The sequence below is a fragment of the Sunxiuqinia sp. genome (genome assembly GCF_055140945.1).
The window spans coordinates 1-57,671 of the sequence record NZ_JBSQYS010000029.1; the positions used below are offsets into that span (position 1 = coordinate 1).

Annotated in this window: 30 protein-coding genes (1 of these 30 running past the window's edge); 13 read left to right on the plus strand and 17 right to left on the minus strand. The window is 42.2% G+C overall.

All coding sequences use genetic code 11. The features are described 5' to 3' along the window. The first annotated feature begins 139 nt into the window (after positions 1 to 139). The 3 genes from uvrA (at position 140) to ACTB00_RS13605 (ending at position 6,889) form a co-directional block, all read left to right on the plus strand. Positions 140 to 2,941, plus strand: coding sequence for an excinuclease ABC subunit UvrA (gene uvrA, locus ACTB00_RS13595; protein ID WP_463300467.1), 2,802 nt, complete (start codon positions 140 to 142; stop codon positions 2,939 to 2,941). A 153-nt stretch (positions 2,942 to 3,094) separates the two neighbouring features. After that, entirely contained in the window at positions 3,095 to 4,876 is a 1,782-nt protein-coding gene (locus tag ACTB00_RS13600; RefSeq protein ID WP_463300468.1) for a hypothetical protein, read from the plus strand. Positions 4,877 to 5,809: 933 nt separating this feature from the next. Further along, complete coding sequence (locus tag ACTB00_RS13605) at positions 5,810 to 6,889, plus strand: Fic family protein (RefSeq protein ID WP_463300469.1); 1,080 nt, start codon at positions 5,810 to 5,812, stop codon at positions 6,887 to 6,889. Between the two features lie 291 nt (positions 6,890 to 7,180). On the opposite strand, the gene ACTB00_RS13610 is transcribed toward ACTB00_RS13605, so the two are convergent. Genes ACTB00_RS13610 through ACTB00_RS13625 form a run of 4 tightly spaced genes read right to left on the minus strand, consistent with a single transcriptional unit; the run spans position 7,181 to position 17,207 of the window. Then, positions 7,181 to 9,580: a beta-galactosidase gene (locus ACTB00_RS13610; protein WP_463300470.1), complete on the minus strand. Its 2,400-nt coding sequence runs from the start codon at positions 9,578 to 9,580 to the stop codon at positions 7,181 to 7,183. Between the two features lie 60 nt (positions 9,581 to 9,640). Further along, positions 9,641 to 12,973 (minus strand): DUF5107 domain-containing protein, encoded by a 3,333-nt coding sequence (locus ACTB00_RS13615; protein WP_463300471.1) that lies wholly within the window; start codon positions 12,971 to 12,973, stop codon positions 9,641 to 9,643. A 7-nt stretch (positions 12,974 to 12,980) separates the two neighbouring features. Then, the gene (locus ACTB00_RS13620; RefSeq protein WP_463300472.1) at positions 12,981 to 15,806 is read right to left on the minus strand and encodes a sugar-binding domain-containing protein; all 2,826 of its coding nucleotides are present in this window, start codon (positions 15,804 to 15,806) and stop codon (positions 12,981 to 12,983) included. Between the two features lie 15 nt (positions 15,807 to 15,821). Continuing rightward, on the minus strand, positions 15,822 to 17,207 hold the full coding sequence (locus ACTB00_RS13625; protein ID WP_463300473.1) for a sugar porter family MFS transporter: 1,386 nt from the start codon (positions 17,205 to 17,207) through the stop codon (positions 15,822 to 15,824). Between the two features lie 341 nt (positions 17,208 to 17,548). On the opposite strand from ACTB00_RS13625, the gene ACTB00_RS13630 reads away from it, so the two are divergent. Continuing rightward, positions 17,549 to 18,475, plus strand: a complete 927-nt coding sequence (locus ACTB00_RS13630; protein ID WP_463300474.1) for a helix-turn-helix domain-containing protein — start codon at positions 17,549 to 17,551, stop codon at positions 18,473 to 18,475. An 81-nt stretch (positions 18,476 to 18,556) separates the two neighbouring features. Here ACTB00_RS13630 and ACTB00_RS13635 read toward each other — a convergent pair whose 3' ends face one another. The 6 genes from ACTB00_RS13635 to ACTB00_RS13660 form a co-directional block, all read right to left on the minus strand. Then, the gene (locus tag ACTB00_RS13635) at positions 18,557 to 21,100 is read right to left on the minus strand and encodes a glycoside hydrolase family 2 TIM barrel-domain containing protein (RefSeq protein ID WP_463300475.1); all 2,544 of its coding nucleotides are present in this window, start codon (positions 21,098 to 21,100) and stop codon (positions 18,557 to 18,559) included. Continuing rightward, complete coding sequence (locus tag ACTB00_RS13640; RefSeq protein ID WP_463300476.1) at positions 21,046 to 22,089, minus strand: glycoside hydrolase family 53 protein; 1,044 nt, start codon at positions 22,087 to 22,089, stop codon at positions 21,046 to 21,048. Before ACTB00_RS13640 ends, ACTB00_RS13635 begins: the two co-directional genes overlap by 55 nt. 178 nt (positions 22,090 to 22,267) lie before the next feature. Next, a complete protein-coding gene (locus ACTB00_RS13645; RefSeq protein WP_463300477.1) occupies positions 22,268 to 23,890 on the minus strand; it encodes a RagB/SusD family nutrient uptake outer membrane protein in 1,623 nt (540 codons plus the stop codon). A gap of 19 nt (positions 23,891 to 23,909) precedes the next feature. Continuing rightward, on the minus strand, positions 23,910 to 27,338 hold the full coding sequence (locus ACTB00_RS13650) for a SusC/RagA family TonB-linked outer membrane protein (protein WP_463300478.1): 3,429 nt from the start codon (positions 27,336 to 27,338) through the stop codon (positions 23,910 to 23,912). Positions 27,339 to 27,437: 99 nt separating this feature from the next. After that, positions 27,438 to 28,418 (minus strand): FecR family protein, encoded by a 981-nt coding sequence (locus ACTB00_RS13655; protein WP_463300479.1) that lies wholly within the window; start codon positions 28,416 to 28,418, stop codon positions 27,438 to 27,440. Between the two features lie 84 nt (positions 28,419 to 28,502). Further along, entirely contained in the window at positions 28,503 to 29,093 is a 591-nt protein-coding gene (locus ACTB00_RS13660) for an RNA polymerase sigma-70 factor (protein ID WP_463300480.1), read from the minus strand. 450 nt (positions 29,094 to 29,543) lie between these two features. On the opposite strand from ACTB00_RS13660, the gene ACTB00_RS13665 reads away from it, so the two are divergent. The 9 genes from ACTB00_RS13665 to ACTB00_RS13705 all read left to right on the plus strand — a co-directional run bounded on the left by ACTB00_RS13665 (position 29,544) and on the right by ACTB00_RS13705 (position 48,183). Continuing rightward, on the plus strand, positions 29,544 to 33,359 hold the full coding sequence (locus ACTB00_RS13665) for a hybrid sensor histidine kinase/response regulator transcription factor (protein ID WP_463300497.1): 3,816 nt from the start codon (positions 29,544 to 29,546) through the stop codon (positions 33,357 to 33,359). 284 nt (positions 33,360 to 33,643) lie between these two features. After that, positions 33,644 to 35,668, plus strand: a complete 2,025-nt coding sequence (locus tag ACTB00_RS13670) for a glycoside hydrolase family 53 protein (protein ID WP_463300481.1) — start codon at positions 33,644 to 33,646, stop codon at positions 35,666 to 35,668. 18 nt (positions 35,669 to 35,686) lie between these two features. After that, positions 35,687 to 38,125, plus strand: coding sequence for a glycoside hydrolase family 2 TIM barrel-domain containing protein (locus tag ACTB00_RS13675; protein WP_463300482.1), 2,439 nt, complete (start codon positions 35,687 to 35,689; stop codon positions 38,123 to 38,125). A 72-nt stretch (positions 38,126 to 38,197) separates the two neighbouring features. Continuing rightward, positions 38,198 to 39,805: a family 43 glycosylhydrolase gene (locus ACTB00_RS13680; RefSeq protein ID WP_463300483.1), complete on the plus strand. Its 1,608-nt coding sequence runs from the start codon at positions 38,198 to 38,200 to the stop codon at positions 39,803 to 39,805. 49 nt (positions 39,806 to 39,854) lie between these two features. Beyond that, positions 39,855 to 42,929: a glycoside hydrolase family 2 protein gene (locus ACTB00_RS13685; RefSeq protein ID WP_463300484.1), complete on the plus strand. Its 3,075-nt coding sequence runs from the start codon at positions 39,855 to 39,857 to the stop codon at positions 42,927 to 42,929. A 22-nt stretch (positions 42,930 to 42,951) separates the two neighbouring features. Next, positions 42,952 to 43,941 (plus strand): glycoside hydrolase family 43 protein, encoded by a 990-nt coding sequence (locus tag ACTB00_RS13690; RefSeq protein WP_463300485.1) that lies wholly within the window; start codon positions 42,952 to 42,954, stop codon positions 43,939 to 43,941. A 16-nt stretch (positions 43,942 to 43,957) separates the two neighbouring features. Continuing rightward, positions 43,958 to 45,028 (plus strand): glycoside hydrolase family 43 protein, encoded by a 1,071-nt coding sequence (locus ACTB00_RS13695; protein WP_463300486.1) that lies wholly within the window; start codon positions 43,958 to 43,960, stop codon positions 45,026 to 45,028. Between the two features lie 5 nt (positions 45,029 to 45,033). Next, the gene (locus ACTB00_RS13700) at positions 45,034 to 46,029 is read left to right on the plus strand and encodes a glycoside hydrolase family 43 protein (RefSeq protein ID WP_463300487.1); all 996 of its coding nucleotides are present in this window, start codon (positions 45,034 to 45,036) and stop codon (positions 46,027 to 46,029) included. A gap of 204 nt (positions 46,030 to 46,233) precedes the next feature. Further along, entirely contained in the window at positions 46,234 to 48,183 is a 1,950-nt protein-coding gene (locus tag ACTB00_RS13705) for a glycoside hydrolase family 97 protein (protein ID WP_463300488.1), read from the plus strand. A 46-nt stretch (positions 48,184 to 48,229) separates the two neighbouring features. On the opposite strand, the gene ACTB00_RS13710 is transcribed toward ACTB00_RS13705, so the two are convergent. The 7 genes from ACTB00_RS13710 to ACTB00_RS13740 form a co-directional block, all read right to left on the minus strand. Further along, positions 48,230 to 49,801, minus strand: a complete 1,572-nt coding sequence (locus ACTB00_RS13710) for a carboxylesterase/lipase family protein (RefSeq protein ID WP_463300489.1) — start codon at positions 49,799 to 49,801, stop codon at positions 48,230 to 48,232. Positions 49,802 to 49,812: 11 nt separating this feature from the next. Further along, positions 49,813 to 50,679 carry an alpha/beta hydrolase gene (locus ACTB00_RS13715; protein WP_463300490.1) on the minus strand — a complete coding sequence of 289 codons (867 nt, stop codon included), beginning with the start codon at positions 50,677 to 50,679 and terminating at the stop codon, positions 49,813 to 49,815. Positions 50,680 to 50,740: 61 nt separating this feature from the next. Further along, complete coding sequence (locus ACTB00_RS13720; RefSeq protein WP_463300491.1) at positions 50,741 to 51,820, minus strand: family 43 glycosylhydrolase; 1,080 nt, start codon at positions 51,818 to 51,820, stop codon at positions 50,741 to 50,743. A 79-nt stretch (positions 51,821 to 51,899) separates the two neighbouring features. After that, complete coding sequence (locus tag ACTB00_RS13725) at positions 51,900 to 54,305, minus strand: sugar-binding domain-containing protein (RefSeq protein ID WP_463300492.1); 2,406 nt, start codon at positions 54,303 to 54,305, stop codon at positions 51,900 to 51,902. 17 nt (positions 54,306 to 54,322) lie between these two features. Continuing rightward, entirely contained in the window at positions 54,323 to 55,654 is a 1,332-nt protein-coding gene (locus ACTB00_RS13730; protein ID WP_463300493.1) for a serine hydrolase domain-containing protein, read from the minus strand. 193 nt (positions 55,655 to 55,847) lie between these two features. Further along, positions 55,848 to 56,837 carry an alpha/beta fold hydrolase gene (locus tag ACTB00_RS13735; protein WP_463300494.1) on the minus strand — a complete coding sequence of 330 codons (990 nt, stop codon included), beginning with the start codon at positions 56,835 to 56,837 and terminating at the stop codon, positions 55,848 to 55,850. Between the two features lie 50 nt (positions 56,838 to 56,887). After that, a protein-coding gene (locus ACTB00_RS13740) for an alpha/beta hydrolase-fold protein (protein ID WP_463300495.1) crosses the window boundary here: on the minus strand, positions 56,888 to 57,671 show its 3' portion. The gene runs 329 nt beyond the window's last position; only the last 784 of its 1,113 coding nucleotides appear in the window; the start codon falls outside the window, past its right edge; it ends in the stop codon at positions 56,888 to 56,890.

A 57,671-nucleotide genomic window follows, 5' to 3' on the forward strand; every position in this document is an offset into this window, starting at 1 on the left:
AATGTCGAAAGTAAAGTTCTTCTATAGGCAATCAGATTTTTAGTATGAATAAAACAATTTGTTATTTTTGCACGGGGTAAAAATGTAAGTTTTTTGAATAAAAAACAAATTTATCTCGCCTAAAATTGACACAGCTTCCATGACAAACAATAAATTAGCAGCTTCAGAGATCCATATAAAGGGTGCACGAGTACACAATTTACAAAACATTGAACTAAAAATTCCCCGTAATAAACTTATGGTTATTACCGGACTTTCGGGTTCAGGAAAATCATCACTTGCCTTCGATACCTTATATGCAGAAGGCCAGAGACGGTATGTTGAAAGTTTATCATCCTATGCCCGTCAGTTTTTAGGAAGAATAAACAAACCCGAAGTTGATTTCATAAAAGGCATCCCTCCGGCGATCGCTATCGAGCAAAAAGTAAATACGCGCAATCCACGATCTACGGTCGGTACTTCAACCGAAATATATGATTACCTGAAATTGCTTTTCGCACGAACAGGAAAAACTATTTCGCCAATATCGGGGCAAGAAGTAAAACGGCATCGTGTGAGTGATGTGGTTAATTACATCAGCTCTTTTGCTGAAGGCACCCGTGCGTTGATCTGTTCTCCTTTGGTTCCTAAGAATGGACGTTCAGTTTTGGAAGAAGCTGAACTATTGATGCAACAAGGATTTTCGAGAATAGAAACTCCCGGGGGAATCAAACGCATTGATCAATTATTAGAAAACAAAGACGCTGATTTTTACTCCGAGCAATGCAATATCGTCATTGATAGAGTGCAGGCAAGCGATGAAGAAGATAACATCAGTAGAATGGCTGATTCCACTGAAACTGCCTTTTTTGAAGGTCATGGCTCATGCCTGGTAAAAATATATAAGGGTGAAGAGGTTATTGAGAAAACATTCTCAAATTTATTTGAGGCCGATGGTATTGAGTTTGAAGAACCCAGTGAACATTTATTCAGCTTTAACAATCCGGTTGGTGCCTGCCCCACTTGTGAGGGCTACGGAAAAGTAATTGGCATTGATGAAGACCTGGTGGTTCCCGACAAGTCATTATCTGTTTATCAGGATGCCGTGGCTTGCTGGAAAGGCGAAAGCATGCAAAAATGGAAAAACGAACTCATCCGGCACGCTTCTGATTTTAGCTTCCCAATACACCGTCCATATTATGAACTGACAGAGGAGCAACGCCAACTATTATGGGATGGCAATTCGTATTTTGAGGGGCTCACGGCCTTCTTTAAAATGCTGGAGTCGAAAAGTTATAAAATTCAATATCGGGTAATGCTTTCACGCTATCGAGGCAAAACAACCTGCCACGAATGTAGAGGAACCCGACTAAAAAAAGAAGCCGGCTATGTAAAAGTCGACGGGCAGTCGATACAAGATTTGGTGTTGTTACCGGTAACCGAGTTAAGAGATTTTTTTAACGACATTCAGTTTTCAGAGCACGAGCAACAATTAGCCAAACGCATACTGATTGAAATTAAAAACCGATTGGAGTTTTTGGACGATGTCGGATTAGGTTACCTAACAACAAATCGCTTGTCTTCCTCGCTCTCAGGAGGAGAATCGCAGCGTATTAACCTGGCAACGTCGCTCGGTTCAAGCTTAGTTGGATCGCTTTACATTTTAGATGAGCCCAGCATCGGCTTGCATCCGAAAGATACCGAACGGCTCATCAAAGTGTTACGAAAACTGCAACGAATCGGAAACACCGTGTTGGTTGTGGAGCATGATGAAGAAATCATTCGGGCAGCTGACGAAGTTATCGACATTGGCCCTGAAGCCGGTGTTCATGGCGGTGAACTAATCTTTCAGGGCGATCATGAGAAATTACTGACCGCAAAAAATAGCTTAACAGCAGATTACCTGAATGGCACAAAAGAAATTGAGATTCCAAAAACACGAAGAAAGTGGAATAACTTTATCGAAATAAAAGGCGCTCGCGAAAATAACCTTAAAAATGTCTCCGTTAAATTCCCACTGAATACCATGACGGTTGTGACCGGAGTTAGCGGATCGGGAAAATCAACCCTGGTAAGCCGAATTTTATATCCGGCTATCGCAAAACGATTTGGCGGATACGGCGAAAAAACCGGGCAACACGATACGGTCTCCGGCGACTTCAAACGACTGACTTCCGTGGAATTCGTTGATCAAAACCCGATTGGGAAATCGTCGCGTTCGAACCCGGTGACTTACCTGAAAGCCTACGACGAAATCCGCAAGCTTTATGCCGAACAGCAAGCAGCCAAGTACCAGGGATTTAAGCCCTCGCACTTTTCGTTTAATGTTGATGGAGGACGCTGTGAGGAATGCCAGGGAGAAGGTGAAATAAAAGTTGAAATGCAATTTATGGCCGACATCCACCTCCTATGCGAAAGCTGTAAAGGAAAACGATTTAAGGATGAAATTCTGGAAGTGCGGTTTAATGGGAAAAGCATCCACGACATTTTGGAAATGACCATTAACGAATCGATCGAATTCTTTGGGAGTAGTAAAGGAACGACAGAGAAAAAGATTGCGAAAAAGCTTCAACCCTTGCAGGATGTTGGTTTGGGATACGTGAAACTGGGACAAAGCTCATCGACCTTATCAGGCGGTGAAAGCCAGCGGGTAAAACTGGCTGCTTTTCTTTCCAAAGAAAAAGATTCGCCCTCCTTATTCATTTTTGATGAGCCAACCACCGGACTGCATTTTCACGACATCAAAAAATTGCTGGATTCATTTAACGCACTTATTTCAAGAGGACATAGTTTAATTATCATAGAACACAATCTGGAAATTATCAAGTCCGCCGACTGGATCATCGATTTAGGCCCTGAAGGTGGTAAAAACGGAGGACATATTTTGTTCGAAGGCACACCCGAAAACCTGGTGAAAGCGACTGATTCACACACCGGCAAGGCCTTGTCTGAAAAATTATAAATTATTTCAAAGTTGCTTTGAACGATATTCTTTCAAACGAAATAAAAATCGGTATCTTTGCGCAGGTTAAACTGAGTAGATAACGGGATTTTGTTATAAGTAATTGGGAAGAATAACTAGTCGCTGCGTTCTACTGTAAAATCAAAAAAATATATGAGCTTTTATTCGCATACGTTTAACATTCCGGTCATGGGACTGGGATATACTTTAGACACGCCTGTACGGGTAGCACATTTAGGAATATCGTCAGTTCTTTCGCTGGTGGATGACGTTTTGATGGAGAAGATGCGTGAATTCTATTGCGAAAAATTTGACCTCCCCTACCAAAACATCAGCAACAAAGTAGAAGACTTTAGAGCAAAACGCATTACGGCCTATCTCAATTTGGTTGACAAATTAGTCAACTATAAATACGATGAGCTGGTCAACAATTTTCATAAAAAAGGAGGTGATTTAGATAAGTTCATGGAACTACTCCCTAATTCAACCCAGATTCGTGAAAAGTTCAATCAGCTTTCTGAAAATAAAAACGTTCAGGACGCAAAAAACTGGATTCGCAACCATCTGACACCCGGAAGTATTGATGTAAACATCATGACCAAACTGGATAAAGCTAATTTTAAGGATCGCGAAAAACTGCCGGCCGAATATAATGATGCGCATGCTGCATTGAGAGGTTTTGCCAATAGCGATTTGAATTCGTCTCTGGTACTTTCAGCGGGTATGAACCCAAGACTTTACAGCTACCTCGAAAACTTTTCAGATTTCTACCCGGACGAAAACGGGCAACTGAAGAAAAAGATTATCCTCAAGGTAAGCGATTTCCGTTCGGCCATGGTTCAGGGACGCTTTTTGGCAAAGAAAGGCATCTGGATTTCAGAGTTCCGCGTTGAGTCAGGATTGAATTGTGGTGGACATGCGTTTGCCACCCAGGGCTATTTATTAGGTCCTATTCTCCAGGAGTTTAAAGAAAAACGCCAGGAGCTATTAGAGTCTACCTTTGACGTTTACCAGAAAGGACTTCAAGACAAAGGTTTAGCAGAGCTTGAAAAAGCTCCCGAGATGAAAATTACTGCTCAGGGGGGTGTTGGAACCAATGAAGAGCATCAGCTATTACTAGACGAATACGAATTGGATAATATTGGCTGGGGTAGCCCATTTATGCTGGTTCCCGAAGCGTGTAATATTGACAAGCAAAGTCTGGACCTGCTAAAAAATGCCGGTGAAGAAGATGTGTATTTGAGCGATGCTTCTCCGCTTGGTGTTCATTTTAATAATGTTAGAGGAACCAGCCAGCAAAATGAAATTCAGAACTACCTGAAAGCTGACAAACCGGGCTTTCCATGCACCCTGCGCTATCTGGTTTTCAATACGGAATATACCGAAGAGCCCATCTGCACGGCTTCGAAACAATATCTGAAAAAGAAACTCAAAGAAGTGGATGAATCTGAACTTACTGATTCGGAAAAGCAATGGAAGAAGAGTAAGCTAACCGAAAAGGAATGTTTGTGTGAAGGATTGACCAATTCAACCTATTTGGCAAACGGACTGACAATGAACAGCAAAAGAGAGGGTGTTAGTATTTGCCCCGGGCCAAACATTGCCTATTTCAAAGAAGTAGTTTCGCTGCAAAAAATGGTTGATCACATTTATGGTAGAATCAACCTCTTAAAAGATGTCAAACGTCCGAACTTGTTTTTGAAAGAACTCAACATGTATGTTGATTATCTGGAAAAAAATCTGAAAGAAGCACAAGCCGAAGACGATAAAAAGCAATTGGGGTATTTTAAGAAGTTCAAGAAAAACCTACAGGATGGTATTGACTATTACCAAGACTTCTTTAAAAAATACGAACATAAGTTGCAGGAAATGAAGAAGGATGTTTTTACTGAACTGGATATCTTCAAGCAAAAACTAGAGCAAATCAATATTTGATAAAATACATCTCACATCAAATCCGGCTAATGAAATTTAGTCGGATTTTTTTTTGCCAATTTTTATACTCTTAACGACACTCTTCCAGACTTATTCAGCGACCAGTCTACCCGCATTGAACTGCAGTTTAGGGAAACATGACACGAGTTTGTTTAACGGTGACTCGAGTCACCATTTCCCTGACTCCGGGTTGCATGTTGGTGACTTCGCCCACCCACTACCCGGGCGAAGTCACCATTTTACCGACTCGAGTTATCATTTACCCAACTACAGTCACCATTTTACCGACTCGAGTTACTGTTTACCCGACTGCAGTTACCATTTTACCGACTTGAGTTAGCTTTTTACCGACTCGAGTCGGTTTTGAAGTGGGGGGGGTACTTCGGAAGTACCCCCCTGGGGTGTTAAATAGACCTTATTTTGAATGAAACTAAATTATCGCTATCAAAATTAATTATTCTGTAAAGTTAGCTATTTTGTACCGCTGTATAACAATACGGGATGGATTTTCAGAGCACAATCACACATAGGCTAACAACTCATTTATACCGGAACAAGAGCTTGATTGGCATTATATTCAAAACGATACTTGGGCATGAATCGAGCAAAACGGCGGAGATCTGTACGCATATTTTTTCACGGGGGTTAGAAAAAATTATTAACCCTCTGGAAAACTTATGGGATGATATAAAACATAATAGAGTGCACAATACTTGCTAATATGGTAGGCATTGTGCACTTTTAAATTCGATATAGTAAAAATAACAACACCTTTGAGCACTTGCTCAATCGTTAGCGCTAATAGAAATTTTGGTCTCCGTATGTATAAAAAAGCGAATTATTTTAACACACCAATCATTCACTGTAAAGAAAAATCGATTTTCTTTACAAAAAGGATTACATTAGTAAAGAAATTGTAAAACCCTTTACATCATGTCCGAAAATAAAGATTTTGTCTTGAAAGAACTTCCTTTAACTGTTGATGTGGAAACAAAAGCGGTGTTAAAAGCTCTACCCAAAGCTCATGCTGCATTGGCTGAGTTAAAAGGTATTGCTTCAACAATTCCTAATCAAATTATTTTAATCAACACATTAGGACTCCAAGAAGCAAAGGACAGCTCTGCAATTGAAAATATAATCACGACACATGACGACCTATATAAATCAGAATTGAATCTTGACTCTTTTAATTCATTACAAGCTAAGGAGGTTCAAAACTATATCTCGGCACTAAAAAAAGGATTTGAGTTAGTTAAAAACAAAGGATTGATTACAAATTCAATCATCATTGATATTCAAAGTGAACTAGAGAAAAATAATGCTGGGTTTAGAAAACTTTCTGGAACGGCTCTTAAAAATGCAGCGACAGGAGAAACAGTTTATACTCCACCACAAGACATTAATGACATAAATCGTTTAATGTCAAACCTTGAGAGGTTTATTAACGACCCGACAGTCTCAGACTACGACCCATTAATAAAATTGGCTATAATTCATTACCAATTTGAAAGCATTCACCCATTTTATGATGGAAATGGAAGAACTGGCAGGATTATAAACATTTTGTACTTGATTCTTGAAGAATTACAAACTTTGCCGATTCTTTATTTGAGTAATTATATGATCAAACATAAAGCGGACTATTATAGGCTTTTGCAACAACTTAGAGACAATGAAAATTGGGAAGAGTGGTTACTTTTCATGATAACCGGTATTGAAAAAACGTCAAGAGAAACGATTGATTTAATTAATGAGATAAAAAAATTAATGCAGGAGTTTAAACACAAACTTCGAGATAATTATAAATTTTATAGTCAGGATTTATTAAATAACCTTTTCAAACATCCTTATACAAAAATTGAATTTGTAGTAAATGACTTGAATGTTTCAAGGATTACGGCAGCGAATTATTTAAATAAATTGGCAGACGACGGACTTTTAAGAAAGAGTAAGATTGGCACAGGGAATTATTACATCAATGAGTCTTTGTTTAAAATATTGACAAACAGATAAAAATGACAACTACTAGCACTAATCGAGTGGGTTCTCCGCTAGGCTAAAAGCCTAGCGGAGAACCCCTCCCGCCACCCAGCGTATGCGAGCTACGCTCCTGCCCTTCGATCAAAATGTCCACAGGACATTCAGATTTCGGGCACATACCGGGCGGTTCGTTAAGTCATAGGAAACAAAACCGTGTTTGGTTTAAGCTGATTGTGAAGTTCCAGTAAAGGAATGTAACCCCGTTTCTTCAATCGTTCAAGCCTAATTGTAGTACCAAGACTACCATGCTTTAAAATTGGTCTTTCAAAACGATGAATGAAGAATTGCTTTGTACTCTGGAATTATTTCAAAGCCCTTTATTTCCATAAACTTCCCATTTTTGAATTCAGGTACGTGGTTCAAATCTTTCAGGTACGGATAGTCAGAATACATAGGATGAAAAACAAAGACCATTTTATTGTTTTCCAATTCGGCATCGATTTTTTTTAATCCAATTTCCCATTTCTTTTCCTGGTAAAAATGATCGGTGACCAATTTCCCGTCAATAAGAGCCAGCCCCCGGTCTCCAACGTAGTCAGCTTCCACAAACACATCGTTTAAGTCTGAGATGTCGGAATTTAATTGGAGGGTGTATTTACTTGAACTAACCTTTTCGATACTTACCTCTGGCTTTTTCTCTTCAAAAGTTACAGAATACGCATCGAAATTTTTATAAGTCGGTTTTTCCTTTTTTACATTCGCTCCTGAAGCATTTGTAATAGTTGCTTCGTCGGGAAAGACATACAGCAAGTTTTCTGCTTTCCTGCTTATCAACTGAATATGATCGATATCCTCCATTATTATTGCATCAGAAACGTACAATGCTTCATTGATTTTTACTGCATTTATAGCCATACGCTGCGGAATAATTAGAAAATGAACTCCGTTGGCAACAAATGAAAACGGCATGTCAGTCTTAGCTTTAACGCTTGTTAGACCTTCAGTATTAACTGTTCTCGCATTTTCCGATTTGGAGATACTGGTCGATTTGGGAAAGTTTATCTCGGGCTCAATCCCAGTAACGGAACTGAAAACGTAATAATTATGATTTTCTCGATGAAGAATGGTTAATGGTTGAACGGTAGCCGATTTTACTGTCGTACGCTCAAGCTTCAGATTAAAGGGTAAAATGGCACTGGTCGCTTTGGGAATGTCGAATGTTCCATTGGAGGGAAAGGAAATAGTTTCACTGCCGGTTTCAACTTCGATAGTAACATCCTTTATGTCCTTGACTTCAACATGATCCTGAAAATTAATGACAAACAGGAAGCCGGAATCACCATACGAGCGTACGGCATATCTTAGGATATCGGTATTTTCAGGCGCAATGTCCCTATTGGTCTCAGGCAAAACGGTCTTCATCGGAGCCAGTCTGTCGCTATACGCATCGAGAAATAGATGAAGTGTTCTTAGATGCTTGTAATGATAGCGAACTTGCCCATACTGGCCAATTGGAGCTTGAAAATCGTAATTTATGCGGGGAATGCCATTGACTTCTTCGTTGTAAAACTTGCCACCAAACTGGGGAGTCGAGCCTCCGTGATACATGTAGTAGCCAATTCCGTTGGAGCCACTGCCAATAATGCGAACCATCAACGGATGCACACTTTCATAAGGCACAATAGGCCGACGGGAAAACTTGGCTTGTATTCCCGGTCCTATTTCACCGGGAATTGAAGGGTACAAATCGGTGTCGTAGCTCACAGGGCTGTAATCGGGATACTTATGAATGTCCTTGAAAAGATAGAAAGGCGACGGACTTGGCGCTGCCCAAAACGGGTAGGCATAGCCAGCAGTTACCGGCAAACTTCCTTTCTCGACAATGGTGGCGTTGCCCCATCCGGTGGCTGTATACAACGGAACATCGATCCCGTGTTTTTTTGCAATCGCTTTCAGATTGGCCATGTGTTTCTTTCCGTATTCCGACCATGGATTTTTTCCATCGGTAACTGTAATTTGCTCGTGTGTCAATGCTGCGTCCCGGTCGGCAACGGTATATTCCACTTTGCTGCCCGGGTAAGTGAACTCCCAGGGAGCGGCGGAATGCTGGTATTCGTTTTCCAATTGAACACCCACTACAGGTCCCCCGTCCTTGTATAGCAACCCTTTGATCTGTGCAGCAATTTGCCCATACAAACGATCAACATATTCGAGGTAGCCGGGATCGTTGCTACGAACTTCAAATGGGCGACCATACAACCAATCCGGAAGGCCACCGTTCCGCATTTCGCCGTGACAAAAAGGCCCAAGTCTCACAATGGCATATAAATCGTGCTTTTCAACCAGATGCAAAAATTCCCGCAAGTTCAGGTTCTCCGTCCAGCCAAATTGCCCCTCAGTTCGTTCATGTATATTCCAGAAAACATAGGTGGCAATGACATTAATCCCTCCGGCTTTCATCTTAAGAATCTCTTGCTCCCAATAATTCTTCGGGAAGCGCGAATAATGGAACTCACCAATTACAGGGAAAAAAGGCTGACCGTTTTTTTCAATGTAATAGCTGTTTACGGTAATTTTTTCACCGTCAGGATTTTCACCTCCCAGATCAAGATGGTCCCGTAAGATGTTCTTTTCAGGTTGATCTATATTGATTTGGTAGGTTGTTTGCGCTTGCAGCGCCAACGTAGTTAACACCACTACAAATACAATGATTGTCTTCTTCATCGCTACTTTTTATAAATAATTACGTTTTCTGTTTCAAGCTTTTATCTTCTAAATCAGTTTTCAAAATTCGGGCAGGCAAGATAACTGATCATGAGCCCCAACATGCATGGCATTGACTTGAATCACTTGTTTAAACAACCTGGATGCTTTCTCTTTATTTCCAAGCCCCAATTCAGCCAATCCAATTAAGTATTTGGCTTCCAGCTCATTCCTTTTCTGCATGTCATCTTCGAATACCAGCAACAAGGGGAGCGAGGTCGCAAAATAATCGATCCGGGCTTCTTGGCTTAGCTTCTCTTCACCAAACTGACGAATCTTCTTCAACAAGCCAAAAGCCTCGTCCGATTGCCCCAATTCCATCAACGACATGGCTTTATAGTACGACAATTCGGAATACGCGCTTACCGCCATATCAACAAAATCGCCTTCTTCATGGGTGCTTTGCAGGAAATAGTCGTTTGCTTTTTCCTGCTGTCCCAGTGCTTTACAGGCCATTCCTCTCCAGTAATTGATGTGCGCTACTGCCTGCAACGGATGATACTTTTCGCCCAAGTTGTCGGGCGTATCCAGCGATTTTTCAAAAAAGGCCAGTGCCTTCTGCGGATCATTGTGCTGTAAAGCCTTTTGTCCAAGCTGCAAGCACGAATAGGTGTATTGACGCAACACTTGCCCTTCGCCTCCTTCCCAAGGGTGGAAGCTTTTATTCTGAAGCAATTCAAGCGCTTTCTCATGTTGTCCGGTAAAATTATACAGGGCGGCCAGTTCGACCGTGAAATCGTCGCGTGCTAATATTTTCTCCTTTAGGGCTTCAATATCCGCTAAACGGTCAGCCGGATGATCATTCAACTTTTTCCGCAGTTGGTCGAACTCGTATTGGATGCGCATATCTTCGGGCGATAGCTGCACCGCTTTTTCGAAAGCCTCTCTGGCCTTTTCTCCTTCGCCATTGGTGTTCCAATACGCGATTCCCAGGTTTCGGTACAATGTGCCATAGCGGCAACCAGCGCTGGCTGCTTTTTCCCAGCTACGGATGGCATCTTCGTGGCGTTTCAGATTGAAGTAGTAATTTCCAAGCCCATAAGCTGCCAGCGAAACGGCTTCGCTTTGCTGGATGGCCCATTCCAGCACCAATTGCTCCTGAATTCGTGAAGGGAAAAAATAGTCGTACGAAGAAGTTGAGAGTTCTTTTAATACGGATTCCGATTCCGCTTTCTTGTTCATCTTCTCAAAAAGCCAGGCCAAAATAAATCGGGTCATTACCGTTTGTTTCAGCGGATTTGGCACAGCACAATCGGCAGGCTCATGTGCATGGTGCAGTTGAATGAGCTGAATGGCCTCCTCGTAAAAACCGGCTTCACAATAGTCGAACGCCAGATCAACGATGGTTTGTCCATCATTCCTGGATGATTTTAAGAACTCATCATCATTTCCTGATAAAGTTGCCTGAACATGTTTTGCCCATTGATCAAGCGGATCAGTTTTCAGGAGTGAGGTAAGTGTTTCTCCGGCTAGCTTATCGTTGCCCAAGCGTTTGTTTATAACTGCTTTTAGTACAAAAGCTTTGTTGTTCTGCCTGTTTGTATCCAGCGAGGCTTCCAGATGTTCCAGTGCCAGCTCATAATCCGCCCGGAGGCAATCGATTAGTGCCAGACGATAGTAGGCCGCAGATCGCCATTCGTAATTCCATGTTGATTTGTAAAACAAAGCATAGGCTTCTTCATTTTTATCTTGATACACTGCAGCCAATCCCGCAAAATAATAGGCTTCGCCCGATGCCGCGTTAGGATGGTGGCTGGTTTGGATTTCAATGGCTGTTCGAAAGTGTGCTTCGGCTTTGTTGAATTTTCCTTTTTTAAGTTCCGAACGGCCCAGAGAAGTATAGGCTTTATAATTTGCCGGGTCACGCTTGATAGCTTCCACCCAATAAGGTTCGGGATAGCGTGTGGGATGCCGGTAAAGTTCGAGATGTTCACCGATCAGCTCCAGTTCGCAGCTACTCTTCACATCGGCAGGCTGGGCAGGCTCTTTAGCCAGCTTCCGGTTGCGCCGCTTGTTTGTTTCGCGATGTTGGTAGGCTAGCAATTCCTTCCCTTGATCATTTAAAATGACGAGCGAAACGGTGTTTTCCCGTCCTGCTTCAATCCCAATCATTTTTTCAATCCATGGATTTTCAGGTGAGACTGAAAGGTTTTTAAAAACCTGTTGCCGGTCGCCAATTTTCAGAATAAACTGCAAGTTGTCAAACTTCCGGCTGCTTGCTACCCCAAGATCCAGTTTGTTGCCTTGTAGAATAACCAGTCGGATGGCCAAATCGTTGTTGGCATTTTGCACCGGACCAACTTTTTTATAACTCCACCAGAATTGTGAAAATGTTTTGGTTTCGTAAGGTAACAGATAGGTAAAATCAGGCTGGTTATCGGTATAAACGCCAGCCATCAATTCGAAATACGGACCTCCTTCATCGGTCAGTTCGCGATCCCATGCTTTGCCAAATTTCTCATTTCCCCAGGTCCATTGCTTTTTGCCCGGCGCAATGTGCCTGTTGGCCACATGAATAAAACCTCCTTCTGTTTTAAAGTCATACCCTCCAAAGAAATCATACTTCGTTTCGCAAACCATGTAGCTGGTAGGAACCGGAATATTCTGGTAATAGCGCAAATCATTTTTCCCCGGGCGTTGATGATAGGGAACGTCATAGTAGTCGTTTTCGGCAAAAGGAAAGCTACTCATGGCACGTACTGCATGGTCGGCCACATAATGCACATCGGGCGGAAAGAAGCTCTGATAATCCTCGTGTACGCTTACCGCAACATTGGCCCACCACAAAAAGGTTTGCGTTAAGGGGGTGCGGTTGAACAGTCGCCCACGGAGTTCAATCAATGAACTGTCCGGCCGAAGCCGGATTCCGTGCATCCCTTTCATCCGGTTCATCGGGTCATATTCCGACATCCAAACGGTTTTTACGCCGTCGGCTTCCTCTTCAATAAAAATATCGGTTGGCAAATACGTTCCGGGGCGGTGGTGCTGTGGCCAGTTGAATTCAACGCCTCCGCTGATCCAGGGCCCGGCAAGTCCAACCAAGGCCGGTTTGATAACCTCCTGCTTATAGAAGAAGTCATAACCGTTGTTGGTCTTATCCTGTGCTTCAAAAATCCGGCCTCCGATTTCGGGCAGCATCACCAAACGTACAAAATTGTTTTCAAGGACTGCCGCATCGTACGACTGGTCTTTCTTTTCATCAAAAACCTTATCAATAAATGGAACTGGGTAAACTTTCCCGCTTGAGCCCTGGTACACTCTTTTCTCGAAGAAGAGTGGATTGATTTCGGGCTTCCCAAGTCCATAAGTTGGTATGATACGTGGCTCGTGATATGCTTTTACTATTTTGTTCATCAGTGATTTATTTTATAATCGAATTCAGCTGCGTTACGCTCAACCCAACAGTTGGATCAAAATGATCGCCAGCCATATAATTCAGAATACTTTTTTTAAGCTGAGTCGCTTCAATCCGGTTATCAAGATTATTGACCAAATCGACACCACTGATGAAGATGCTGCCCTTCCCAACTTTTGCTTCGAGCAGGAGCGCTAGTCTTCTGTTGGAAACCCAGTCATCAATAATTCGGACGACAGGCCTTAATTCAGGGGTAAATGAATCAAGCTGAATCGCATCGGAATGGCTCATGGCATCCCACCACTGCCAGTTTGAGTGGTATTCGGTTGGGAATTCAGTTAGAGCTGGATGGTCAGGATCGCACAAAATGCCAAGTGTGTGCGGCTTTTGTCCGTTAGTCCAGGCGGTATTCCAGAAAATGCTGGAAAAACCGACACCAACATTGCCTCCCATATCCGGAGCAACTTTACCTTTCCCAAGACTCAGCAGTACTTTTCCTCCATCTTCCAAAAACTTGATTGTCGACTGGTCAAGCGTCTCAACAACCCGAATGCTTTGAGGAACTGTAACTTCTGACGCTGGATACACCCAAACGTCCCAGGAATTTTCATACTCGTTGATGGAAACTTCGAGGGTGAGCTTTCGTGGTTTGTCCTCCGTTTGAAATTGGTGAACAACTTTTCCGAGTTTAATGGCATTGCCAAATGGAATATCTTGCTGCCCGAGTGTTCCTTCAGCGATCGCCGTTTCATTCTCATAAATTTTCCATTGCGGATTAACCCCTTTTAACTCTGATTCTCCGAAATGAGCGACCTCAATATTCGCGGTGAGTGTTTCGCCTTCCCTGAAAATTCGTTTGTCCAATCTGGCTAAAGGCACTGTTGAATTGCAAAAACGGCGATACTCTTCGGGTGTGATATATCCCTTCTCTTCCCAAAAAGGATCAAGCACACCAACCAATGCCGTTCCCTGTCCGGGAAAATCATGCAAATCGAGCAACTGGAAGCCACCGAAATTCGGGGTTCTCAGAGCCGCTTCAATATCGGCTTTATAACAAAGCGCCTGCAATTTACCGGACGCCAAGAGAAAGCTATCCGCTAAATGTCCCATGTGGTGGGCATTCAGACTTTCTTCAAATAGTTCAAAATTTTTGGCTTTCAATACACCCGTGTATTTCTCGATCTCCTTGAAATTGGGATAAACACACCACTGCCCAATTTCGTGACTGACAACCGGACTTTGCAGATTGGCAGTACCATCGGACCAATCATAGTCGCTTCGCGGAGCTTGACTGTTGATAATACTGTTTAATTCTTCGCCCCAACCCTGAATGCGCACTTTGTTATGGGTCACATGAAATTCATTTTCATCAATTACCGGCCAACCCGATGCAGAGGTGTACAACCGGCGGTCATCCTTTTTTTTCCAATCGTTTAGAAATGTTTTTAAATACTCGACATGTCCGGGGCCGCCCGGCTCATTTCCAGATGCCATCATGACAAACGACGGGTGATTTCCGTAGGACTTCACGATGCGTTCACTTTCATCATAAATATACTGATCGATAGGCAAGCCGCTTCCCAGTTTTGTACTTTGATTCGGCCAGGATGAACATTCGATCTGGAGATAAACTCCCATTTCATCAGCGGCTACAAAGGCTGCTTTAGGCGGGCACCAAGAGTGAAAACGAACATGGTTCAATCCATGCGCTTGAACTGCTGTGAATACTTTTTCCCATCCACTGACATCGGTTGGCGGATAACCGGTCAAGGGAAAAATGGCACACTCCAATGTCCCACGCAAAAAGATGGGGCGACCATTGATTGACAAGCCTGACGTATTGGCCGTAAAATCTCGGAATCCGAAATCGACAGACTGCTGATCTTTCCCTGCATCGTAAGCCATTTCTACAGAAAGTGTGTAAACATTTGGGTTGAATTCATCCCAGGTCAGGACATCATCGTCCAACAGATACTCCATACTAATACTGCTTTCTCCTGTGGGAATTGAAAAATCAAACTGTTGCTTTTCCGCTGTGCTATCTGATTTCTTAAGCTTTGCTTCAACTTCAACGCTAATATTTATTTTTTCGGAAGACGTATTGTTAACAACTGCTTTTATTTCAACCGAATTTGATTCCGTCCTTGGAAAAACCTGGATATCCTTAAAATGGATTTTGTCGGCACTTTGTAATGAAATATCTCCAACAATCCCATTCCAGTTCGATTGGGTATGGTCTGAAATACTGTGCGAGTTTTCACCAACATCAAGATCTTTAGTGCGGTTGTCGATGCAAATGGAAATCAGGTTTTCACCAGTGTTCAGAAAAGATGTAACATCAAATTCGTGTGGAGTAGCGAGGCTGTTTTGCATCCCCACCTTTTCACCATTGATCCAAACGGTCGATTCCCAATGTGGACGTTCGAGATTTAGAAAGATATTTTTGCCCTTCCAGTCTTCGGGGATGCTCACTTTTTTCTGATACCAGGCAGCACCAGTATATTTTTTCAGCGGTTGAAGCCAAAACGGGAATCGGACATTTTCAGAGTCGTGATAAGGTGCATAATTTGGATCATTGAACCATTCCGGGTTCTGAACGCCACCTGTCCATTCTGTTTCCATGGCAATGTCGAACCCTTTATCATTTTCAACCATTGACCCGGGCAGGGTAACCCGTTCAGTAAGATTTTGGGAATACCATTCTTCGGTGATTCCAACATCAAGCGAATCGATCTTAAATTGCCATTCTCCACTCAGGTCCATCTTCTGTGTTTGCTCCGGGCTGCACGCCCAAACGGCCACAAGTAATACGAAAAATTGAATCGTTTTCATAGAATCTTATTTTAGTTAGTTTATAATTTCGTGTTCAATCTCTTCCAAAGATTTTCCTTTGGTTTCAGGCAATTTTTTTAATATGAAAACCAGCCCACCCAAACAGATAATTCCGTAAAGCCAGAATGTGCCCGACGCACCAAAGGCATTGTTTAGCAGCGGGAAGGTGTAAGTCAGGAGAAAGCTGGCCAACCAAAGTGACACCGTTGCAACAGCCATTGCTGCTCCGCGGATGCGGTTGGGGAAAATTTCGGAGAGTACTACCCAGGTAACCGGGGCAAGCGACATGGCGTAACAGGCAATAGCCAGAACAACCAGAAAAAGAAGAATTCCGCCGGAAATATGGAAATAATAGGCTGCGCCCATTAAGGCGTAAATACCGGCTAAGCCACCGGCGCCCATGATCATCAAAGCCCTTCGTCCTAATTTGTCGACGGTGTAAATGGCAACAAAAGTAAATACCAGGTTTACGCTGCCGGTAACCACAATATTGAAAAGGATATCGGAAACCCCGTAGCCGGCGGCCTCAAAAACCTCTTCGGCATAGTTGAAAATGACGTTGATTCCACACCATTGCTGAAATGCGGCAATCACAATTCCAATGAGCAGCACCTTTTTGATGCCTGGCTCAAACAGTTGCCGATAATTGACTTTGCCGGTTTCATTGTCCAGTGTTTCCCGGATGTTGGCATATTCTTTATGCGCGTAGTCGGCTCCTCCAATGCGGGACAGAATGCGTTCTACCTTGGCCTCTTTTCCGTTCTTGGCCAACCAACGTGGACTTTCAGGGACAAAGAACATCAGGATAAAAAATAAACCGGCCGGTATCGTTTCAGCCCAAAACATCCAGCGCCAAGCCATTTGCCCATTCCACGAGGCCAGAATTTCGCCATCGGTTGCTCCCAGAGCAACAGGCTCAGCGATTTGCCAGTTTGCCAGTTGTGCCAGCAGGATGCCAACAACAATGGTGAGCTGATTGAGCGAGACAAACTTTCCGCGCACAGCGGCCGGTGCCACTTCCGCAATATACATGGGCGATAAATTTGAGGCTAATCCAATACCAATACCTCCCAAAATGCGGTAGATGATGAAGATATAATATAGATTGGAAGCTCCCGTTCCAATGGCCGAAAGGGTAAACAGAAAAGCGGAGAAGATCAGTAGCTTTTTCCGTCCGTAGCGATCGGAAAACACCCCGGAAGCAATAGCCCCTAACAGGCATCCGAGCAAGGCACTGCTCATCGCCCATCCTTGTAAATTTGGCGATTGTGCGATATCGAAAAACTTCTCGTAGAAAGGTTTTGCACCACCAATCACGACCCAATCGTAGCCAAACAATAAGCCTCCCAAGGCAGATACCATCGATATCGCAAAGATGTATTTCGTGTTTAATTTGCTCATTTTGGGTTTGTTGAATTATACTGGTTATTCTATCAAAATAGGTTCACACAATTTAATGATTCTAATTTTCCTAATCATCCACAGTTTACAAAGAAAAGCAAGCGGTCAGATTCTATAAATAGACAATCATGCTATTTATTGGACAATCCGATTATTTATCTATTTTTACATATCAAAGGAATACCTAACCGACACGAGCAAATCGAAAAGCGATAAATACTTGATATTTAAACTCTAAATGAAATTGACAGTCTGAAATGTCAAGTGACTTCCACAAGGGTAAAAGAGCAAAAAACACATTAAATAGACTAAACGATTGCCAGGAGGACATCTTTTAAATTTTGAAAGCGACGACCGATACAATAGAGCCGATTGAAGGAAAAACGGATAGTTTTTTTGGTGACCGAAGTGTTGTCGTGACCAGGAAACAACTTAAATCGATCAAGAATAATCCGTTAATCGGTGGCCTTTATATTAGTGACATTGGTTTTTACCCCCACGCCCGAACACATTATCGGAAAAGAAAAACAGGAATAAATGAGAATATCCTCATCTATTGCATTGATGGTGCCGGTTCAATACACTTTGGGAGTAACGTTTATAAACTTCAAGCCAATCATTACTTTGTCATTCCTGCGCATGAGGCACATAAATATTGGGCATCAGAGCATGCTCCCTGGTCAATTTACTGGATGCATTTTGGAGGTAAGAGGAGTTTCCTTTTCAATGAATTCTTTGGCAAAGTGACCCCGATTGAGCAGTCCTCCAAATCCCGAATTGACGACCGCATCAACATATTCAATGAACTTTTGAGCGCACTCGAATCTGGATTTTCAACGCATAACATCATCTACGCTAATCTGTGTTTAAACAATTTGCTCGCATCATTTTTCTTTGTAGATACCTTCCGGGCAGTTAAAGGTCAAAAAGGTACGGATCCTGTCGATCAATCCATATCATTTATGCAGAAAAACATTAATCGCAGTATTAAAATAAGTGACCTCTCCTCACAGGTATGCCTGTCTGAATCTCATTTCTCAAAAATTTTTAGAAACAAAACTGGCTCTTCCCCACTAGACTATTTTATTAATTTAAAAATGCAGGAAGCCATTAGGCTGTTAACTAATCAATCGCTAAAGATAAAGGAAGTAGCCTATCGCCTAGGCTACAATGATCCTTATTACTTTACAAGAATTTTCACCAAACACATTGGATCCAGTCCTGCTTCCTTTGTGAAAGTCAGCAAGCGAAGCATTGGGACACACTAAAAACAAGCCAAATACCTCCTCTGCGCCCATTCTACCATGAACAGCTACCTAATTCTTTCCCCTGAATCCAAGTGTTTTTAATTAGTCAGTGGACAAGACCGTGATTTTTTCTCCTTTTAATCCCTTTCCCGAAACGGCTAATTCAATGTCCCCGGGCAGTTCGGTGCTTTGCACCAAGACCACCAACTTACCGCTGAACAACTTCATGGTTGGTAGATGGAATAACTCCAGGGACGTCGCATCGCCATTGCAGGCAGCTCGGTATTTCCCAGCACCATCGACTTTGAATTTTAACTGATTTGTTGCTGTGGGACAAGGAATACCTTCTTTATCCACCACCGAAACGGTTACAAAGCTGATATCTTTGCCATCCGCCTGGATTGTTGACCGATCCGAAACCAACACAATGCGATGGGGAATTCCCGAAGTGCGAACTATTTTTTCTTCAGTAGGTTGTCCGTTCACATCAAAAGCAACTACTTTCAATTCACCGGGTTCGTAAACCACGTTATCCCACATCAAACGGTAACGCTCCAATTTCGAACTGTCGTTTTTAGTACGCATACCCATGCTTTTACCATTAACGAAAAGCTCGGCACTATCATAGCTGCTGTATACAAACACCGGGATTGTTTTGCCTTCCTTGCCTTTCCAGTTCCAGTGAGGCAAAACGTGCAAGGTCGACTCATCGGTATCCCAGCGGCTTTTGTACCAGTAATAGCGATCTTTGGGCAAACCGGCCAAATCGCAAATACCAAAATAGGAACTGCGCGAAGGCCAATATTGATCGTATGGAGTTGGCTCCCCGAGGTAATCGAACCCGGTCCAAACAAATTCGCCAATCACCCAATCTTTATCATCCTGCAACACAGCATCATCTTCCGGCAGATTACTCCAATTACAATATTCCAGATCATAAGAGGAACACTGGCCGTCATCATACTTTTTCCCAACCGCTTTTTCAACGGGAAACTTGTAGATCCCTCTGGAGCTGACTGTCGATGCTGTTTCAGAACCCAAAAGAATCCCTTGAGGGAAACGCTCAAAAGCCTCTTCGTAAAGATGCGTTCGATAGTTTAACCCCGGCACATCCACAATGGCTCCGAACCCGGATGCCATGACGGCTTTCACTTGATCCATGCCAACTGTAACAGGACGTGTCGGATCTTCGCGATGGAAAATATCCTGTAGCTTTCTTGCGCGCTTTACACCTTCACTGCCATGCTGATCGGGAACCTCGTTCCCACTGCTCCACATAACAATACAAGGGTGATTGCGGGTTGCACGCACCAGGTTCACAATATCTTTTTCATGGTATTCGTCGAAAAAACGATTATAACCATTTTTTACTTTCGGTTTTTTCCACTCGTCAAAACTTTCTGCCATAAACAGCATCCCCATTTCATCGCAAAGTTCGAGTTGCTCCATTGACGGCATGTTATGTGAACTGCGAATCGCATTGGCACCCATGTCTTTCATCAGTTGTATCTGGCGTCGAAGAGCCGCCTTATTGACCGCCGCGCCCAAAGGCCCCAGATCGTGATGCAGACAAACACCCTTAAACTTACGTACTTCTCCGTTCAGTTTGAATCCTTCTCCGGCCTTGTAACTGATTGTGCGAACGCCGAAACGGGTGGTCTGCTCATCCTGAAGCTCGCCATTTTCATCGTATAGTTTCGACTCCGCATAATACAACGTAGGCGATTCCGGACTCCAGAGCCGGGGGTTTTCCAAGGCTATGTCTTGTTCAAATTCATTGCCGAAAATTTTTGTCGCTGTAGCTTTTCCCAGCACGTTTCCGTCAGTATCTTTTATGGCTGTTTCCAACCGAAGGTTCTGTCCTTCAACCTTGGTTTTGATATTGATTTTTGCCAGACTATCGGATACGAAAGGGGTGGTCACAAAAGTTCCCCACAATTGGAAATGATTCTCAGGTAGTACCAGAATACGTACTTTTCGAAACAGTCCGGCGCCAGGATACCAACGCGATGACAAGGGTTTTGGCGAAAGATGCACCGCCAACAGGTTATTTCCGCCTGCCCTTACCTGATCGGTAATATCCAGGTTAAAATAAGCGTACCCGTAGCCCCACTCACCTGTTTTTTCACCATTGACAAACACCTCCGGGTCACTCATCGCACCTTCAAATACTACCAAAACACGGCTGCCTTCTTCAAGTTCAGGAAGCTGAAAAGTTGTTCGGTACCAACCATCACCAATATGAGGCAACGCTCCGGTACGCCCTGTTTTTTCGTTGGCCTCCTTTTCATTGTTCTGACTAATGGCAATAACTTGTTTGTCCACGTCTTTATCAAATGGCCCATAAATGGCCCAGTCATGAGGAACCGTGACAGTTTCCCAGTCAGCATCGTCAAAATTGAGCTGTTCAGCATTCTCGAAATCCCCCTTGCTGAACTTCCAGTTCTTTTCGAGTAGTATCGATTGGTGCTGCGCTTGAACCGGCAAGATACCAGCTATAAAAAAAAGGATCAGCAATAAAATAGTGGTTAGTTTCTTCATCTTGATTTGAGATATTTCATATTCATAATTGAGAGTGCCCGTAAAAATAGCTAATTTTCCAGAAATGCCTCCAATGCCTTCGTTGGCCTCCCATCGTCGCCCCATGCACTCAAAGGATATCGACTCCAGGACCTGGCACCTTGAGGTTCCCAGTAAAACACGCCCAAGCCTTTTTCGTCAGGCACAGCTTTCACTCTTCTGATTACTTCCTTCAGCATATCATACGTATTTTGAACTTTGGTATCTTCGCCTCCTGTTTCTACCACCATGACTTCCTTCCCATAACGCGTCGCCATATCTTTCAAATTAGCACTCAAGTCATCAATTGAAAGCGTGTAGTCGGGCTTACCTTCCAGCCAGAAAGGATAATACGACATACCAATCACATCGTATTTTGCACCATGTTCGGTAGCTGCATCAAACCACCACCGAAACCGCTCCCGATTATTGCCCTGATCAACATGAAGGATAACCTTAGAGTTGGGACTTACTGTTTTTACAGCGTCGTACCCCTTATTGATAAGTTGTACGAGTTGTACCCAATTATCGGTGCTTCCTTCGGGGTAAATCATTCCACCCGGAATTTCGTTTCCTATCTGAACCCATTCCGGAGTGATTCCTGCTATTTTAAGCGCTGTCATCACATCAAAAGTGTAATCGTATAAATCGCTGAGCAAGGTTGGAAAGTCATGTCCTTCCCATGCAGCTGGCTTACGCTGTTTACCCGGATCAGCCCAACTATCGCTGTAATGAAAGTCGATCATCACCCGCATTCCCCATTGTTTGGCGCGTACAGCCATTTCCACGGTTTCATCCTTACTACAGTGACCGCTTTGCGGATGATCCGATGGATTAACAAAAGTTCTCAGCCGGATGGAGTTGATTCCGTGATCTTTCAATATTTTGAAACAGTCTTCTTCTTCTCTAGCGTCGTTGTAGAATTTGTAACCTGCGGCTTCCATTTGTGGAAGCCAGCTAATGTCAGCGCCTTTGGCAAAAGTATTTTGATCGTTGTTCTGCGACTCAGAACTCTTGGAGCACGATGTGAATAGAAAAAATGCCAATAACACAATGAATATTCTTGAATGAATCATCGCTTGAAATTTATAAGTTTATGTATTGATTGAAGATTACTTTGGGTAAATAAGTTAAAGCAATTTTTTAAATTTGAATCTAAATTCTGAAAAACCTCCGACCTAAAGTACAGAAAAATGCTTTATACCGGCTTGACTTGAAGCCGGTATAAAGCATTTAATTTCATTTCACAATTGCCTAATTATCCTGATCAAATCCAGGACGTTCGTACCACTGCGTTAGTGTTTTTCCATACGACTCTGCTTGTTTTACCGCATAGTCTGGAATTGGAAAGTATTGACTTGTTGGCGTGTAACCTTTACGCTCTGCTGTTAATTGACGGTACTTATTGAAACGGATTAGGTCGATTTTTCTACATCCTTCGAACATTAATTCATGTCCGCGCTCCATCAAAAGTGCATCCAGAAAACCATCGTAACTTGCAACAGCATCACCAGCTAGCGGAGACAAACCGGCACGATCTCTAACATCATTGACTGCCTGAAGAGCTTCACCACCGGGAACAGTCTGATTTTTTCTGGCCACGGCTTCGGCATACATCAATAGTACATCGGCCCAACGAGCTAACGGAATGTCGGTCGGTTGGAATGAGCTTTCAACTTCTACCGGAAACTTATTAATAATAAACCCCGACCATAAGTCACCAATATCGTCCCTGGTAACCACTGTAAAATCGTTCCGAACATACGAGGTCAATATGGTATTGGCGCGGTTGTCCTCAGGATCGAATGTATCATAAAACTCTGGAGACACATTGAAACACTGTCCCCATCCGCCACCTTGTGGATAGAAAGGAGACGGTATTGTCTTCTCCTCATCCTGGTATTTTGATACATCCCAGGGAAGAACATAGAATGATAGCGGATTAAAGTTTCCATTTGCAGCTGATCCATCGCCGGCATCAGAAACCGAAACCGCAGCAATCACCTCAACATTAAACTTGTTACCCTGCTTAAACTGGTTCGCGTATGCATCATCTCCCCCATTGCGGAATAAAGCATATCCGGAAGTTTTAAGTTCATTGTACATCGCAATAGTTTTATCATAATATCCGCTCATATAAGAACCTTCATTCAAACAGTGACGCATTAGACAAAACCGAGCGTAATCGGCAGTATATCTTCCATCTGGTTGATTATTTGGCATATTTGCTGCAGCAAATTCAAAATCATCTGTAATCCATTCAGTCATTTGCTCCAAGGTAGGACGCTCCAAACTTTCCTCAGCCTCAATATCTCCAACCAAAGCTGGATCGAGGATAACCGGGACGGGACCGTAAATGTGCATGAGGTAGTACATCATCAAACCACGTAATAATCTGGCTTCTCCCACCAAAGCATTCTTTTTAGCATCAGTAAGCACATCAGTTCCCTGGATATCGCCGATAATTTGCGTAAACCGGGTAATGTCCCTTACTTTTTCAAAATGAGAAACACTACTATTTGAGCTACGTCCATAATATACACAGTCTTCATAATTGGCTTGTGAAAGAAGGCTCCAAGCACCACCCCACGTACCTATTTCCCAGGCATTACTAAGGTCTGATGTAACATCGAATACGCGAATGATCCCACCTTCAGGCACATAAAAGTTATGCTGGTTTACACCAGTGAAGTTGTATACCCAATTGACAGAGAACGGAATATAACAAGCCATCATGTAAGACTCAAAATCTGACTCTGTTTGAGGAAAATTAGTCGTAAAAAGGCTCCCGTATATTTTGGGTTCAAAGTTATCTTCACAACTTGTTGAAAACAAGGAAGATGTTATGATTATTAAAGCTATTATTTTATTTTTCATTGTCATCATTATTAATTTTTTAGTTAAAATTAATTCTCACTCCTGCAGAGAAGGTCCTCGTTTGTGGATATTCAGCCTTGCCTCCTTTATAGTCTCCACCGCTTCTAACTTCCGGGTCAAAACCTTCAAAGTTTGTGAAAGTCAACGGGTTTTGCGCATCGACATAAATACGGATATTGCTCACGTACTCACCCATGAGACCTAAACTACGTCCAGCGATATTGTACCCCAGGGTTATATTTCTCACGCGTAAAAAAGAAGCATCCTGAAAGCCGACATCTGTGCCAGCACTACCAGGTAGAGCCACCGAAGCAAGATTCCAAGCAATACCTGGCATTGTCCCATCAGGATTAGACTCTGAATTCCAAATCCTTTTTGCAAACGAATTTGAGTTTTGTACTTGGTTAGCCAGATTACCTGCATGAGCCCAATCCAGTGCGTAGTTATACTTATTCACACCTAGCTGTGAATACACAAATACATCTAAATCAAAGTTTTTATAGGTAAACGTATTTCCAAAACCAAAATAAATATCCGGAACCTCGTTTGTCATTACGATATCATCTACTGTAATCTCGCCATCTTCGTTTTTATCTGCGATAACAGGATAACCAGGATGACGGGCTTCTTCGGGTTGTGAAGCCGGCATATTACTCATATCACCATTTATTATGCCGTTTGTTTCGTAATAGTAGCGCGCGTTAACCGGAGCATCTTCCTGTAGTTCAAAGTCATTGTAATCGTAATTTGGCATTCTTTCTTTCCAAATAGCGTCGTATCTTGATAATGTTAATGTAGAATTCCAAACGAAACTGGTCGTTTGAATTACCTTCCCGGTAATATTGGCATCCCAACCACTTCTTCTAAGATGTGCTCCGTTTATTGGGTACGATCCGAACATTGACAAGCCTGCGGTATTTGCATCGCCAAGCATATCGGTAATATCGTTTTGGAATACATCGAAACTACCGGATAACCTGTTCTTCAGAACGTAAAAGTCAACTCCAATATTTTTCATCGTGGTTTTCTGCCAAGTGACATTCGGATAATCCAACCCTCTCAGAGTGATTGGAATATGTTGAACTGAACCTCCATTAAAACTCACGCGACTGTATGGTTTGTATGTTCCATACAATGTAGTACCAAGGTTATCGCTTCCTGTTACACCATAACTCGCTCTCAATTTTAACAAGTCAATCCATGAAACAGAACTAAGAAAACCTTCGTTTGACATTTTCCACGCCATCGATACTGATGGAAATAAAGAGTACTTTTTCTCCGGGAAAAACTTATCGGTACCATCTCTACGAAGCGTGGCAGCAATAACGTATCGATCCAAGAGATCAATATTTGCACGAACAAACTGTGATCTCTTTTCATTGTCGCGGCGATACGAACCTGGTTTATATACACCACTGGCTGCACTGATGTTATCATTTCCTATCGCATCATGCTGCCCGTCGTACGCCACATTTAGTCCATTCGCTGAATTCAAATATTTCCCTACACCAGCGACAACATCAAATGTTACTAAATCTTCGATTGATTTATTAAAACTTACAGTTGCTTCAAACGTTTGATTTTCGCGGCTATCGGTCGCAAGGTTCCCTCTTGAACTGTACATTTGATCGAAGTATACATAGGAAGGGATATAAACTGAGCGCTTCGTATTATTTTTATTGTTACCGTATAGCAATCTACCTTTTAATGTATTCTTGATAATATCCACATCGGCAACAAAATTCAAATAGGTTCCTTCCGTTTCCGTGTCATCACCAATCTCCTGCAAAGCCACAGCATTAGGAATATTTAAATACTGTGTGTACTCTCCGCCTTCATCTCTAATTGGTAAATAGGATGGATAAGACAGTGCTGCAGTCAGGGCACCGGCAGCTTGTGCGCCTCTGCCACTTGACGTTCCTCCTACCGATGAATTATCGTATTTGTTACGGTTAACATTGACTGTAGATGTTAATTTTAAAAAGGGAAAAAGCTGAAGGTCAATGTTACTTCTCAACGAATAACGCTTCATGCTCGAGTTTGTAACCGTACCCTGTTGGTCGTAATAATTACCCGACACATAGTAATTTACATTTTCGCCACCTCCATTAACAATTATATTATGGTTTGAAATGCTACCCTTTTTTAAAATTTGGTCGCTCCAATTAACAGTTTCGGCATTGCTAATTTGCTCGTTGGAAAATGGAGCGGTCCAACCTCCATCGAATTCATTAGACCCAAAAACGCCCATATCATTATTAAACAAATACTGATCTCTACTGAAGTTATTCACCAGGCTCATATAGTCCGGTGCATTCAGAGGCTGAAGGTATTCATAATTCGTTACCAGAGACTGACTTCCATCATAGGTAACTTTTAGCGGACCTTCTTTCCCTTTCTTAGTTGTAATCAGAATTACACCATTTGCCGCATCAATACCATAAATGGCAGCAGAAGCATCTTTTAATATTTCGATTGATTCGATGTCCTCTGGATTGAGACCGGCAAGACCGGCACGGTCAACTGAAGATGGTATTACGGTTGCTGAACCACCCGATCCGGATTCCAGAGAACCTGATGGCATCACGACTCCGTCTACAACATAAATTGGATTATCAGCACCACGGATTGAAATATCAACATTTCCTCCCGGCTGTGCACTGGTTGTCAACGCCTGAAGACCGGCCGCTCTTCCCAATAGCAACTGAGACATATTACTGTTTGCCGATTTAGCTATTTCACTTGCATTTACTTTAGAAATAGAAGTCGTCAGGTTCTTCTTTGAAACGGTACCGTATCCAATGGCTACAACTTCGTCCAACCCAATTGAGCTAGTCTCCATCTCAACATTTACTATTGTTTGGTTTCCAACAGGAACTTCAACCGTAGTCATTCCGATAAATGAAAAAACCAACGTTTGATCCGAAGTTACACCATTCAATGAAAAAGCTCCCTCCAAATCCGTAATCGTACCTATTGTAGTACCTTTTATAACAACGGTTACTCCAGGGAGCGGCTCTCCAGAGGAATCAGCGACTTGTCCCGCAACCGTCTTTTGTTGCATCGCAGCATTTGCAGTCTGTTTTTCCGAATAAAGCATGATGTGCCGATTTTGAATGTTGTAACTAACATCCGTTCCCTCAAATAGAACTTTCAATACTTCGGAAATCGGCTTATCATTGAACTCTACAGTAACCTCTTTTTTCAGATTAATGTATTCAGCACTGTACGCAAAGCGATATTCGCTCTGTTTTTCAATGGCTTGCATGATGTCTTCCAGAGTAGCACTCTGCATGGCTAAGTTCAACTTTGTGTTCTGGCTGTATACGCCAGCAGACACTTGCATCAAACCAACCAACACAAAAAGAAATGTTAAACGCATAACTCTTAAAAATTTTTTGTTCCAGATTGGAGGCAATACTCCACTGGTACTACAGTTTTTTTTCATAATTTTGTTTGATTTGTTAATACTATTTATTCATCCAACCAAGATGAATGATTCAAATTGCCGGGAAGTGCGACCAACACTTCCCGGTTTTTATTTCAGTTAGTTATTCTTTTTTATCCGTATGACATCTCCTTCCTGAACCGCTTCTATTGGAGTAATTGTTTCCATTAACTTCAGGATATCAAAGAGCGATTCATTTTTTATTGTGTAGGTGTACTGGAGCTTTTTAACATCTTCATCCACCTCAAATTTCTGATTGTATCGTTTATCCAATTTAACTGCAACTTCTTCTAACGACAGATTATAAATATTGAGTATTCCATCCTTCCAAGAGGTATGCAGATCAACATTCACATCTTTGACGAAAAGCGTTTTGTTTTTTTTATTAAAAGAAGCTAATTCTCCGGGCTTGATCTCTTTATCTATTCCGTCATATATTTCAGAATACACTTTAACGCTTCCTTCTTCCAGAGTGACTTTAAATAGGTTGTCTTCGGGATAGGCAGAGACATTAAATTTGGTACCCAAAACTTTTACATGTATTGGAGAACCGGTTACAAGAAATGGGAGTTTTTTATTCTTTTTAACACGAAAGTAGGCTTCTCCATATAATTCAACATTTCTATTTGAAGAGGCAAAATCGTTACTGTATTTAATGTATGAACCCGAATTCAGCCACACTTCAGAAGAGTCGGGTAAAACAACGTTGGCAATCTGCCCCGCATCCGCTTTTATAATACTATACTGATGATTGCTGTTAAACTGAAGCCCCAGCATTTTTGCACTGATGCCGGCAACAAAGAAGAAGGCGACTAAAACTGCCGCATACTGAAAAACCTTTAGATAACGAGTGGACTTTCTCAACTCGCGCTGAGTGTCTTCCAGAATTACTTTCTGCATGATATTCCAGGCATCATTTGACTGATCAGGCATATCTTCCGATAACGCCTCCGATTCCCACTCTTTTTTAACGTCCTGAAACTTCTCCCGATGGCGTCCCTCTCTCATCCAACCAAGTAAATCGCGGTGTTCTTCATCGGAACCTTTTCCTGACAAGTATTTTTTGATAAGCTTCTTCACAGCTATGTTTTTACGTGAATGTTTTACATGAGGAGTACACGATATTATATAAATACCCTACCTCAGACTTATCTTTTTTTTGAATTATTTAAGGACTATTGCTACTAACAATGCCATCATGGGATACTTGTCCAATAGCTCTCTCCGAATTTGTTCCGTTGCTTGTTTAAGGTGTTTTTCAACGGTTTTTATAGAAATTCCTACTTGTTGCGCGACCTCTTTATTTTTAAGGCCCTCAATCTTCGATTTCACAAAAACCTCTTTTCTCTTTTCCGGAAGTTTCTCAATTTCGACTGTTATGGCATCTATTAACTCTTCTTCGATTGATTTCCGTTCGATTCCCGTGAAATCGAGTTCAAACAAATGTTGTAAATCAATTTCTTTTACATTCTGAATATCGATTTCGGAGTATAGAAACTTATTGTCTCGAAGATAATTTAGACATCGATGACGCAGCATTACGAAAAGTAAGCTCTCTACCGACTGACTGGGCTTGATTGTCTTTCTCTTTTCCCACAAGCTCATGAAACACTCCTGCACTAAATCATCGCTTTGTGAAAGATCAGGAACAAATAGCCGACAATAACTGAGTAAACGCGGGTGGGTTAGTTTAAAAATATCTTCGAAAGCATCAGCATCCCCAACTTTCAACCTCCTATTTATGTCTGCTTTCATATTGAGTTACAAAATTAGAATAAAAGTTCTAGAACAGAGTACACATACCGTGTTATAGAACAAACACAGATTGGACGATTTTGAATACAAATTAGACTAAAGAGCTGAAAATTTCATTCTTATTTTTTTGGCTCAACAAGAGATATTAAGTGCTAAAACGAGGATAAAAAAGCCTTCCTTTACCGCCTTATAATTAAATGCTTTCGCCTTTGTACCATTGAAAATCCGATTTTATGAGAGTAGCTCATACAGCTTCGTTTTTCTATGAGAACTCGAATCGTACGATTGCGGGTCTTTTTTCGATTGCGTTCTTTTTATATAAATTTAACTCCGATGACAGTGTGAATAATTTCTCAATTGCACTTTTTATTAGCAGCATAAAAGATGAATAACAGATTGATTTTAACCCTAATATGTTTATTGACTTCTACTATTTTCTTCGGGCAGGATATGACATATCAGTCCTTCAACAATTCACGGCTTAGCCTTGAGGCCAATTCGATCCGCTGTTTTCTTCAAGACAAGCAGGGTTTAATGTGGCTTGGAACCAACCGAGGTCTGTACAGTTACGATGGCTACGAATCATTTCCTCATTTTACTCCGGGAAGCACGGAAGATCGGGGGATTAATTGTGGCTTGTTTTACAAAGATGACTTTTTATTGTTAGGAACAGAAGCTGGAATCCTTAATTACAATTATAAATATGACACCTATGAACCATTCGAATTTGAATCTACGAAGGATATCAGAGCTATGGTTATCACCGACGAAGATCTGTGGTTAGGATGCGCTGACGGACTCTATCGATACAATTTTCATCAAAAAAAGCTGTTTCCCATTTTAGTGGCTACAAACGCCGGCATCATCCACTCCCTTCTCGAAGACGGAGGCTACCTTTACACCGAAGCTTATGGGTGTTTGAGTAGAATTTCGTTAGATAGTTACCAGCTTGAAAAGCTTGAAGGCGATCATTCTGACCGTTGTGGACGTCTGATCAACTCACTACTAAAAGACGAAAGCCGCGAATGCATTTGGATCGGAGCAGGCTCCAAACTCACAAAATATGATCCCTCAACAAAAACATTTGAAAGCTTCTCCGGTTTTCCCGTGGTTAAATCAATGGAACTTGATTCTGACAACAACCTGGTTCTGGGTACCGACAATGGCCTCTTTATCTTTAATGAAAAAGAAACTAAACATTTTGTACATGACTCCAGGGAATCAAATTCGCTTGCAAGCAATATTATATGGGATGTTTTTAGAGATCATTCAGATAATATCTGGTTAGGAACGGATTTTGGTATTTCAATGGCACCACGTCATCTCAAATTCGAATTCTTTCCAATTTTTCAAATCAGCAGAACAGGAGAAGGAAATCAATTTCATTCCATATTTCAGGATTCGAAAGGTTATTATTGGCTTGGGGGAGATAATGGGATAATTCGCACCCGCAATTACACAACTATTGATGACAGTGTGCTTTGGTATAATATGGGCAAAAGAGAATCTTACATTTCTCACAGCCACATCAGGAACATATTTGAAGACTCGGAACACAATTTATGGGTTGCCACTGATTATGGGATTAGCAGATACAACTATGAGAGCGAAAAGTTCAAAACCCACTTCATCCGTAGTGAAGATCGTTCCTATAACGCCAATTGGGCTTACGATATGTTGGAAGACAGTACAGGGAATTTGTGGATATCGAGTTTCAACGGTGGAATTTTTAAAATTAGCAAAAATCAACTTTTTACTGGTCCGAACTTAAATATAGCCAACGCCCACTACTCTACAAATAACGGATTATCAAGCAACAACATAGACCAAATCATATCCGACAAATCCGGAAATATTTGGGCATTAAACACAAGCGCTGGAATAGACGTCATAAATAGTTCAACCGGAATAGTTGCGAAATACCCAATATTGGATTATACGAACGGAAGCACCCCGGATTATATGATCAACGACTCCGATGGGGCTATTTGGGTGGGCTTCAGAAACGGAGTTGTAAAAATCGATCCGATAAGTCAGGAAGCTCAAACCATTAATTTTGAGGATGCGAATAATGCATCGGTATTGTCAATATTGGAGGTAGAAAACCGTATTTGGGCATCGTCTACAGAGGGACTTTGGATCATTGATAAGCGCGAGCTTGCTGTACATCATATCCCGATGACAGATAAGTTATTCTTGGATATGTACTACGACAAGCAATCAGAGGAGATTCTTTTCGGTGCCCATGACGAGATTGCCAAGTGCTCTCCAGCCATTTACAGAACAAAAGATGAAATTCGAAATATTGTTATCTCTTCTATCACTGTGAACAATGAAGAATATCTATCCAACAGCAATGAGTTAGCAGTTCGTTACTCAAATAAACTGGAACTGCCGTATCATAAAAATAACCTTATCATTCGGTTTTCGGACCTCCAATATTCGAAAGAAAATAAGAGTGGCAAATACGTTTTTAAATTGGAAGACGATGACAACTGGACGCCTTTAAAAGCAAATGAAAGGACAATCCATTTAAATAGATTATCACCAGGACACTACAACCTAACCATTGCCTTAAAAGAATCGCAAAACGCTCCGATTCGGGTTTTTAAACCATTTCTGATCGTTATACATCCTCCGTGGTATCTCACAAATACAGCCCAAATTGGTTACATCCTACTATTGATGGGACTTATTATTTGGGGAATCGCTTTTTTTAATCAAAAGCACAAACTAAAATTCGTGCAAATTGAGAAGAAGAAAACACTTGAGCAGGCGAAATTAAAAATTGACTTTTTTACCAACATTGCGCATGAGTTTAAAACTCCGCTAAGTCTGATTATTGCTCCTCTGAGTGGCCTCATCTACGAAACAAAAAATAGCAAAGAAAAAGACGCTCTTAAGATGATCCATCAAAATGCGATCAAATTAAATTCCCTTGTTCAGCAAGCTATTGATTATTACCGGGATAATAGTAAAATTCCAATGGGCCTTGTATTATCCAGAGTTGAAATTATAGAATTTACCAAAAGCATTTTTACGACTTACAACGAAAACATGAAAGGCAAACAAGTTGAATTTATATTTGATTCTAATGTAGATGAGATTTTTGTTGACATCGATATATTAAAAATGGAATCGATAATAAACAACCTGCTGTCTAATGCTTGCAAATACACAAATGAAGGAGACAGTATTATATTATCTCTCGAATTCAACGCAATACATAGCAGCATAGAAATAAAAGTCTCGGATACCGGAATAGGAATCCCCGAAAAAGACTTGCCTTTTATTTTTCAACGATTTTTTCAATCGAATACAAACGCAGGAAAAGAGGGAACCGGAGTTGGATTATCTCTCGTTAAGAATTTTGCAGAGCTTCATGGCGGAACCGTAAATGTTACGTCCAACAAGGAGGAAGGCACCTCGTTCAAAGTGAAATTACCGGCGATAATGAATACTGCTACTGAACACTCGCCAACGAAGATAAATAGCAACACAGAATCAAAAGAAAAATCACTAATCGTTATCGTAGAAGACAACGCTGCCATTGCGAATTTTATTTATAATATTTTCGTCCCAGAGTTTCGTTGCATTATTGCTTCTAACGGAAAGACCGGATTAAAGATTTGTGTAGACCTGAAACCTGATCTTATTATTTCAGATATAATGATGCCAGTCATGGACGGCTTGGAGATGTGCCAGAGACTAAAAATAAATACTTCCACTTCCACGACCCCGGTTATTTTGCTGACGGCTAAAGATGATAAGGAAACTGAACTTAAAAGTATTAATTTGAAGGTAGACGCTTTTATTGCAAAACCTTTTGATTCCAACATCTTGTATTCTCGCGTAAAACAATTACTTGAAACCCAAAAAAGTTTACGTAAGAGAATACGGGTAGAAAAGATTTCTACCCCAACGATGGAAAAAGTTGAGTCAGCAGACGAAAAATTTCTCGCTTTTATCACCGACATCATCGAAAAGCATATTGCCGACCCAGACTTAAACGTGAGCTTTTTATGCGAAAAAGCGGATATATCACAAAAGCAATTATATAGAAAAATCAAAAACCTGACTGGCTTAACGGCTATCGATTATATAAAATCGATCAAGATGAAAAAGGCAGCAATGCTTTTGTCAAATAAAAATTTCACCGTTGCCGAAGTCATGTATAAAGTAGGATTTTCCAATCATTCGTACTTTGCCAAATGTTTTAATGCTGAATTTGGAAAAACCCCACGCCAATTTGTAGAACTTTTGTAGGCTTCCTCAAATAAGCGAACTTAATATTTACGTTTTCAGGTAGAAAATATTTAGCATTCTTCTCTATATCCGGAGTATACAAAGCAGGCTAAAAAATGTGTTGCATTTTCTATTATACAGAGAAGGACACACGCTGTTTTTGAATGAATTCAAATTTGATCCTATGAAAATACAAGTGTCATATTAATTCCATTTTCTTTCTGTATTTGTCCAAAATGTACTTCTGGTGTCCTCCCCAAAGGATAATTTTGACTCAATTTGAGAAACTTTATTGATCAAGCTTTATGAAAGAAACGAAACCTACCTGTAAATCACACATTTTTTGTCTTGGATTTCTATTAATCGTGTCGATGGCTATTAGTTGTCAGAGGCAGAAAGCAGCACCCTTTGTTATCGGTGCTGACATCTCATTTGTCCCTCAAACTGAATCCAGAGGAGCATACTACAAAGACGTTACCGGAGAAGAAAAAGCTATTTGTCTAATCATGTCAGATCGCCACTTTAACAACATCAGGTTGCGTCTCTTTGTCAATCCTGAGGCAGAGCGCGGCTATTCAAATGATGGTTTCTGTGGTTTGGAAGAAACGGTAAAAATGGCTAAGAGAGTTAAAGACGCGGGCATGGACTTCACCCTGGATTTTCACTACAGCGACACCTGGGCTGATCCCGATAAGCAATTCAAGCCATCTGCATGGGAAGGACAAACCGGTGAAGAGCTGGAAAACACTTTGTATGAATACACAAAAATGGCTTTGAACACGTTTAAAGAGGCTGGTGCTGCTCCTGATATTATTCAGATTGGAAACGAAATCAGCCATGGCATGGTTTGGCCCGAAGGAAAAGTGCTGGACAATGCTACTGAAGAAAACTGGGCCGCTTTAATGGGACTGTACAATGCAGGAGAAAAAGCTTGTCGCGAAGTACTTCCAGAAGCTAAATTAATGATTCATCTGGCCTTAGGTGGTGAAAACATTTTGTGCCGCGAGTTTCTGGACAAAATGAATAAATACGACGCTGAGTACGATATTATTGGCCTATCGTACTACGAACGCTGGCACGAAACTTATAACGATCTAAAAACAAACCTGTACGATTTGTCAGCCAGATATAACAAACCGGTGTGTGTGGCAGAATACGGTGCTAGCAAGGACAATATCAAAATTATAAACGACATCGTACGCTCGGTGCCAAACAATATGGGTTATGGCACTATGGCCTGGGAACCTACCCGCGTACTTTTTAATCGCGAAGGACAGGCGTCTGAAGAAATATTCAGTATTTACGATAATATCTATGCTCAATATTCCAATCCTGACTCACAACCCGATGTTGTGCAACCTTTTGAACGAACAATAAATATTGAAAAGCCTGTTATTGGTGCCGATATTTCGTTTGTTCCCCAATCGGAAGACAGGGGAGCAACTTATTCCGACAATGGCGAGGAAAAAGATGTGCTGGAAATATTGAAAGATCACAAATTTAACTGGATCAGGCTCCGTTTATTTGTTGACCCTGATGCTGAAAACGGGTATTCAAGAGACGGAAACGGATATTGTGGGTTGGAAAAAACACTTGAAATGGCTAAACGTGTAAAAGCTGCAGGCATGAAGTTTCTGCTCGACTTCCATTACAGTGACACCTGGGCCGATCCGGGCAAACAATTCAAACCTTCAGCCTGGAAAGACCTGCATGGCTCAGCTCTGGAAGGCAAAATATACAGCTACACCAACGAAACGGTCAAGCGTTTTATCGACGAAGGCGTACGACCTGATATGATTCAGGTTGGAAACGAAATTAACAACGGGATGGTTTGGCCTCAGGGTAAGCTTCCTGAGGGGAAAGAAAAAGTGGATTCGGATGAGGAAATGGAAAGCTTTTGTGTGCTGTTGCGTTGTGCAAGTGCAGCAGTCCGAGCGGCCGATCCTGGCATTACCATTATGGTGCACATTGCCTGTGGCGGACAGAACCCGGAGTCCGTTGCCTTCTTCGACAAAATCATTAGCCGTGATGTGAAATTCGACGTAATCGGACAGTCGTACTACCCCGAATACCATGGAACGCTCGACGAACTGGAATCGAACCTGAACGACCTGGTTGTACGTTATGAAAAACCCATATTTGTTGTTGAGTATCATCATAACAGAAAAGAAGTCAACGACATCGTCCACAACATCCCTAACGGAATGGGGCTGGGAACGTTTATCTGGGAGCCTACATCTTCACGCTGGGGCGGACTTTTCAATCGTGACGGTTCAACCAACGAAAACATGGATATCTACCCTGAATTATATACCAACTACACGAACTAATCTTCTAAATACAAGAAAATGAGAAAAATAGTAACGATACTCTTTATCTTTTCGAGCATGGCACTGTTTGCCCAACAAAGCAAAAGCCGTGTAATTTCTAATTTCGATGCTGACTGGCAGTTTTCACTGGGCGATTATCCAAAAGCCTCAGAAGCAGACTTTAATGATACCGACTGGCGTACATTAGATGTTCCGCACGATTGGAGCATTGAACTGGAAAACGACAAAGATGCGCCGGGAGGTGGAAACGTTGGATTTTTTCCTACAGGAATAGGCTGGTACCGCAAAACATTCGACATATCGAAATATGATCCTGACAAGAAATATTCTATTGAATTTGACGGAATTTACATGAACAGTGAAGTGTGGATCAATGGCCAGTACCTGGGGAAACGCCCTTATGGCTATTCAAGTTTTTCTTATGATTTGATCGGATTGCTAAAAAGCAAAGACAATGTAATTGCTGTGCGGGTGGATAATTCAAAACAACCCAACTCCCGCTGGTACACAGGCTCGGGAATATACAGGCATGTGCGCATGGTAGAAACCGATCAATTGCATTTTGAAAAATGGGGCGTATTTTATTACACCCAATCCATTGAAAACGATAGCGCTTTGCTGTATCTGGAAGCTAAAATCATCAATGAAAATCAGAATGCTTTGGAAGATGTGGTAATCCAACAATCCGTACTGGATCAGCAAGGAAATGAAGTCGCTTCAGTGTCTACTGCTGCACCCGCAAATGCCAAAAGTAGTTTTACAGCTGAACAGGAAATTGTAATTGCCAATCCGCGCCTGTGGTCGGTTGAATCGCCAAACTTGTACACCCTAAAATCAGTTGTACTAGTTGACGGAAAAGAAACCGACTGCGTATTCAACAACCTGGGGATTCGTACCATTGAATATGACGTGGACAATGGATTCCTGCTAAACGGCGAACAAGTGAAAATGAAAGGCGTTAACCTGCACCACGACGGAGGCCCTGTTGGTGCAGCTGTTCCTGAAAGGGTTTGGGAACGTCGCCTGGAGATATTAAAAGAGGGTGGTTGCAATGCCATTCGCACAGCCCATAACCCTATGGCTCCGGAGTTTTATGACCTGTGCGATAAGCTGGGATTCCTGGTGATGGATGAAGCTTTTGATGAGTGGATCCACGGTAAACGCGACTATTCATATAAACTCTATTTCAAAGACTGGTATGAGGAGGATTTGAAAGCCATGGTTTATCGCGATCGAAACCATCCCTCGGTGGTGATGTGGAGTATTGGCAACGAAGTTCCTGACCAGTCGAGCAAAGAAGGACCTGCCCTCGCCCGTAAAATGATCAACATCTGCAAGGAGGCAGATCCTACCCGTTTGATAACAGCTGGAAACGACCGTATTGCAGCCGACGATAACCCGGCATCGGAGTCCTACCTCGCCGAATACGAAAACCAAATAGTGGGGTACAATTATCCAGACCGCTGGCACGAGCGCAGAGAGTTGTACTATCATCCGGACAAAAAGAAATATCCCAACCGCAGGGTAGTCGCTACCGAATCAACCGGCATGGGCGGTATGCGGGGAGCTTACTTCCTTGGCAGAAACTCGGACAAAGTACAAGCCAGCTATGCCCACGGACGCATCATCGATGTTGAACAACGATGGAAATTCAACCTGTTGTACGATTATGTGATCGGCGACTTTATGTGGACCGGCATCGATTATTACGGCGAATCGTGGCGCTGGCCTTCACGTGGCGCCTCTTCAGGGTACCTTGATAATTGTGGATTTCCAAAAGACGGCTACTATTTCTTTAAAAGTATCTGGACAGAAGAACCAACCTTACACCTGCTACCTCACTGGAACCTGCCTGAAGATCGTGAAGGACAAATAGTACCCGTACTCTGCTATACCAACTGCGACACCGTTGAGCTATTTCTGAATGGCAAATCATACGGCGAAAAATACCACGAGTTCCCACGCAAGGGAAATAACGAAAGATGGAACCAGCCCGAAGAGGGAAAAGTAAATACCTCCACCGGTGACCTGCATTTATCGTGGGACGTGCCATACGACCCCGGTGAGCTGGTAGCAAAAGGCAAAAAAGACGGTAAGGAATATACCTATCGGTTGGTAACCGCCGGTGAGCCTGCACAAATTCGCTTGTCGGTTGATCGCGATGTTATTAAAGCCGCCCCCACCGATGTGGCCCACATTACTGTTGAAATACTCGATAAGGATGGCAACTTCGTTCCAACGGCCGACAACCTGGTTGAATTTGAGGTAGAGGGCGCAGAAATTATTGGTACTGAAAATGGTAATATGCGGGATTTATCATCGCCCAAAGCAAAAGAACAAAAAGCTTTTAGTGGTTTGTGCCTGGCGATTGTACAAGCAAAAAAGCAAGGACAAATTACGGTAAAGGCCGTTTCCGATGGATTAAAAGATGCGTCGGTTTCAATAAAAGCCGAATAGTAATTTGTAATACAGCGTTAAAAATTAATTTTACTGTAAATCATTTCAATACCAAATTTAAAAATTACGTTTATGAATAAAATAGAAACCATTTTCAAAATCGTACTCTGTTTATTTTTAGTAACGCTTTGCGGAAGCATAGATACATCGGCACAGTCGAACAACATCAAAAACGACTCCTTTTGGGACACCAAAAACGGCAAACCCATTTACAGTCAAGGAGGTGGTATTTTCAAATTTGCAGATCCCGAAACAGGAGAAGAAAAGTACTACTGGTACGGAGTACACTACAAGCAAGCTGAAATGTACAGGGAAGACCCTTCAGTTACTCAACCCCGCAATAATTTTGAAGGTGTAACCTGTTACTCTTCAACCGATTTGGTTAACTGGGAGTTTGAAGCAGATGTACTGACGCGTGATGAAGTATTCAACGATAGTGGCCGGGGCTGGGGATGGCTTGGTCGCATGGGAGTAGCCTATGTAAAAGAAGCGAATCAATATGTATTGATCATTCAGTACAACTCCAGTGTTCTTTTTGCCGTTGCCGATTCTCCATTGGGGCCATTCAAGAAACAACATAGAAAAGACATGACAAGTTGGATTGGCACTCCAAACACCGGAGACCAAACCGTTTTTACCGATGAGGACACCGGAAAATCATACTTGGTTTACAGCTACGGAAGGGGTCGAAATAGAATTTATCTGTCTGAAATAGGTCTGAAAAATGATACACTTACTCTTTTAGATTATAAACAGGTTTTCAAAGGATCAGGTCGCGAAGGAAACTGTATGTTTAAATACAAAGGCAGATATTACATTGCCGCCTCTCAATTATACGGATGGGATGGCTCTTTGGCCTACTACTTAGTGTCCGACGACATTATGGGACCTTATCTTCCAACCAACGACATGCAGGTATTCCCCGGTGCTGAAGACGATTACGCACACATTTCACAAACCGGATTTTTTGTAACCGTTCGAGGAAGCAAAGAAGAAACCGTAATTTTCTGTGGCGACCGCTGGGCCGATTTTGCCGGAAATGGATTGGGATACAACCAATGGTGCCCGTTATCTTTTGATGGTTACGAACCCTACTTTAATTCACTTAACTCGTGGAATCTGAATGCTGAGACCGGTGAATGGGAAGTGGCCGATGACAACAACTGGGTGAAAAACCCAAGCTTTGAAGCAGACAGAAAACAAATGCCCAGTTCTGTTAAACCAGTACAAACAAGGCTTCTGGGATGGGAAACTACGGCAATTGAAGGAACCGAAATTTCGCTCGACTCCCTTTCGCCTGTTTTAAACCATGCAAACACACAAGAAGAACGAAAAATAGTTATTGGTGAAAGAAGCCTGAACATGAGCGACAGAGTAGACTTTGTTCGAAAAGTACATCAAACAATCGAGTCTTCTCCTTATGTCGAATTTGAAAACGCCCAATATACCCTTACCGCAAAAATTAAAAACAGCGGAGATTTCAATCAACTCGAAATGTACGCCAAATCAGGTGGTAAACGTTTTGAGGTAAGTGTGAAAGACAAAAATGAGACATGGACAACTATCAGCATTGAAAATATCAAGGTGAAAAATAATGAAGTTGAAATTGGCTTTCTTGCAGATGGTAAAGCTGGTGCATTTTGTCTGGTAGACGATGTATCTTTGGTGAAAGCCCAATAACCTAATTTAATTCTCTAACTTGTCTTATTTATAAAATTTAAATCTACATATGTCCAGATCCAGAAACAACCGCTCGAAGGATGATTACAATAATTCATTGGGCACAAAGAGTAACCTAAAGTTTTCCATTTTCCCGGTTTTATTGATTGTTACATTAAGTTTAGCCCTTAGTTTTAGTGCAAATGCACAACGGGCCCGCTACAATTTCAATCCCGGTTGGAAATTGTATATTGGCGATATAAGCGGAGCGGAAAAAAACAGTTTTGATGACTCTGGATGGAAAGAAATTACACTTCCGTACGCCTGGAATCAGGACGAAGCCTTTAAGAATGACATTGTCGATTTATCAACAGGGATTGCCTGGTACCGAAAAACCTTTGTATTACCGGAAGGCGACGATATCGAAAAAGTATTTCTCGAATTTGAAGGCGTACGTCATGCCGGAGAGTTTTATGTAAACGGGGCACTGGCGGGGCTTCACGAAAATGGAATCATGGCCGTTGGTCTGGATATATCTCACCTTTTGAAACCTTATCCTGAAGAAAATGTGGTAGCCGTTCGGACAGATAACAGCTGGGACTACAGAGAACGTTTTTATAACCAGCGTTACCAATGGAACGACAGGAACTTTAATGCAAACTACGGCGGAATTCCTAAAAACGTATTCCTGCATACCGCCGGCGAAGTTTATCAAACGCTTCCGCTTTATTCCACACTCGGAACAACCGGAACGTATATCTATCCGAGTAATATCAATGTTCAGGAGAAAACGGCTTCGATCAATGTAGAGTCGGAAGTAAAAAATGAAAGCCCTGCAGCAGTTGTAGCCAACCTTGAAATAACCATTGAAGACCTCAATGGAAAAGAAGTTGCGCATTTTGAAGGAACACCACGAATGGTATCACCCAACGGGCAGATTGAACTAAAGGCTTCGGAAGAGCTATCCAATCTGGAATTTTGGAGCTGGGGCTATGGCTACTTATACACGGTTACCTCAAAGGTTGTGGTTGATGGAAATGTGGTTGATGAAGTTCCAATTCGTACCGGATTTAGAAAAACCGCATTTAAAGATGGAATGGTTTACCTGAACGATCGGGTAATCATGATGAAAGGATATGCCCAACGTACCAGCAACGAATGGCCGGGAGTTGGTATGTCGGTTCCGGCCTGGTTAAGCGATTACAGCAACAAATTAATGATTGAATCAAATGGGAACTTTGTGCGTTGGATGCACATTACCCCATGGAAACAAGATGTTGAATCCTGCGATCGTGTTGGGTTAATCCAAGTGATGCCTGCCGGAGATTCGGAACGAGATGTGACAGGCCGACGCTGGGAACAACGCTGCGAAGTCATGCGCGACGCCATCATTTATAACCGCAATAATCCAAGTATTCTATTTTACGAAGGCGGCAACGAGAACATTAGCGAAAAACATATGGCAGAATTAAAACAGATTCGCGACACCTACGATCCGCATGGAGGTAGAGCTATTGGAAGCCGCGAAATGCTGGATAGTGAAGTTGCCGAGTATGGAGGTGAAATGCTTTACATCAACAAAAGTGCCGATCAACCTTTGTTTGCAACCGAATATTCACGCGATGAGGGCCTGCGCAAATACTGGGATGAATTTTCTCCCCCATACCATAAAAATGGTGATGGTGGCAATGGAGGTCACAATATGGATAGCAGTCAAGTCGCCAAAGCTTTTGTCTACAATCGTAACCAGGATTCACATGCGATTGAGAATATTGTTCGCTGGTACGATTACTGGGAACAACGACCGGGAACGGGAACTCGTGTAAGCAGCGGAGGTGCCAACATTATCTTCTCCGATACCAACACACACCATCGGGGAGCAGAGAACTACCGAAGAAGCGGTGAGGTCGATCCGATGCGAATCCCCAAAGACAACTTTTTTGCACATCAGGTAATGTGGGCAGGTTGGGTCGATTTGGACAAACAACTGACACACATTATGGGGCATTGGAATTATAAATCAGGAACAGTGAAGCCTATTTACGTGGTTTCAGGCGGCCGGAAAGTTGAGCTTTTTGTCAATGGTAAATCAAAAGGATTCGGCAAAAACTCATATCGCTTTTTGAATACTTTCGAAGATATAACCTGGGAATCAGGCGAAATCAAGGCGATTTCCTATAATAAAAATAACAAAATTGTATCTGAAGATGTGATTAAAACCGCCGGCGAACCTTATGCTATTAAATTGACTAAAATACAATCGCCGGTTGGCTTTAAAGCTGATGGGGCTGATCTCGGCATGATAGAAATTGAAGTAGTGGACAAAGACGGTCAACGTTGTTCTACAGCGCTCAATGAGATTTCGTTTGATTTAAACGGAGAAGCTAAATGGGTTGGTGGCATCGCCAAAGGACCTGATAATTATGTGGGGACCAAAACTCTTCCTGTTGAAGGTGGAGTTAACCGCGTCCTCATCCGTTCCACCACAAAAGCAGGTAAAATTGAAGTAAAAGCTTCAGCCAACGGTTTAAAGAGTGCCAGCGTACAGTTCGAAACCAATCCTGTTGAAGTTATTAACGGACTACGCACTGAGCTGGTTGCAGAAGGCCTTCCTTCAAATCTGGAAAAGGGTCCAACACCATTATCTGCTTCATTTGTTCCTACTCGTCGAACTATTCCAATTCTTTCAGCAAATGCCGGCGCAAATCAGGAAAAAGCAATATTGAGCTATGATGATAACGAAATGAGTGAATGGACCAACGACGGCAAACTGTCAACTGGTTGGATTAATTATGAATTGGCAGAAGAAACCCGCATAGATGAGATTTCGCTTAAACTAACCAACTGGAGAAGGACATCCTACCCTATTGATATTCTGGTTGATGGTAAGAAAGTATGGTCGGGCGATACAAAACGCAGCTTAGGCTATATATTAATTCCAATTGAACCTACCGTCGGGGAAGAAGTGACCATTCAGCTAACAGGTGCAGGTACCGAAAAAGATGCCTTCCAGAATGTAATTGAACTAAGCGGAAATAAAGAGCTCGATGGCTTTAGAATGCCTGAAAATTCGAATACTGAAGGTCAACTCAGGATTATTGAAGTAGAGTTATTTCAGAACGTGGATGGCTCAAAAGAATTATAAAATCAATGTCACAAATTTGAATATGAATCATTTTTTAAAAAAGACAGCATTGGCAATTATGATGTGCCCGCTTTGTTTTTCTTACGGATACGCCCAAAATATCATTAACCACTGGGAGGCAACTGGAAACCCGGTGGTTACACACAAATACACCTGCGATCCGGCGGCTCTGGAATATAACGACACCCTTTTTATTTTCACCGGTGAAGATGCCGAAGGAGGTCTGGATTTCTACAACATCAAAAACTGGTGCTGTTTTGCTACCACCGACATGACGAATTTTGTTGAATACGCCCTTCCACTTTACGCAAAAGATTTTGAGTGGAACAAAGGCGAGTTTGCTTATGCCGGACATGTAATTGAACGAAACGGTAAATTCTACTGGTACGTAAGTACAAACACTTCAGGTATTGGCGTGGCAGTTGCCGACCGTCCTCAGGGCCCCTACAAAGATGCTTTGGGAAAACCTTTGCTGACCAACGAAAACAGTCCGGGGAAAAGGCATAGCTGGCGCACCATCGATCCGGCCGCTTTTATCGACGACGATGGTCAGGCATGGTTGTTTTGGGGCAATGGCGCCTGCTGGGCCGTAAAACTAAATGACGACATGACCTCGTATAACACCGATTATGGCGTTAAAACCATTTCGATTGAAGGTGATATGGAATTCCCATTTACCGAAGCTCCTTGGGTGCACAAGAAGGATGGTGTTTACTTTCTCTCTTTTGCCATAGGTTTTCCTGAACGGATCGCTTTTGCGGTCAGCGATAAGATTAACGGACCTTATACTTATAAAGGCATCATCAACGAAATTGCCGGAAACAGCAACACCAATCATCAGTCGATTATTGAATTTAAAGGCAATTGGTACTTTATCTACCACAATGGCGGAATGCAAACTAAAGGAGGAAGCTATAGCCGCAGCATGTGTATCGATAAACTTGAGTTTGATGAAAACGGGATGTACAAACCCATTATAATGACAACCAAAGGCGTTGATAAAATTGATTAATAGAAAACATTAAGATATGAAAACAAATTATCCATTATTGAATAAGTTAGTCGTTATCCCATTTCTTCTGCTTGCTTTATCCTCTTTTGCCGAATCGAAAAAGGCACAAGAAAACGATATGGATGCCTATCTGCTGGTCTACTTTACTGACCCGACACATAGCCTGTTTATGGCCTTAAGTACCGATGGCTATACTTTTACCGACGTTAACCAAGGCCAACCAGTAATTGCGGGCGATACGATTGCCAATCAAAAAGGAATTCGTGATCCGCATATCACAAGAGGTCCCGATGGTGCTTTTTATGTAGCTATGACAGACCTTCATTTGTTTGCCAAACAACTTGGATATCGCGAAACTACCTGGGAAAGACCACAAGAGAAATACGATTGGGGAAACAACCGTGGTTTTGTTTTGATGAAATCGTACGATCTTATTAACTGGACACACAGTAACTTTCTCTTTGATGAAGCTTTTGAGGGGTTCGACGAAATCGGTTGTGCCTGGGCACCGCAAACCATCTACGATCCGGTCGAAGAAAAGATGATGATCTATTTCACCTTGCGGATGGGTCACGGACTAACTAAATTGGTTTATGCTTACACCGATGACGATTTTACTAAACTGGTGACCAAACCAAAATCGCTATTTGAATATCCTGATTCGACAATACAGATACTCGACGCCGATATTACCCCAATGCCCGACGGGCGCTATTGTATGATGTATGTAGCTCAGGAGAGACCCGGCGGTATCAAAGTGGCTTTCTCCGATTACATCAATAAAGGCTATAAATATGAACCGGAAATGGTTGATCAGGAACCGGGAGCATGTGAGGCACCTAATGTTTGGAAACGCATTGGCAGTGATAAATATGTATTAATGTATGATGTTTTCAGTATTCAGCCGCACAATTTTGGCTTTGCCGAAACATCCGACTTCACAACGTTTTCTGATTTGGGCCACTTTAACGATGGCGTAATGAAAACCACTAATTTCACATCTCCCAAACATGGGGCCGTTATTCAGCTAACTAAAAAGGAAGCCAGAAAGCTTGCAGAACATTACAAAATGAATTTAAAATTCTAATCGTTATGAAAAAAATACTCGTTCCATTATTAATACTTCTCAGCGTTACGGCCACATTTGCGCAAGGCTGGAAACCAGAAGTAAAAGAAAATATTCCGTTGGATTCGATCCGCTTGAGCGACCCTGCAATTTTAGCCGATAAAGCTACATCTACCTATTATATGACCGGAACCGGAGGGTTGCTGTGGAAAAGTAAAGACCTCGCCAAATGGAGTGGACCATACGTTGTAGCCAAAACAGATCCTGAATCGTGGATGGGACCCAGACCCATGATCTGGGCTGCCGAATTGCATCAATACAAAGGCAAGTACTACTACTTTGCTACTTTCACTAACAGAGATGTAGTGATTGATAACGTTAAAGGAAATGCAATTAACCGGCGTGCCAGTCACGTTTTGGTGAGTGACAAAGCTGAAGGACCTTATGTTCCCATGGAAGATGAAACGTATTTGCCTGCCGACCTACCTACTTTAGATGGTACTTTTTGGGTGGATACTGATGACAAACCCTACATGGTTTATTGCGAAGAATGGCTGGTTAACTGGAACGGTACCATGGAAAAAATTGAGCTAAAACCAGACTTAAGCGGTACGATTGGTCAACGAAAAATAATGTTTTTTGCCTATGATTCGCCGTGGAGCAAGGAGGTAGACCAAAATGGCAGAACTGTCCCCAATAAAGTTACCGATGGACCTTACCTGTTCAAAACGCAAACCGGAAAATTAGGAATGATTTGGACAAGCTGGGTTCTCAGCGACTATGTTCAGGGGGTGGCTTATTCTGAAAGCGGCACGTTAGATGGCCCATGGGTGCAGCAAAAAGATCCGATTACACCACCAAATTTCGGACATGGCATGTTGTTCCGCACTTTTGAAGGAAAATTGTTGATGTCGGTTCACAGCCACAAGAGTGTAAACGGCCGCTACATCAGGATTCCTCATTTATTTGAAGTGGATGATTCAGGTGATAAGATTGTTGTGAAAAGCCCCTATCATCCGTAGTTGTATTCGAGTTGATTTTTGGTAGAACCGATAATTAAATAAAAGATCTACTATTCACAATTACATATTCGTTAAATCCGCTTGCGAGCAGCAGCATTTTAACCGTTTACACGAATTGTTTACCAATTTTTGTACAAACCGTTGTCTTAAAAAAACCATTAATAAACTTTTTTAAGATTCAAAAAAGGAAAACATACCAATATCATGAAAAAGTATCTTGCTATTTTAATTCTGGCCGCACTCTCAACGACTATCTCAGCCCAGCAGCATCTTGTTAACAGTCCCGATGGGAATGTTAGTCTGACCTTCACTTTAAAAGATGGCACACCTTATTATTCAGTAAAATCTAATAATGCGGTGATGTTGGAAGAATCTCCTCTTGGAATGATAACGAGTGCCGGAGATTTTAGCGAAGGTCTGAAAATAGCAACGATAAGCCGCGATACGCTCGCTAAAACCTACACCCAGAAAAAGATTAAACAATTATCGGTGGTGTACAATGCGAACGAATTGGCAGTAACGCTTACCAACAAAGAAGACAAACCAATCGAAATTGTATTTAGAGTAAGTAATAACAATATCGGTTTCCGGTACAACCTACCACAATTCGGAGAAACAGCCAATTGCATCATTGAAAAGGAAGTTACCGGATTTAATTTCCCCGAAAAGACAACCACATTTTTATCTCCTCAAGCTACTCCCGGCATCGGATGGAAAGGTACAAAACCAAGTTATGAAGAAGAATATATGCCGGATGAGCCCGTTGGATCACCTTCAAAATATGGCTTAGGATATACTTTTCCTTCCCTCTTTCATGTTGGTGAAGATGGTTGGGTACTGGTTTCAGAGACCGGTGTTAATGGAAAATATTGTGGTTCCCGACTGAGCGAAGGAACCGCCGATGGTATCTATTCTATTGCTTATCCAGAGCCGGGCGAAAATAACGGATTTGGAAGTTCAAGTCCGGCAATTGCCTTGCCCGGGTCAACGCCCTGGCGAACCATTACAGTAGCCAATCATTTAAAACCAATTGTTGAAACAACCATCTCTTATGATCTGGTTGATCCGCTTTATGAATCCTCCCAAGAATATGTATTTGGCCGTTCTACATGGAGTTGGATTATGTGGCAGGATTGGAGTATGAACTATGATGACCAAGTGACTTACATCGACTTTGCTGCTGAAATGGAGTACGAATACATTTTAATGGATGCCTTGTGGGATAAGAATGTGGGCTACGAAAAAATGGAAGAACTGATTGATTACGCCCATTCTAAAAATGTGGATGTTTTTTTATGGTACAATTCCAACGGTTTCTGGAACAACGCACCACAAGGCCCCAAACATAAGATAGATAATGCTATTGCCCGAAAAAAAGAGATGAAATGGCTACAGGAAATGGGAGTAAAAGGCTTGAAAATAGACTTTTTTGGTGGCGACAAACAAGAGACCATGCAACTTTACGAAGCAATTCTTTCCGATGCTAACGAATATGGTTTGATGATTATTTTTCATGGTTGCACCTTGCCTCGCGGATGGGAACGCATGTACCCAAATTATGTGGGAAGTGAGGCAGTACTTGCTTCAGAGAATCTGATTTTCACCCAACATGCCAACGATATGGAGGCCTTTAATGCCTGTTTGCACCCATTCATTCGTAATGCAGTAGGATGTATGGAATTTGGTCCGGTTCTGCTTAATAAACGTCACAACAGAACAAATGATGGTGGGACTATTCGCCGTACCTCCGATATTTTTCAACTAGCAACTTCTGTCTTATTTCAAAATCCGGTTCAAATGTTTGCTCTGGCGCCCAATAACCTGACAGACGCACCAGAATTTGCAATTGATTTTATGAAAGATGTGAAGACCACATGGGACGAAACGGTATTTATTGATGGTTATCCGGGAAAATATGTGGTGTTGGCACGCCGACATGAAGATCAGTGGTATATAGTTGGAATTAATGCGAATGAAGAACTGCTATCCTTAAACCTTGCATTGCCAATGCTTGCCGGAAAAACAGTTACTTATTATGGTGATGACAGCAGCTTAGCCTCATTCAAAAAAGAGACTAAAATCGAAAAATCAGGCAAATTCAATATTTTAATCCAACCTAATGGAGGAATCATATTAACCGACATCAAAAACTAACAGAATTCAGTATAAAAAAGATTTCTGTTAATTTTTAACCACGATTTTATTTTGCCCAGACATTCCCCTCCAGCGTCATTCTCCATTTGAAATAAGCATCCAACACCTTCATTGATTTTTCGTCTGGCACAGGTCCAGTATGGGGATTGTCCGTTAAATACATGACCTCAGGACTTGCATCGTTAAATGCAGGCCATTCCGGTACCCCTTCCCCATTTGGGTTTCCATATTTGGCAAAGTTGGTCCAGTAGGTTCCCATTATTTCCGAAAGCTGCCGATCTGTTTCGCTGATGTCATTCCTGCCAAGTGAATCCAGTGTCATAAAGGCATAGGCTACATCTTGTCCATGCGGCGATCCAAAACCATACCTGGGCGAATCTTCGGGATAGTCGGGATGTTGATCAAAATAATAGTAGTAAACTTTTGAATTTCCGGTTTGCGATTGCAGACGCGCCCAAATCCAGGTCTGCCAGCCAAAAGCGGCATCACGCATTAAATCACGTGCTGTTTTAGGCACCTTATTTTCTCCGACCGGATATGCCGCTATTAATGTATCAGCGAATTTTCCATATCGTTTTTCAACATTGGCAATGTATTCTTCAGGTTTCTTTTCGCGTGAAAAACTAGCTCCTTCATCCGAGTTATACCCGATCAATACCGGTACGTCGTTGTACTTTCCGTTTTCGTAAAGTACATGTTGAACATCGGGTATTACATAACCATCAATTATTGGCCAGGCACCTCCCATTCCCATGCCCATTGGTAATTTCTCAACGTTAAGCTTGCGTAATTCGGCTATGGATGAAACCCCAGCATCCCGTAAAAACTTTTCTCCGTTTACCTCCGCCTGTTGCAGATTCTTCATATTTTCGCCGGGATAGGTTGTTGGACGCGTTGGTCCAAACGAACCTCCGCTTTGCGAAATGGCACCATGGAACAATCCTTCGGCCAAAGGTGATGCACACAACATACTTACGGATATTCCGCCGGCCGATTCACCAAAAATGGTCACTTGATCGGGATCTCCACCAAAAGCAGTGATATTTTCCTGTACCCATTTTAATCCGGCAATCTGATCAAGTAAACCATAGTTACCCGATACATCATTGGGATTTTCCGCACTTAATTCCGGATGGGCTAAGAAACCAATTTGGCCAACCCGGTAAGGTATAGCCACCACAACAACTCCTTTTTTTGTAAGGGAAGTTCCATTACAAACAGGATCGGCCGTTGTACCGAAACTAAATCCTCCACCATAAATCCACACCATAACCGGTAGTTTTTCGTCGGCGGTTTTGGCGGGTGTCCATACATTCAGGTAAAGGCAATCTTCACTTTTGCCTGCTGGTGGATTGCCCGGTTGGTAGGGCGAAGAAGCAAATTCTGTAGCCTCCTTTACCCCATCCCACTTTTCAACAGGTTGCGGTGCTTTCCATCGCAGATCACCAACAGGTGGTGCTGCAAATGGGATACCTTTGAATACTCTTAAATTGTTGTTTATAGTTCCTTGAACGATTCCATCTGTAGTTTCTACGATGGTTGGATCTTGTTCTGAACAAGAAGTCGCTACAGCTATAAAAAAAGACGCGATTAATAAGAAAAGGATTCCTGACTTCATTTTAGGTCGTTTTAGTTTTTAAAATTCTTGTTTTTCATTGTCCATCCCGGGTATTTCAATAGGTCGTTTTCGAGAAATATGGAAGCATTATCTTTGCCTTTAAACTGCCAGTCAAGCCAGTCCAGTGCCATTTTTGCGAAAGAACCTCCAAATTCTTCGGCAAAAGTTCCCCCATGCCCGGCGATTTCATGATTGGCAAAAACAACAGGAACGTGATCAATCCGCTCATAGTCGAGAATGGCATTTGTATACGCAATATCAGACTCTCCTCCGATGATATAAATAATATCACCGTGCAGGTTTTTCAATGACTTTGTGCTTGCTCCTGCCATGGTCATATCTCCCATGCCTGCATTAAATATCATATAAGTTTTGATCCGGCTATCATCCGCTACCCGAAGGACTTGCGCCCCTCCACACGATTGTCCGCCTGCTGCAATTTTGGTTAAATCGACATTTTTGAAATAATCACTCCCCTTTGTTTTTGCTTGCTCCGAAATCCAATCCAATGCTTTCAGCAGTTCATCATCAGGTGTATGCTCATGTATCCGCTCTTCCACGGTCATTTGTAAGGTACCAATGGCGACTATGATGTAGCCGTGTGAAGCCACTTCGGTTAGTAATTTTTCATGGTGAATAGATGAATTCATGCATCCACCATTGGCCCATACCAATATGGGTAATTTACCTTCTGCTTTTACAGCTTCCTTTATGTTTTCAGGTCGGTATACAACAAAATCGGGCAATGATTTTTCTGTCGCTGCAATGGCTTTGTATGGGCCGCTGCCTCCACTGTCAACCACTTTAGTTTTTATGACTTGTCCGAAGCTGACGATGCTCATGACAAGAAATACTCCCAGCAATCTAATTTTAATCATGTTATGTTTTTTTTATCGATAGCCTAAATTTCAGTGGCTACCTGCCCAAATTGGCTAATTCTTATTCTTCTGTTTGGATTTCTTCATTCGGACTCACTTCCTCATCTGCCTCAGTCACAAAAACCACAGTTGGCCACTCAGCTCTATCCCAGGTAATTTCCTTTACAACAAGTTTTGAGCGTCCACGATCTTGTTTATCGTAGCCATGAGCAACGAACCAGGTTTTACCATCGAAGTCATAAACAGCACAATGTCCAACTCCGGCATAATCGTCGTTGGGGCCGGCAACATAAGTACCTCCCCCGGCATACATTGGAACTCCATTTTTATCAAAATAAGGCCCACGAATATCCCGTGATCTTCCGACAACTGTTTCGTACGTACTTTCCAGCCCCCTGCAGCAATAACCGAGCGAAACAAACAAATAATAGTATTGGTGTCTGCGGTAAATAAAAGGTGCTTCGATGGTACCGTCTCCCGGGTCGGTATCGGGCATTCCGAAAGTACGCTCCTGTTTGGCCACCGTGTACCACTCCTGTGGCTCGGCTAACGATTTCATATCGGGAGCAAGTTTTACGAGTTTAATACCACCCCAAAATGAACCGAACGACAACCAACCGGTGGTTTCACCGCCCCATTTTCTTTCAAAATAGACATTGGCATCAATGGCATTCCAAAAATCGCGTCCCGGAATGGATTGAACAATCATTCCATGATCAACCCATCTGTATTCAGGATCATTTTGATCAAGCGTTTTATTGGTCATAACACCAATTGCAGATGTGTTTTTGGCAAATGCCGATGGGGAATAATACAAGTAGTATTCGTCATTATAAAACTGAATATCAGGAGCCCAGTATCCTCCCCGATAGCCGGGAATAATCGTGTCGGTAACCCATTCCAATTTACTGGGAACAGGTTTTATTCTTGTCCAGCTTTCCAAATCTGTGCTTTTGGCCATACCTCCCCCGGTAACAAATAGATAGAAGGTACTATCCTGTTTAATCATTACCGGATCGTGAGCAGTAAACCCCTTCGAGTCATCCGGTTTCCAGTTTGGCTGTGCGCCAACAAATAATGCTGAGCATATAAATGAACATACAAGCAGCAATTTTTTAGAATTTTTATTGAAATCCATCATAATTTTATTCTGAAGATGCTGGTGTTTCAGTCAAGCCACATGCACCTTACTAGTTAAACGATTGCTAATATTTTCCTATTTAATCAACTTTCAACTCGACTGATTTTAAAAGCGGCGATGATAATTTCACGGTCATCGGCGTGGCATCTGCATCTTTCTTCACATAAATCAACATTCGACCATTAATGCAGCGATGTTTGTTATCCTGATAGTTCTCGGCAACATTTTGAGATGCATTCTCCATTCCGAGTAAGGTACCTCCCTTTACCTCACAAGTTATTTCGTTATCTGCTAAAATTGAATGATTACCGTTTGTGTCGAGCATTTCAATTTTCACCTGCCTTAACAGTTCGTTATCGCTCGGCTCAATTACTTTTGCGCTAATTTCACTGGCATTTGTATTGGTAATAATCTTATCTGTTGCAGCTACTTTTCCATCGTTGTAAGCTACTACTTTTAGCTCGCCAGGCTGATAATCGACATCCCAGGCAATTACGCCTGTTTCATCATCATACGGTTTGCGTTCGCCAACTACTTTCCCGTTGAGTTGCAATTCTGCTTCATCACAGTTCGTGTAACACAGCACCTGAACCTTCGTGTCTTCATCATAATTCCAAATTTGTGGCGCATCAGTCGACAAGCGGTTGCCCCATCGTCTTCCCGTGTCTTCAACTTTTTTAGTTGTGCCGATGTACGCCATTGGTTCATTAGTCCACAACGATTTACGGAAATAACCGCGTGGTTTTATGTTTCCTGCCAGGTCTAGTAAGCCAGATTGGAAACCGCGTGATGGCCAGGCATGGGCTTCTCCTAAATAATCAATGCCCGTCCACAGAAACTGTCCCAAAATAAATTCTTTATCTTTCACCGACTTCCAAGCCCCCATGTCATGTCTGTTTTCACTGCCGTAAAGCACTCTTTCGGGGTATAATTCATGATCGGTATCATACTTGTACTCCGTGTAGTTATAACCAACAATATCAAGCACAAAAGGATAATCAGTGTAGTTTGACATCACAGCTCCGGCTAAAGCGGCAGTAACAGGTCGCGAATCATCGGCCTCTTTTACGACTGCGACTAATTCCTTTGCAATATCGCCAAGACGCTCGGCACTCGGATGATCTTCGAGATATGCTTTTACCGATTGTTGACTAATCCCTTCATCGGCCAAAACCGGATGTGTATAAGGATCATTCGGATAATCCACTTCGTTACCAATACTCCACATAATTACTGAGGGGTGTTTCCGGTCGCGCATAATCTGGTCTTTCACATCTCTTCCGCTCCACTCCCTGAAGTATTGCGAAGTTCCCTGATGGCCTGGCTCTCCCCTGTTCCATCCTTCAATCCATTTATTTTTTGGATATTCCCATTCATCAAAAGCTTCATCCATCATTACAAATCCCAGCTCGTCACACAACTCATATAAATAAGGCGCTTGTGGATTATGACTGGTTCTGATGGCATTAACCCCCAGCGTTTTTAAGGTTTCGAGCCTTGTACGCCAAACAGCTTTTGTAGCAGCTGCCCCTAAAACACCGGCATCGTGATGAACACATACACCTTTTAATTTGGTGTTTACTCCATTTAATGCAAAACCGGTATTCGGATCGAACTCAATTTTACGCAAGCCTGCTTTTATACTACTTTCATCAACCAGTTCAGAACCTTTGTAAACCGAAGTTTTTAAGGTGTACAAATAAGGTGAATCGATACTCCATAATTCAGGTGATTTAAGCTTCATAGTCTGGCTGAAATCGCTTAATACTTTTGCCGCAGCCTCACCATTTGTTGATGTTGATGCCACTTGTTTTCCGGAGACATCATACAGTTTGTGTACCACTTTAAGCGTTGCTGCTTTGGTCGTATTTTTCAGGGTTGTATTTACCGTGATTGCTGCAGAATTATTCTCGATTTCAGTCTGATAGGCGACTCCCCAACGATCAATATGGATGGGGTTGGCATAAACAAGATACACATCGCGATAAATACCCGAACCGGTGTACCAGCGCGAGTCTGCATCGTCGCTGTGGTCTACGCGTACAGCAATTGAATTTTTTTCACCCCATTTAATGTAGGGCGTCAGATCGTACATAAACGAAATATAACCGTTCGGCCGTTTGCCCACCCACTTTCCATTAATAAAAACTTCGCTGTTGTTGTAAACACCTTCAAAATAGATGTAAACCTTTTTACCTTTTTCCGTTGTTGGAACTTCCAGATCTTTTCGATACCAGGCAATTCCGCCCGGCAAATAACCGGTACAACTTGCCAGTTCCGGGCTGGCATTTTGCTTTACGGTCCAGTCGTGAGGAAGATCAACAGTCGCCCATTTGCTGCAGTCCATTTTCTCACGTCCTCCATATTGAACGTCACCCAGATTAAAATACCAGTTATCGTTTATTTTTTCTTTGCGGCCAAAATCCTGAGCACTGCCAGTTATTCCTGCAACAACAAATAGTAAGAATAGAAATAGTTTATTCATAACAGCTTATCGTATATTTATTCGTTAATCAGTTGGTAAACTTTGTTTAGATATTGAGGATACAGATTGTCGCGGCGTGCCATGTTCATATAAAACAAGGCCACCATGTCATTCTCTGGGTCGATAATGTACTCGGTACCAAACATTCCACCCCAGGCAAATGCTGTGTTAGAAACAGCAGGAACCGGTTTTTTCAGCTCGTTGTACAATTCAAAACCAAGACCAAATTGAAAACCTTTTCCTCCCGAGTTATTTTCAGGTAAGCGGTTAATAGTGGTCATCAGCTCAATGGTTTCGGGTTTTAAAATTCGGGCGCCGTTAAATCCTCCTTTATTCAGTAGCATCTGACAAAATTTGGCATAGTCTTCAATCGGCCCGTTTAAGCCAATTGCACCTTCGCAATAGGTTTGTTGCTCGCTTATTGTTCCTTCGCTGTACATATTTGTTGCCGGTTCCAGTTTTCCATCAGTATAACTATATGCTTTTACAAAACGACTTAGTTTTTCAGGTTCGTAATACCAATCGGTATCGTTCATTCCCAATGGAATCAACACCGTTTCTTTCACATATTCTCTTAAAGGCCGACCAGAAATTCGTTCGATCATATACGCCAGCATATTTGTACTAATGTGGTAACTCCATTCAGTTCCCGGATCAAAACCAAGTGGATACTTAGCCAATGCCAGCATCTCTTCTTCGAGGTACTTTGCATCGTAGTTACCACCCCCGCTATGTTGTCCGGCGGGAGTTTCCTTTGGCATCCTACCTCCAAAACCAGCCGGAGCATCACTTTTTTCCCTTTCTGCTCTTTTGATTTCGCCAACCAATCCGGCATTTAATCCGGACGAATGCGACATCAGGTGAGCGAACGTCATGGGAGAAGCAACCGGGCGGGTTTCATACGTTCCGTCTTCATTAACCTTTGTAACTACCTGATCTGGTATCTCCGGAAAATATTTAGAAACGGGATCTTCAACATTCACCAACCCTTTCTCAACCAAGGTCATAAAAGCAACGGTAGTAATTGCTTTTGTTTGCGAAAAAAGGACATAATAATCATCAACTGTAGCCGGAATTTTGTTTTCTACATCCTTCCACCCAAAAGCTTTATTGTAAATGACCTTGCCTCCTTTAGCTACAAAACCCGCTACGCAATTGAGTTTTTTTTGATCGACAAATGACTGAAGCAAGGAATCAATTTCTTTAACTTCATTTTGACTAATACCTATTTCATTAAGGTTTACATGATGATTGAACTGCTGTGGGGAAGCGTTTTTTTTGTCTTTACCTTCACATCCTAACAATGCGATGAGAATGACAACTGTCGTTAATTTCAGGATCTTTTTCATTCGTTATTTTGTTGATCTGGTTTATTGATTTTGCAAGTTAAGGTCACGGACCTATTTGATATTTTCGGTTTCGCTTCTATCACAAAATGTTAGAGACTCGAAACATGACACTAAATTATTCGCACTACTTACTACGATCATTAACTTAAAGCTAGAAATAATTCTACTCGTCCGTTCATAATTTTTGATTGTTTTACGGTGCAGTTGCAAGAAATTCATGGATCTCTTTTACTGTCCGCTCCAATTGGTCGTGATGCAAATTATGTGCTGCACCATCAACATGTACAAGTTTAACTCTTTCTAAGTCAGCAACCGACTCTTCGTTGGACTTACGCCCTTCAGGAGAAGTATCAGCTTTCAAAATTAGCGATTTTACCGGAATCTTAGCCAATGCACCTTCTGTGTTCATTGTTCCGTGCATGGCCTGCCATGCCGCATCGGAATAAGGTCCGTGGTATTGTTTTTTTGATAAGGCCCAGTATTTCACATCCGTATCGCTCCATTTTGGATTTTCCCTGTTCCCCTTCTCAACCAGGTCATTAAAGCTATAGTTGTTTTGTTTGGCTAAAGTTTCAGGGTCTCCCATCATGCTAAAAGCAAGCGGATCGGGATTTGCCTGAGAACGCTGTGGAGGTGGGCCGTCGCGTCGTGGGCGAGCCGGACGTTCTCCGGTATTTTTCCGTGGAAGCCCAGGGTCGAGCATAATTACAGCACTTGCCAAATCAGGATATTCGGCACCAACGCGCATTACAGTAGCCGCGCCCATGGAGTGCCCCATAATAATCGGCTTATTGAATTTCATTAACCCGACAAAACCAACCACATCTTTAACTAAGGTCTCGCCATTATCGGAAGGCGTAAACGGATCTGACAAACCATGTGCGCGGGCATCAAGCATGTAAATATCATACTCATTTTGAAGTTTTAAACTAAGGTCGGTCCAGCAAAGGCCATTGTCGGTTACGCCGTGAACCATCACAATTACGGGTTTGGCAGGTGCCGGAACAGCATGATAATAATGAATACGCACTCCGTTATCGTACACAAAACCATCGGACCAACCATCTGGAATTCCCGGAGGATCGGCAGCAAAAGCCGTTGCCGATGCCAGAAGTAAAACAATTCCTAATATGAAAGTACAATCGAAGCTGTACCTTTTCTTTGTTGATTCACGTTTTTTCATTCTACTACATTTTTATTATTGGTTTGAATAATCTTAAAAAATACCGTTTGTTATTTGAAAATCTTTTGAGTGAAACTGCGTAAGTCGTGCCGCCACACATACATCGTATGTCCGCCTTCCATCGATGAAAAGTCGGACTCTACACCATGTTTTGTAAACAGTGCCCGTGTTGGAGGTGTATTATTTGAGGCTCCATCCGCACTTCCACCACAAGTGAAAATAAAATAGTTTAATGTTGAATTTAGTGCTGGAGCCGCCTTTTCAATCAGTTCATCATATTTCTCGTAATTCGCTGGTTGGCTGGTCCACCATCCGGAGCTCATTACGTTGATGTAACTAAATTTATCGGGGTAATAAATCATGGTTTCCAAAACTTCCAGGCCGCCCATCGACAAACCTGCCAGCGCCCGGTGGTCGGCATCGTTATAAACCCTGAAATTCGATTCGATATAAGGTACAATATTTTTCACCAGATCTTCAGCAAAAGTATGGGTTGGAATACTACCATCGGGCATAACAACAATCATCGGCTCAATCTTTCCTTCGGCAAATAAGTTATCCATAATCCAACCGGCTTTTCCCTGCCCCGGCCAGTTCGAATCGTTATCGCCACCACCGTGCAGGAGATAAAGAACAGGTAGTTTCTTCGTGTCTCCAAAATATCCGGGGGGCGTCCACACAAACAGGCGTCTGGTTGAGTTGGTAGCATTCGATTCGTAATAAACAATTGACATTAGCCCGTGCGGAACATCCTTTTTCTGCCAGAAAAGCGTTTCGTCTTCCGGTACAATTTCAACCATAGGCCGAAAATCGGGTACCATCGGGTTTTTCGGA

What these genes read in the sequence shown, in the direction of transcription:
- uvrA (WP_463300467.1), top strand. Translation starts at nt 140, where the DNA reads ATGACAAACAATAAATTAGCAGCTTCAGAGATCCATATAAAGGGTGCA.
- ACTB00_RS13600 (WP_463300468.1), top strand. Translation starts at nt 3,095, where the DNA reads ATGAGCTTTTATTCGCATACGTTTAACATTCCGGTCATGGGACTGGGA.
- ACTB00_RS13605 (WP_463300469.1), top strand. Translation starts at nt 5,810, where the DNA reads ATGTCCGAAAATAAAGATTTTGTCTTGAAAGAACTTCCTTTAACTGTT.
- ACTB00_RS13610 (WP_463300470.1), bottom strand. Translation starts at nt 9,580, where the DNA reads ATGAAGAAGACAATCATTGTATTTGTAGTGGTGTTAACTACGTTGGCG.
- ACTB00_RS13615 (WP_463300471.1), bottom strand. Translation starts at nt 12,973, where the DNA reads ATGAACAAAATAGTAAAAGCATATCACGAGCCACGTATCATACCAACT.
- ACTB00_RS13620 (WP_463300472.1), bottom strand. Translation starts at nt 15,806, where the DNA reads ATGAAAACGATTCAATTTTTCGTATTACTTGTGGCCGTTTGGGCGTGC.
- ACTB00_RS13625 (WP_463300473.1), bottom strand. Translation starts at nt 17,207, where the DNA reads ATGAGCAAATTAAACACGAAATACATCTTTGCGATATCGATGGTATCT.
- ACTB00_RS13635 (WP_463300475.1), bottom strand. Translation starts at nt 21,100, where the DNA reads ATGGGGCGACGATGGGAGGCCAACGAAGGCATTGGAGGCATTTCTGGA.
- ACTB00_RS13640 (WP_463300476.1), bottom strand. Translation starts at nt 22,089, where the DNA reads ATGATTCATTCAAGAATATTCATTGTGTTATTGGCATTTTTTCTATTC.
- ACTB00_RS13645 (WP_463300477.1), bottom strand. Translation starts at nt 23,890, where the DNA reads ATGAAAAATAAAATAATAGCTTTAATAATCATAACATCTTCCTTGTTT.
- ACTB00_RS13650 (WP_463300478.1), bottom strand. Translation starts at nt 27,338, where the DNA reads ATGAAAAAAAACTGTAGTACCAGTGGAGTATTGCCTCCAATCTGGAAC.
- ACTB00_RS13660 (WP_463300480.1), bottom strand. Translation starts at nt 29,093, where the DNA reads ATGAAAGCAGACATAAATAGGAGGTTGAAAGTTGGGGATGCTGATGCT.
- ACTB00_RS13665 (WP_463300497.1), top strand. Translation starts at nt 29,544, where the DNA reads ATGACATATCAGTCCTTCAACAATTCACGGCTTAGCCTTGAGGCCAAT.
- ACTB00_RS13670 (WP_463300481.1), top strand. Translation starts at nt 33,644, where the DNA reads ATGAAAGAAACGAAACCTACCTGTAAATCACACATTTTTTGTCTTGGA.
- ACTB00_RS13675 (WP_463300482.1), top strand. Translation starts at nt 35,687, where the DNA reads ATGAGAAAAATAGTAACGATACTCTTTATCTTTTCGAGCATGGCACTG.
- ACTB00_RS13680 (WP_463300483.1), top strand. Translation starts at nt 38,198, where the DNA reads ATGAATAAAATAGAAACCATTTTCAAAATCGTACTCTGTTTATTTTTA.
- ACTB00_RS13685 (WP_463300484.1), top strand. Translation starts at nt 39,855, where the DNA reads ATGTCCAGATCCAGAAACAACCGCTCGAAGGATGATTACAATAATTCA.
- ACTB00_RS13690 (WP_463300485.1), top strand. Translation starts at nt 42,952, where the DNA reads ATGAATCATTTTTTAAAAAAGACAGCATTGGCAATTATGATGTGCCCG.
- ACTB00_RS13695 (WP_463300486.1), top strand. Translation starts at nt 43,958, where the DNA reads ATGAAAACAAATTATCCATTATTGAATAAGTTAGTCGTTATCCCATTT.
- ACTB00_RS13700 (WP_463300487.1), top strand. Translation starts at nt 45,034, where the DNA reads ATGAAAAAAATACTCGTTCCATTATTAATACTTCTCAGCGTTACGGCC.
- ACTB00_RS13705 (WP_463300488.1), top strand. Translation starts at nt 46,234, where the DNA reads ATGAAAAAGTATCTTGCTATTTTAATTCTGGCCGCACTCTCAACGACT.
- ACTB00_RS13710 (WP_463300489.1), bottom strand. Translation starts at nt 49,801, where the DNA reads ATGAAGTCAGGAATCCTTTTCTTATTAATCGCGTCTTTTTTTATAGCT.
- ACTB00_RS13715 (WP_463300490.1), bottom strand. Translation starts at nt 50,679, where the DNA reads ATGATTAAAATTAGATTGCTGGGAGTATTTCTTGTCATGAGCATCGTC.
- ACTB00_RS13720 (WP_463300491.1), bottom strand. Translation starts at nt 51,820, where the DNA reads ATGATGGATTTCAATAAAAATTCTAAAAAATTGCTGCTTGTATGTTCA.
- ACTB00_RS13725 (WP_463300492.1), bottom strand. Translation starts at nt 54,305, where the DNA reads ATGAATAAACTATTTCTATTCTTACTATTTGTTGTTGCAGGAATAACT.
- ACTB00_RS13730 (WP_463300493.1), bottom strand. Translation starts at nt 55,654, where the DNA reads ATGAAAAAGATCCTGAAATTAACGACAGTTGTCATTCTCATCGCATTG.
- ACTB00_RS13735 (WP_463300494.1), bottom strand. Translation starts at nt 56,837, where the DNA reads ATGAAAAAACGTGAATCAACAAAGAAAAGGTACAGCTTCGATTGTACT.